At 61.2% G+C, this 56,271-nt stretch carries 56 protein-coding genes (2 of these 56 only partly in view); 31 read left to right on the forward strand and 25 right to left on the reverse strand.

From position 1 onward, the window contains the following. The 5 genes in view from PMI07_RS10840 to PMI07_RS10860 are tightly spaced (at most 27 nt apart) and all read left to right on the forward strand, a layout consistent with a single transcriptional unit that may run on beyond the window. A protein-coding gene (locus PMI07_RS10840; RefSeq protein WP_007765700.1) for an NAD(P)-dependent oxidoreductase crosses the window boundary here: on the forward strand, positions 1 to 406 show its end. The gene continues 518 nt to the left of window position 1, outside the view; the window shows 406 of its 924 coding nt (coding positions 519-924); the start codon falls outside the window, past its left edge; it ends in the stop codon at positions 404 to 406. Further along, positions 403 to 1,080 carry an amino acid ABC transporter permease gene (locus tag PMI07_RS10845; RefSeq protein ID WP_007765701.1) on the forward strand — a complete coding sequence of 226 codons (678 nt, stop codon included), beginning with the start codon at positions 403 to 405 and terminating at the stop codon, positions 1,078 to 1,080. The genes PMI07_RS10840 and PMI07_RS10845 overlap by 4 nt, the downstream gene beginning before the upstream one ends. A 13-nt stretch (positions 1,081 to 1,093) precedes the next feature. Then, complete coding sequence (locus tag PMI07_RS10850) at positions 1,094 to 1,771, forward strand: amino acid ABC transporter permease (RefSeq protein ID WP_007765702.1); 678 nt, start codon at positions 1,094 to 1,096, stop codon at positions 1,769 to 1,771. 20 nt (positions 1,772 to 1,791) lie between these two features. Then, a complete protein-coding gene (locus PMI07_RS10855) occupies positions 1,792 to 2,517 on the forward strand; it encodes an amino acid ABC transporter ATP-binding protein (RefSeq protein WP_007765703.1) in 726 nt (241 codons plus the stop codon). Between the two features lie 27 nt (positions 2,518 to 2,544). After that, entirely contained in the window at positions 2,545 to 3,348 is an 804-nt protein-coding gene (locus tag PMI07_RS10860) for a transporter substrate-binding domain-containing protein (protein ID WP_007765704.1), read from the forward strand. Between the two features lie 355 nt (positions 3,349 to 3,703). Here PMI07_RS10860 and PMI07_RS10865 read toward each other — a convergent pair whose 3' ends face one another. Continuing rightward, a complete protein-coding gene (locus PMI07_RS10865) occupies positions 3,704 to 4,720 on the reverse strand; it encodes a LacI family DNA-binding transcriptional regulator (protein WP_007765705.1) in 1,017 nt (338 codons plus the stop codon). A gap of 129 nt (positions 4,721 to 4,849) precedes the next feature. On the opposite strand from PMI07_RS10865, the gene PMI07_RS10870 reads away from it, so the two are divergent. From PMI07_RS10870 to ugpC (PMI07_RS10895), 6 genes are all read left to right on the forward strand, one after another. Further along, positions 4,850 to 5,899: a Gfo/Idh/MocA family oxidoreductase gene (locus PMI07_RS10870; RefSeq protein WP_007765706.1), complete on the forward strand. Its 1,050-nt coding sequence runs from the start codon at positions 4,850 to 4,852 to the stop codon at positions 5,897 to 5,899. Then, entirely contained in the window at positions 5,896 to 6,798 is a 903-nt protein-coding gene (locus PMI07_RS10875) for a sugar phosphate isomerase/epimerase (RefSeq protein ID WP_007765708.1), read from the forward strand. Before PMI07_RS10870 ends, PMI07_RS10875 begins: the two co-directional genes overlap by 4 nt. A gap of 67 nt (positions 6,799 to 6,865) precedes the next feature. Further along, positions 6,866 to 8,098, forward strand: a complete 1,233-nt coding sequence (locus tag PMI07_RS10880) for a sugar ABC transporter substrate-binding protein (protein ID WP_007765711.1) — start codon at positions 6,866 to 6,868, stop codon at positions 8,096 to 8,098. A gap of 154 nt (positions 8,099 to 8,252) precedes the next feature. After that, positions 8,253 to 9,155, forward strand: coding sequence for a sugar ABC transporter permease (locus tag PMI07_RS10885; protein WP_007765713.1), 903 nt, complete (start codon positions 8,253 to 8,255; stop codon positions 9,153 to 9,155). Further along, on the forward strand, positions 9,152 to 9,979 hold the full coding sequence (locus PMI07_RS10890; protein WP_007765716.1) for a carbohydrate ABC transporter permease: 828 nt from the start codon (positions 9,152 to 9,154) through the stop codon (positions 9,977 to 9,979). The genes PMI07_RS10885 and PMI07_RS10890 overlap by 4 nt, the downstream gene beginning before the upstream one ends. Continuing rightward, the gene (ugpC, locus tag PMI07_RS10895) at positions 9,976 to 11,049 is read left to right on the forward strand and encodes a sn-glycerol-3-phosphate ABC transporter ATP-binding protein UgpC (protein ID WP_007765718.1); all 1,074 of its coding nucleotides are present in this window, start codon (positions 9,976 to 9,978) and stop codon (positions 11,047 to 11,049) included. Before PMI07_RS10890 ends, ugpC (PMI07_RS10895) begins: the two co-directional genes overlap by 4 nt. A 41-nt stretch (positions 11,050 to 11,090) precedes the next feature. Here ugpC (PMI07_RS10895) and PMI07_RS10900 read toward each other — a convergent pair whose 3' ends face one another. From PMI07_RS10900 to PMI07_RS10910, 3 genes are read right to left on the reverse strand one after another with little or no spacing between them, the layout of a single operon-like run. Next, positions 11,091 to 12,764 carry a hydantoinase/carbamoylase family amidase gene (locus tag PMI07_RS10900; protein ID WP_007765722.1) on the reverse strand — a complete coding sequence of 558 codons (1,674 nt, stop codon included), beginning with the start codon at positions 12,762 to 12,764 and terminating at the stop codon, positions 11,091 to 11,093. Further along, the gene (locus PMI07_RS10905) at positions 12,761 to 13,696 is read right to left on the reverse strand and encodes a dihydroorotate dehydrogenase (RefSeq protein WP_024163732.1); all 936 of its coding nucleotides are present in this window, start codon (positions 13,694 to 13,696) and stop codon (positions 12,761 to 12,763) included. The genes PMI07_RS10900 and PMI07_RS10905 overlap by 4 nt, the downstream gene beginning before the upstream one ends. Further along, the gene (locus PMI07_RS10910; RefSeq protein WP_024163733.1) at positions 13,696 to 14,544 is read right to left on the reverse strand and encodes a dihydroorotate dehydrogenase electron transfer subunit; all 849 of its coding nucleotides are present in this window, start codon (positions 14,542 to 14,544) and stop codon (positions 13,696 to 13,698) included. Before PMI07_RS10910 ends, PMI07_RS10905 begins: the two co-directional genes overlap by 1 nt. Positions 14,545 to 14,894: 350 nt before the next feature. Here PMI07_RS10910 and PMI07_RS10915 point away from each other — a divergent pair, with 350 nt between their 5' ends. The 8 genes from PMI07_RS10915 (at position 14,895) to PMI07_RS10950 (ending at position 21,573) form a co-directional block, all read left to right on the forward strand. Next, positions 14,895 to 15,782, forward strand: coding sequence for a helix-turn-helix transcriptional regulator (locus tag PMI07_RS10915; protein WP_037086579.1), 888 nt, complete (start codon positions 14,895 to 14,897; stop codon positions 15,780 to 15,782). A gap of 184 nt (positions 15,783 to 15,966) precedes the next feature. Next, positions 15,967 to 16,740 carry an ABC transporter ATP-binding protein gene (locus PMI07_RS10920; RefSeq protein WP_007762300.1) on the forward strand — a complete coding sequence of 258 codons (774 nt, stop codon included), beginning with the start codon at positions 15,967 to 15,969 and terminating at the stop codon, positions 16,738 to 16,740. Next, positions 16,740 to 17,507 (forward strand): ABC transporter permease, encoded by a 768-nt coding sequence (locus PMI07_RS10925; protein WP_007762296.1) that lies wholly within the window; start codon positions 16,740 to 16,742, stop codon positions 17,505 to 17,507. Before PMI07_RS10920 ends, PMI07_RS10925 begins: the two co-directional genes overlap by 1 nt. After that, positions 17,500 to 18,297: a nucleoside phosphorylase gene (locus PMI07_RS10930; RefSeq protein WP_007762294.1), complete on the forward strand. Its 798-nt coding sequence runs from the start codon at positions 17,500 to 17,502 to the stop codon at positions 18,295 to 18,297. Before PMI07_RS10925 ends, PMI07_RS10930 begins: the two co-directional genes overlap by 8 nt. Then, positions 18,294 to 19,298: an ABC transporter substrate-binding protein gene (locus PMI07_RS10935; protein ID WP_024163734.1), complete on the forward strand. Its 1,005-nt coding sequence runs from the start codon at positions 18,294 to 18,296 to the stop codon at positions 19,296 to 19,298. Before PMI07_RS10930 ends, PMI07_RS10935 begins: the two co-directional genes overlap by 4 nt. Positions 19,299 to 19,300: 2 nt before the next feature. Then, positions 19,301 to 20,044 (forward strand): ABC transporter permease, encoded by a 744-nt coding sequence (locus PMI07_RS10940; RefSeq protein ID WP_007758634.1) that lies wholly within the window; start codon positions 19,301 to 19,303, stop codon positions 20,042 to 20,044. A gap of 10 nt (positions 20,045 to 20,054) precedes the next feature. Further along, positions 20,055 to 21,227: a phosphopentomutase gene (locus PMI07_RS10945; RefSeq protein ID WP_007758632.1), complete on the forward strand. Its 1,173-nt coding sequence runs from the start codon at positions 20,055 to 20,057 to the stop codon at positions 21,225 to 21,227. A 118-nt stretch (positions 21,228 to 21,345) separates the two neighbouring features. Next, entirely contained in the window at positions 21,346 to 21,573 is a 228-nt protein-coding gene (locus PMI07_RS10950) for a DUF982 domain-containing protein (RefSeq protein WP_007758631.1), read from the forward strand. Between the two features lie 67 nt (positions 21,574 to 21,640). On the opposite strand, the gene PMI07_RS10955 is transcribed toward PMI07_RS10950, so the two are convergent. From PMI07_RS10955 to PMI07_RS11005, 11 genes are all read right to left on the reverse strand, one after another. After that, a complete protein-coding gene (locus PMI07_RS10955; protein ID WP_155956434.1) occupies positions 21,641 to 22,990 on the reverse strand; it encodes an SGNH/GDSL hydrolase family protein in 1,350 nt (449 codons plus the stop codon). Then, a complete protein-coding gene (locus tag PMI07_RS10960; RefSeq protein WP_007758627.1) occupies positions 22,929 to 23,678 on the reverse strand; it encodes a glucose 1-dehydrogenase in 750 nt (249 codons plus the stop codon). The genes PMI07_RS10955 and PMI07_RS10960 overlap by 62 nt, the downstream gene beginning before the upstream one ends. A gap of 18 nt (positions 23,679 to 23,696) precedes the next feature. Beyond that, a complete protein-coding gene (locus PMI07_RS10965) occupies positions 23,697 to 26,021 on the reverse strand; it encodes a DUF4962 domain-containing protein (protein WP_007758625.1) in 2,325 nt (774 codons plus the stop codon). A 74-nt stretch (positions 26,022 to 26,095) separates the two neighbouring features. After that, entirely contained in the window at positions 26,096 to 27,664 is a 1,569-nt protein-coding gene (locus tag PMI07_RS10970) for an extracellular solute-binding protein (protein ID WP_007758622.1), read from the reverse strand. Positions 27,665 to 27,702: 38 nt separating this feature from the next. Then, complete coding sequence (locus PMI07_RS10975) at positions 27,703 to 28,584, reverse strand: carbohydrate ABC transporter permease (RefSeq protein ID WP_007758620.1); 882 nt, start codon at positions 28,582 to 28,584, stop codon at positions 27,703 to 27,705. Positions 28,585 to 28,589: 5 nt separating this feature from the next. After that, positions 28,590 to 29,519, reverse strand: coding sequence for an ABC transporter permease subunit (locus tag PMI07_RS10980; RefSeq protein WP_007758619.1), 930 nt, complete (start codon positions 29,517 to 29,519; stop codon positions 28,590 to 28,592). An 8-nt stretch (positions 29,520 to 29,527) separates the two neighbouring features. Next, positions 29,528 to 30,643, reverse strand: coding sequence for a sn-glycerol-3-phosphate ABC transporter ATP-binding protein UgpC (gene ugpC, locus PMI07_RS10985; protein ID WP_007758617.1), 1,116 nt, complete (start codon positions 30,641 to 30,643; stop codon positions 29,528 to 29,530). A gap of 28 nt (positions 30,644 to 30,671) precedes the next feature. Beyond that, positions 30,672 to 31,454, reverse strand: coding sequence for a GntR family transcriptional regulator (locus PMI07_RS10990; protein WP_007758616.1), 783 nt, complete (start codon positions 31,452 to 31,454; stop codon positions 30,672 to 30,674). A gap of 194 nt (positions 31,455 to 31,648) precedes the next feature. Beyond that, positions 31,649 to 32,896 carry a glucarate dehydratase family protein gene (locus PMI07_RS10995; protein WP_007758615.1) on the reverse strand — a complete coding sequence of 416 codons (1,248 nt, stop codon included), beginning with the start codon at positions 32,894 to 32,896 and terminating at the stop codon, positions 31,649 to 31,651. A gap of 131 nt (positions 32,897 to 33,027) precedes the next feature. Continuing rightward, complete coding sequence (locus PMI07_RS11000; RefSeq protein ID WP_007758614.1) at positions 33,028 to 33,909, reverse strand: AraC family transcriptional regulator; 882 nt, start codon at positions 33,907 to 33,909, stop codon at positions 33,028 to 33,030. A gap of 40 nt (positions 33,910 to 33,949) precedes the next feature. Then, positions 33,950 to 34,741 carry an alpha/beta hydrolase gene (locus tag PMI07_RS11005; RefSeq protein ID WP_007758613.1) on the reverse strand — a complete coding sequence of 264 codons (792 nt, stop codon included), beginning with the start codon at positions 34,739 to 34,741 and terminating at the stop codon, positions 33,950 to 33,952. Positions 34,742 to 35,306: 565 nt separating this feature from the next. Between PMI07_RS11005 and PMI07_RS11010 the strand changes: the two genes are divergently transcribed. The 12 genes from PMI07_RS11010 (at position 35,307) to PMI07_RS11065 (ending at position 47,261) form a co-directional block, all read left to right on the forward strand. Further along, entirely contained in the window at positions 35,307 to 35,966 is a 660-nt protein-coding gene (locus PMI07_RS11010; RefSeq protein WP_007758612.1) for an aspartate/glutamate racemase family protein, read from the forward strand. A gap of 4 nt (positions 35,967 to 35,970) precedes the next feature. Further along, complete coding sequence (locus tag PMI07_RS11015; RefSeq protein WP_024163735.1) at positions 35,971 to 37,341, forward strand: amidohydrolase family protein; 1,371 nt, start codon at positions 35,971 to 35,973, stop codon at positions 37,339 to 37,341. A gap of 2 nt (positions 37,342 to 37,343) precedes the next feature. Next, on the forward strand, positions 37,344 to 38,270 hold the full coding sequence (locus PMI07_RS11020; RefSeq protein ID WP_007757213.1) for a dihydrodipicolinate synthase family protein: 927 nt from the start codon (positions 37,344 to 37,346) through the stop codon (positions 38,268 to 38,270). A gap of 152 nt (positions 38,271 to 38,422) precedes the next feature. Continuing rightward, positions 38,423 to 39,259, forward strand: a complete 837-nt coding sequence (locus tag PMI07_RS11025; protein ID WP_007757214.1) for an ABC transporter substrate-binding protein — start codon at positions 38,423 to 38,425, stop codon at positions 39,257 to 39,259. A gap of 17 nt (positions 39,260 to 39,276) precedes the next feature. Beyond that, positions 39,277 to 39,984, forward strand: a complete 708-nt coding sequence (locus tag PMI07_RS11030) for an amino acid ABC transporter permease (RefSeq protein WP_007757215.1) — start codon at positions 39,277 to 39,279, stop codon at positions 39,982 to 39,984. A gap of 25 nt (positions 39,985 to 40,009) precedes the next feature. Beyond that, positions 40,010 to 41,107, forward strand: a complete 1,098-nt coding sequence (locus tag PMI07_RS11035) for a hypothetical protein (protein WP_007757216.1) — start codon at positions 40,010 to 40,012, stop codon at positions 41,105 to 41,107. Positions 41,108 to 41,111: 4 nt separating this feature from the next. After that, complete coding sequence (locus PMI07_RS11040) at positions 41,112 to 42,608, forward strand: amino acid ABC transporter permease/ATP-binding protein (RefSeq protein ID WP_007757217.1); 1,497 nt, start codon at positions 41,112 to 41,114, stop codon at positions 42,606 to 42,608. A gap of 131 nt (positions 42,609 to 42,739) precedes the next feature. Continuing rightward, positions 42,740 to 43,456 (forward strand): GntR family transcriptional regulator, encoded by a 717-nt coding sequence (locus PMI07_RS11045; RefSeq protein ID WP_007757218.1) that lies wholly within the window; start codon positions 42,740 to 42,742, stop codon positions 43,454 to 43,456. A gap of 70 nt (positions 43,457 to 43,526) precedes the next feature. After that, on the forward strand, positions 43,527 to 44,816 hold the full coding sequence (locus tag PMI07_RS11050) for an FAD-dependent oxidoreductase (protein ID WP_024163736.1): 1,290 nt from the start codon (positions 43,527 to 43,529) through the stop codon (positions 44,814 to 44,816). A 35-nt stretch (positions 44,817 to 44,851) separates the two neighbouring features. Further along, positions 44,852 to 45,232, forward strand: coding sequence for an ectoine synthase (locus PMI07_RS11055; RefSeq protein ID WP_007770189.1), 381 nt, complete (start codon positions 44,852 to 44,854; stop codon positions 45,230 to 45,232). Between the two features lie 62 nt (positions 45,233 to 45,294). Next, positions 45,295 to 46,158, forward strand: coding sequence for a creatininase family protein (locus tag PMI07_RS11060; RefSeq protein WP_007770187.1), 864 nt, complete (start codon positions 45,295 to 45,297; stop codon positions 46,156 to 46,158). A 278-nt stretch (positions 46,159 to 46,436) separates the two neighbouring features. Next, complete coding sequence (locus PMI07_RS11065; protein WP_007770186.1) at positions 46,437 to 47,261, forward strand: DUF2189 domain-containing protein; 825 nt, start codon at positions 46,437 to 46,439, stop codon at positions 47,259 to 47,261. A gap of 28 nt (positions 47,262 to 47,289) precedes the next feature. Here the strand turns inward: PMI07_RS11065 and PMI07_RS11070 are convergent, their stop codons facing one another. The 10 genes from PMI07_RS11070 to PMI07_RS11115 form a co-directional block, all read right to left on the reverse strand. Continuing rightward, positions 47,290 to 47,652 carry a cytochrome C oxidase subunit IV family protein gene (locus PMI07_RS11070; protein ID WP_007770185.1) on the reverse strand — a complete coding sequence of 121 codons (363 nt, stop codon included), beginning with the start codon at positions 47,650 to 47,652 and terminating at the stop codon, positions 47,290 to 47,292. Positions 47,653 to 47,659: 7 nt separating this feature from the next. Next, positions 47,660 to 48,379, reverse strand: a complete 720-nt coding sequence (locus PMI07_RS11075; RefSeq protein ID WP_007770184.1) for a heme-copper oxidase subunit III family protein — start codon at positions 48,377 to 48,379, stop codon at positions 47,660 to 47,662. A 36-nt stretch (positions 48,380 to 48,415) separates the two neighbouring features. Further along, positions 48,416 to 49,135 (reverse strand): cytochrome c oxidase subunit 3, encoded by a 720-nt coding sequence (locus PMI07_RS11080; RefSeq protein WP_007770183.1) that lies wholly within the window; start codon positions 49,133 to 49,135, stop codon positions 48,416 to 48,418. After that, a complete protein-coding gene (gene ctaD, locus PMI07_RS11085; RefSeq protein WP_007770182.1) occupies positions 49,132 to 50,910 on the reverse strand; it encodes a cytochrome c oxidase subunit I in 1,779 nt (592 codons plus the stop codon). Before ctaD ends, PMI07_RS11080 begins: the two co-directional genes overlap by 4 nt. Positions 50,911 to 50,936: 26 nt before the next feature. After that, positions 50,937 to 51,755 carry a cytochrome c oxidase subunit II gene (locus tag PMI07_RS11090; RefSeq protein WP_007770181.1) on the reverse strand — a complete coding sequence of 273 codons (819 nt, stop codon included), beginning with the start codon at positions 51,753 to 51,755 and terminating at the stop codon, positions 50,937 to 50,939. A 130-nt stretch (positions 51,756 to 51,885) separates the two neighbouring features. Then, positions 51,886 to 52,275, reverse strand: coding sequence for a cytochrome c family protein (locus tag PMI07_RS11095; RefSeq protein ID WP_007770179.1), 390 nt, complete (start codon positions 52,273 to 52,275; stop codon positions 51,886 to 51,888). Positions 52,276 to 52,664: 389 nt separating this feature from the next. Further along, the gene (locus PMI07_RS11100; protein WP_007770178.1) at positions 52,665 to 53,243 is read right to left on the reverse strand and encodes a hypothetical protein; all 579 of its coding nucleotides are present in this window, start codon (positions 53,241 to 53,243) and stop codon (positions 52,665 to 52,667) included. A 230-nt stretch (positions 53,244 to 53,473) separates the two neighbouring features. Next, on the reverse strand, positions 53,474 to 54,196 hold the full coding sequence (locus PMI07_RS11105; RefSeq protein ID WP_007770176.1) for a class II aldolase/adducin family protein: 723 nt from the start codon (positions 54,194 to 54,196) through the stop codon (positions 53,474 to 53,476). A 7-nt stretch (positions 54,197 to 54,203) separates the two neighbouring features. Then, positions 54,204 to 55,688 carry an aldehyde dehydrogenase family protein gene (locus tag PMI07_RS11110; protein ID WP_007770174.1) on the reverse strand — a complete coding sequence of 495 codons (1,485 nt, stop codon included), beginning with the start codon at positions 55,686 to 55,688 and terminating at the stop codon, positions 54,204 to 54,206. Beyond that, positions 55,685 to 56,271, reverse strand: the 3' portion of a protein-coding gene (locus tag PMI07_RS11115; RefSeq protein WP_007770172.1) for an ABC transporter permease. Its footprint extends 226 nt past the window's final position; the window shows 587 of its 813 coding nt (coding positions 227-813); its start codon lies beyond the right edge, outside the window; it ends in the stop codon at positions 55,685 to 55,687. Before PMI07_RS11115 ends, PMI07_RS11110 begins: the two co-directional genes overlap by 4 nt.

Consider the following 56,271-nt stretch of genomic DNA (forward strand, 5'->3'; position numbering starts at 1 on the left):
CGTCAAGCTTTGCAATCAGCTGGTCTGCGCCATCAACATCCAGGCGGTGTGCGAGGCCCTGGCGCTCGGCCGCGCCAGTGGCGTGGACCTGGCCCAGATGCGCGACGTCCTGCTGGGCGGTTCGGCATCCTCCTGGATGCTGGAAAAGCTCGGCCCGGCGATGATCGCCGGTGATGCGGCCGCAGGCTTTCGCATCGACCTGATGCTGAAGGATCTCCGGCTGGTGCTTGAAATGGCCGGGCAGAACGACGTTGCGCTTCCGGGCACGTCTCTGGTGACGTCGCAATATGTCGAGGCCCGCGCTCATGGCGAAGGATCGAACGGCAACCAGGCGCTGTTCCGTGTCTATGACCGCATGACCGGCCAGGACGCCTCGCGCGTTCCGGTGATGGAAAAGCAGCCATGACCTTCGATTTTGCGGTCGTTCTCCTTCGGTGGCAGATGCTGATCGATGGAATGGCGCTGACGGCTCAGCTCGCCGTCATCACGACCATCACCGGGTTTCTCATCGGCACGGCCTGTGCAATCGCTCGCCGCTCCGGCGGGCGCGTGCTTCAGTCCGCTGCGACGACCTATGTCGAAGGTATTCGCAATACGCCGTTTCTCGTCCAGATATTCGTGATCTATTTCGGCCTTTCGAGCCTTGGCTTCTCGTTCAGCGCACTCGTCGTGGCAATCATCGCGCTGACCGTCAATGTCGGCGCCTATACCGCCGAGATCATGCGAGCAGGCTTCGATTCCATCCACAAGGGACAATGGGAAGCGGGCGAGTGCCTGGGACTTTCTCCCGTCCAGCTCTACTGGCATGTCGGCCTGCGCCCTGCTATGGAGCGGGTCTATCCCGCATTGACCAGCCAGTTCATCCTGCTGATGCTTGCCTCATCGGTGACGTCGCAGATCTCCACTGAAGAACTGACGGCTGCGGCAAACTTCATCCAGTCCGAGACCTACCGGCCTTTCGAGACCTATATCGTGGTCGCGGTTCTCTATCTCTTCCTGTCGCTGATCATGAGGGCAATCTTCTGGGCGCTCGGCATGGCCATGTTCCCGCGCCGTCGCCGGCTCGGTACGCCATTGTGAGTGGGAGGGGATCATGACAACCGCATTCAATCTCAATCACCTGATGTTTCTTCTCAACGGCGTCGTGTGGACTGTCGTACTGACCGCCATGGCGTTCGTCGGCGGCGGTTTGCTGGGTTTCCTGATCGCGCTTGGCAGGATCACGCCATCTCGTGCGGTCCGCATTGTCACCGGGGCATATGTGCAGCTTATCCAGGGGACCCCGCTCCTGGTGATCATGTTCATCATCTATTTCGGCCTGCCGACACTCGGACTTTCCATCACCCCGCTCTTTGCTGCCGGTCTTTCGCTGACGATCTACGTCAGTGCCTATCTCGGCGAGATATGGCGCGGCTGCCTGGAATCGGTTCCGAAGGCGCAGTGGGAAGCCGCCGAATGCCTGGCGCTCTCCAGGCCACAGAGAATGTTCAAAGTCATCCTGCCGCAGGCGGTCCGGATTGCCACGCCGCCGACCGTCGGATTCAGCGTTCAGATCGTCAAGAATACGTCGCTTGCTTCCGTGGTCGGGTTCGTCGAGCTGACCCGCGCCGGACAGCTCATCAACAATTCCATCTTCGAGCCCTTCCTCATCTATCTCATCGTTGCCGCCCTGTACTTCTGCCTATGCTTTCCGCTGTCGGCATTCAGTCAGCGGCTGGAACGCAGAGGTCCGAGAATGCGGGTATCGGTCAAGCCAGCGATGCAAAGCTGAAGTTTGAGGGAGGCAGAACCATGCCAATGATTGCACTCAACGAGGTCAGGAAAAGCTTTGGCGCAGTCACCGTGCTGCAAGGCGTCACCTTCTCGGTCAACAAGGGAGAGGTCGCCGCGCTGATCGGCGCCAGCGGTTCGGGCAAGAGCACGGCGCTGCGCTGCATCGATCGCCTCGAAATCATCGACAGCGGCGAAATCACCGTTGCGGACCACAAGGTTCATGATCCGCAGCTCAACCTCAGAAAACTGCGGCTCGACGTCGGCATCGTGTTTCAGAGCTACAATCTGTTTCCGCATCTGACGATCGAGGAGAACATCATGCTTGCTCCCTGCTCGGTCAAGAAACTGCCGAAGGCGCAGGCGCACGAGCTTGCAACGGCCGCTCTGGAGCGGGTCGGCTTGTCCGAAAAGGCCGACAACTACCCGGAACAACTGTCCGGTGGACAGCAGCAACGGGCGGCCATTGCCAGGTCCCTGGCGATGGAACCGAAGGTCATGCTTTTCGATGAAGTGACCTCGGCGCTCGATCCCAAACTGACGGGCGAAGTGCTGCGGGTCATCGAAAAACTCGCCGAAAGCGGCATGACCATGATCATGGTCACCCATGAAATGAACTTCGCGCGCAAGGTCGCGGACCGCGTCATCTTCATGCATCGCGGGCTCGTCCACGAAGAGGGCGATGCCGGCATGCTGGCCGCTCCGCAAACACCTGAGCTGCGCGAGTTTCTCAGTCACGATCTGTGAATTCATCATCAACCCGGAGGAGAAGAGATGAAAATTCTTAAAACACTTGCACTGGTAGGCATTGTCGGCACGGCACTGGTGAGCCAGTCGGTCCCGGCATCGGCCGACGCCTACGCCGATATCATCGCGGCCAAGAAGATCCGCATTGCCACCGACCTGGCCATTCCCCCGTCCGGCATGCTGGATGCCAATCTCAAGCCTGTCGGTTCCGACGTGGAAACGGCCCAGCAGCTGGCAAAGGATTGGGGCCTCGAGCTCGAATTTGTCCAGACGACCGGAGCGACCCGCATCCCGAACCTGCAGACCAACAAGGCAGACATCGTGATCTCGACCCTGTCGGTCACGCCGGAACGCGCTCAGGTCATCGATTTTTCGAAGCCTTATGCCGGCCTTCAGTCGGTCATCGCCGCCCCCGCATCGTCACCCATCAAGAGCTGGGCCGACCTCAAGGGCCAGGCGGTAACCGTGACCCGCGGCACGACGCAGGATACGGAGCTGACAAAACTTGCCGGCGAACATGGTTTCACCGTCACGCGTTATGACGACGACGCCACCATGGTGACGGCGGCCGTCTCCGGCCAGGCAAAGATCATCTCGACCTCAGCTACCCTAGTGAAGCAGGTTCGCGACAAGAACCCCACCCTGGCTTTCGAACCGAAGATCACCATTCGCGTCCTCAACCTGGCAATCGGCGTCCGCAAGAACGAGCCGCAACTGCTGGCCAAGCTCAATGAATGGGTCGCTGCAAATCTGCAGAACGGCAAGCTCAACCAGTTTTACCAGAAGTATCACGGCACCCCTCTGCCGGCGGAAATCGTCAACGCCAAGTGATGTTTTCGCTTCCTGAGCGGCCGTAGGCGCGACCTCGTCCCAACCGGCTTCTCGTCTGCGATCCATGAATTGCGGAGAGCCTGAGCGCTTTTGCTGCGGCAGAGCGCCAGGTTTCGCCGACTGCGCTCGCCGCAGCGGCAAGGAAATTCTTCATCGCTGACATAAAACTCTGACATGTCGAGAGGAATCTGCTGCCAGCAGGCCCTGAGGCCGGGCAAGCGGAAGAGGGATTCTCCGATGACGACATTGCAGCAGATGGCGATAAGAACCGGATGCTCGCTGGCGACCGCGAGCCGGCCATGGCGTGCTGATCGACCAGTCGAACTACAGCTGGGGACGAGTTGCCCCCCATCCCTCACCCGCTGTCACCGTCGATGAGCGACATCGGCCAGAGCTTCCTGCGTACGACCTGAGGATAGAGGTCCCCATAGGCGGGCATGGTCGACAGCAGGCTTTCGGCAAGCGCGATGCCGAGGTCTCTGAGAGAGAGTTCGAAACCCGTTAGACTCGGTGAGAGAAACCGTGCCTGCGGGCTTTGGCGGCCGATGATGGCGATGTCACGGCCCGGCCGGAGGCCAACCTCTTCGAGGCCATGGTATAGCCCTGTCACCAGGGTCTCGTTGACGAGGATGATGGCAGTGGGCGGTTCACCACTGTCTTTGATTTGCCGGGCGACCGCATAACCTCCGGCTTCGTTCGGCGTGGCGCGGAAAATGCAATCTTCGGCAAGCGTCAGGCCGTGTCGTGCCAGAACTATCCGACAACGTTCGATAAAGACATAGCCGAGATTGAGATCACCATGGGGCCAGACGAAGCCTATGCGGCTGTGCCCGCCCCGCACCAGACGCTCGATCGACATCTCCGCCATGCCCTCGAAATCCAGATCGATCCATGGCTGACCGACATCGGTAAGGCTTCGCCCCAGCGTGATGAAGGGAATTGAATGGCGTGCGAGAAACTCCAAGCGCGCATCGTGGCGACGCGTTGCCGACAGGATGATGCCGTCGGCAAAACCGCGCGCAACCATCCGCTTGAGATAATCGTCAGGATCCTCCTCGGACGAACACAGAAGGGCGACGAGATCGAGCTTGTGGCGGGCCAGCACCGTCTGGACCCCATCAAACACGCTCATGAAGAAGATGTCGCCCTGGCCGGTGATTTCCCGGCCGGTCTGCATCATGAAGCCGATCACCCCGGTCGAACCCTTGCGCAGCGCCCGCCCGGACTGGTTGGCGACATAGCCGAGGTGCTCGGCGGCTTCGAGGACACGCCGGCGCGTTTCCTCGTTCACGTCCGGCTTGCCGTTTAGCGCGCGGGAGACCGTGCCGATCGAAATGTCCAGGTGTTCCGCCAGCCGCCGAATGCCTTTCATGAGCCCGTCCTATCAGACCGTAATCGTTTTCGGAAATCCTATTGACAGAAACTATGATCTGTAAATAGGATCGTAAACGTTTACGGAAACCGGTGAAGGAGCATCGGCACCGTCAGCGAGGAGGATATTGTGACATTGAAGGCCGTTCTATGCGGGTGCGGAGCCATGGCGCATGGCTGGATGCGGGCGTTGCAGACGACGCCGGGTCTTGCCGAGGCCATTAGCATCGTCGGGCTGGTTGATCTCGACCGCTCCATCGCCTGGTCGCTCGCCGAAACTTTCGGCCTGACGGATGTAGTCGTCGCTACGGATCTCGACCGGGTGCTGGAAGAGACCGGGGCCGAGCTTCTGTTCGACATCGTCGTGCCCTCGGCCCGTAAGGCTGTCGTCGCCTCCGGCCTCCGCCACGGTTGCCACGTCCTCAGCGAAAAGCCGATGGCCGCCTCGCTTAACGAGGCGAGGGAGCTCGTCGCGCTTGCCGAAGGGGCAGGGAGGATACACGCGGTGGTGCAAAACCGACGGTTCATTTCTGGTATCCGCCGCATGCGCCGCTTCGTCGAAGTCGGTGCGATCGGCGAATTGACCGGCGTGCATTGCGACTTCTTCATAGGGGCACATTTCGGCGGCTTCCGTGAGCAGATGGACAATGTGCTCCTGCTCGATATGGCGATCCACACGTTCGACGCGGCTCGTTTTGTTAGCGGCAAGCAGCCCTTGTCGGTCTACTGCCTTGAAACCAACCCGACCGGTTCCTGGTATGCCCATGGGGCCTCGGCCAATGCCGTCTTCCGCTTTTCCGACGATGTCGTCTTCACCTATCGCGGCTCCTGGTGCGCCGAGGGTCACCGTACGAGTTGGGAAAGCGCCTGGCGTTTGGTGGGCTCGAAGGGAATGTTGACCTGGGACGGCGAGGAGACCTTCGAGGCAACGATTGCCGGCGAAGTGGAGGGGCTGTTACGCGGCCATCAACCGATCGATGTGCCGCCGGCTCCCCGTGAAGAGGAGACACTGGGCCATGCGAGCGTGATCACTGACTTCCTCAACGCGATCCGCTCCGGTCGATCGCCCGAGACGGCTGGATCCGACAATATCAAGAGCCTGGCCATGGTGTTCGGCGCCATCGAGAGCGCGCGGACCGGCCAAACCGTTGCCATTCAGACAGAAGGACCGAACGCATGAGCAACCCAGCCAAATCCATCCGTGTCGGCACGATGATCCGCAGCACCAAGGGCGGTGCGGCTGAGCGCATCGCGCAGATCGCCGATATGGGCTTCGAAAGCTTTCAGCCTTTCTTCTGGCAGACGACGAACGGTCAGGATCTGGCGGAACTCGGCAAGCGCTGCCGCGATGCCATCGGCGACCGCGACATCACTATTGAGGCGCTCGGCATGTTCGGCAATCCGCTAGAAGAGACCGAGATCGATCTCCAGACGCTTCAGGGCTGGAAGGATTGCATCGACAATGCCCACCATTTCGGCGCAACCTGCGTCGCAGGTTTTACCGGAAGGCTGCGGGGACGGCCGATCCCGGAAAGCCTGCCGCGCTACCGGCAGATCTGGAGCGAGCTTGCGAAACGTGCGGCTGACAAGGGCGTCAAAATCGCCTTCGAGAACTGCGCCATGGATGGCAACTGGCAGACTGGCGACTGGAACCTCGCCCACAATCCGGATGCCTGGGAGCTGATCTTCAACGAGACGCCGGACGACCATATCGGCCTCGAGTGGGAGCCATGCCATCAGATGGTCTATCTGATCGAGCCCCTGCCGCAGATCCGCAAATGGGCATCGAAGATCTTTCACGTGCACGGCAAGGACGCGACGATCCGCTGGGAGGTCATCCGGGAGCACGGGATTTTCGGCAAGCATCCCTTCGTCTTCATGCGCACGCCCGGGTTCGGCGACACGAACTGGACCGATGTCATCTCGGAACTCAGGCTCGTGGGCTGGTCGGGCTCGATAGACATCGAGGGATGGCACGACCCCGTCTATCGCGACGAGCTGGAAATGACCGGCCAGGTGCACGCCTTGAACTATCTGAAGTCCTGCCGGGGCGGCGATTTCGTCATCGACCCCGTTTGACGCAAACCGCTCCCCGTGCCCGCCTGGAGGAGGTCGGCGCCGGGAGCATAACCTGAAGGAGGAGAGCATGGGTATTCGCAAATTGGCCTTCGTCGGCGCGCTCGCGGTTGCCAGCATGTCGGCATTTTATGCCTCGGCCCGCGCCGAGGATGTGAAAATCACCGTCTGGTCGCTTGACCGCGACATTCAGCCGGCTCCGAACCTCATCAAGGATTTCAACAATCTGAAGACCGGGATTACGGTCGAATATCGCCAGATCCAGTTTGACGACGTGGTGAGCGAGGCGATGCGCGCCTATTCGACCGGCCAGGCGCCCGACATCATCGCCGTCGACAATCCCGAGCATGCCCTGTTCTCGTCGCGCGGAGCATTTCTCGACCTGACAGACATGATCGCGCAATCAAGCACCGTGAAGCCGGCGAACTATTATCCCGGTCCCCTGAAATCGGTGATGTGGAAGGATCGTTACTTCGGCATTCCGAAGGCGACCAACACGATCGCGCTCTACTACAACAAGGATATGTTCAAGGCGAAGGGGCTCGATCCGGACAAACCGCCGAAGACCTGGGCAGAGCTCCTCGATACGGCCCGCAAGCTCACCGATCCCGCAAAGAACGTCTATGGCATCACTTTCTCGGCGAAGGCGAACGAGGAGGGGACCTTCCAGTTCCTGCCCTGGGCGCAGATGGGCGGCGGCGGTTATGACAAGATCAACACGCCCGGTGCCGTGAAAGCGCTCCAAACCTGGAAGACGATCATCGACGAGAAGCTCGCGTCCCGCGATACGCTCACCCGCAGCCAGTGGGATTCGACCGGAACCTTCAATTCCGGCAATGCGGCCATGGCGATTTCCGGCCCCTGGGAGCTGGATCGCATGGTGAAGGAGGCGAAGTTCGATTGGGGTGTCGCGCTGCTGCCGCTTCCGGAAGCCGATGCGAAACGCTCGTCCGCCATGGGCGACTTCAACTGGGCGATCTTCGCCAACTCCAAACACCCGAAGGAAGCCTTCAAGGTGCTGGAATATTTCGTCTCGCAGGACAATCGGATGTTCAAGGATTTCGGCCAGCTTCCGGCTCGCTCCGATCTTGCCATTCCGCCGACTGGCCAGCCGCTCAAGGACGCCGCTCTGAAGGTCTTTCAGGAGCAGTTGAAATTTGCGCAGCCCCGCGGACCGCATCCCGCATGGCCCAAGATTTCCAAGGCGATCCAGGATGCCATCCAGGCAGCCCTGTCCGGTCAGATGAGCGCTCAGGAGGCGCTCGACCAGGCCGACAAGAAGATCAAGGCCGTGCTTGGCTAAGAAGCCGCGGGCCTACGGCCCGGGCGACTTGCCTTCGCTCCCTCCCGTCTGCCCCTCGGGAAGAGGAGAAGAAGGCACCATTCCTCCCGGCCGGGGCCGCGATGGCTTGCCACGCGGCTCCGGACCGGAAGATCGGCGCAGATCCGGAGGTGTTATGAGAAGACTGCTTCTTTCCATCCGCGACGGGCGCGGTTTCGATATCGGCCTTGTTTCGGTGCCGCTCATCTTCCTGTTTGCGATGGCGGGCCTGCCGCTCATTTACAACATCGTGATGAGCTTTCAGGAAGTGGACATGTTCAGCCTCGGGACTTTCGCGCGGCCGTTCGTGGGTTTCAAGAATTACATCACCCTGTTCTCACAGCCCGAGACCTGGCCGATCCTGGGGAATACGGCGATCTTCGTGGTCGCATCGATCGCCGGGCAATTCACCATCGGTTTCGCGCTGGCGCTCTTTTTCTGGACCGGCTTTCCCGGTTCCTCCTGGCTGCGCGGGCTGTTCCTCGTGTCCTGGGTGATGCCCGGTCTGGTCGTCGGCGCCATCTGGAACTGGATCCTCTCCGGCGACTTCGGCGTGCTGAACTTTCTTCTAAAGGAGTCCGGGCTCGTTGCCGCGAATATATTCTGGCGCTCCGACCCGAATTTTTCTCTCTGGGCGGTGGTCATCGCCAATATCTGGCTCGGCATTTCCTTCAACATGATCCTGCTCTCGGTCGGCTTGTCGGCCATTCCCCAGGATCTCTACGAGGCCGCCGAACTCGACGGCGCCAATGTCGTCCAGCGGTTCTACACCATCACCTTGCCGATGATGCGTTCCTCTATCGGCGCGCTCGTTGCGCTTGGCCTGATCTTCACCCTGCAGCAGTTCGATCTCTTCGCGGCCATCACTGCCGGCGGCCCCAACAATTCGTCGAACGTTGCGCAATACTGGGCCTGGGATCTGTCCTTCCGCCAGTACGACTTCGCGCAAGGGGCGACGATCTCCGTCATCATGATCGTCTTCGTGATGTTTGCATCAGTTGTTTATGTGCGTTCGACCCGGCATGAGGTGCGCGGATGAGCATTGCCCTTCGCGACAAGCTCATGCTGATGGTGGCCGTCCTGCTCGCGGCGGTCTACCTCTTTCCGCTCTACTGGATGTACGTGACCGCGCTGAAGACGGGATCGGCGATGTTCGCCTCACCGCCTTCATTCTGGCCATCCGATCCGCAATGGAGCATCTACGGTTCGGTCTGGGAGAGCCGGAATGTCGGCCGTTATCTCTGGAACTCCTTCGTGATCGCCTGCGGCGCCGTCTCGCTGATCGTCATCCTCGGCACGGGCTGCGCCTATGTGCTGGCGCGCTACCGCAATGCCTGGGTGGATGTCGGCCTTTTTCTGATCCTCATGTTGCAGGTGCTGCCGGCATCGCTGATGATCACGCCGATCTTCGTCGGCTTTTCGCAGCTCGGCCTGCTGGATTACCCGCGCGTTGCGGTCATCCTGGCGATCGCGGCCAAGAGCATGCCCTTCTTCGTGGTCCTGGTCAGGGCGGCCTTCATGAGCGTGCCGATGGAACTGGAGGAGGCGGCGCTGGTCGACGGCAATTCCCGTTTCGGCGCCTTCTTCCACATCGTGCTGCCGCTGGCGCGCAATGGCATTCTCGTCAGCGCCATCCTGATCTTCATGCAGGCTTTCGGGGAGTTCGTCTATTCGAAGTCGATGATCCAGGCGATCGAATATCAGCCGGCAAGCGTCGGGCTGAATTCCTTCATGGGACCGAACACCAACGAATGGAACAACATCATGGCCTATGCCGCGATGTATGTGACGCCGATCCTCGCCATCTTCGTTCTCTTGCAACGCCGGATCGTTTCCGGCCTGACGTCCGGAGCCCTCAAATGACCCTGCATCAGATCGAACTTTCGGGCGTGAACAAATATTACGGCGCGTACCATGCGTTGCGGGACATCGACCTGAAGATTCGCAAGGGCTCCTTCGTGGCGCTCGTCGGTCCGTCCGGCTGTGGAAAATCCACATTGCTGCGTTCGCTGGCCGGGCTCGAATCCATCTCGGCTGGAGACCTGGTCATCGCGGGTACCCGGATGAACGGCGTTCCTCCCCGCAAGCGGGATCTTGCCATGGTCTTCCAGTCCTATGCGCTGTACCCGCACATGACGGTCGAAGAAAATCTCACCTACAGCCTGCGAATGCGAGGCGTCAGCAAGGAGGAGGCCAGGCGAAAGGCGGAGGAAGTGGCCACCACGACAGGCCTTTCGGCCCTTCTCGGGCGCTATCCGCGCGAGCTTTCGGGCGGTCAGCGCCAGCGCGTGGCGATGAGCCGGGCGATCATCCGCAATCCCAAGGCATTTCTGTTCGACGAGCCGCTGTCCAATCTCGACGCCGCTTTGCGTGTCCACATGCGCAAGGAGATCCGTGCCCTCCACGACCGGCTGGGCGCAACATCCGTCTATGTCACCCATGATCAGATCGAAGCGATGACCATGGCCGATCATGTAGTGGTCATGCGCCAAGGTATCATCGAGCAGCAAGGCGCACCGCTTGAACTCTACGACCGGCCGGCAAACCAGTTCGTGGCGGGGTTTATCGGGTCGCCGGCCATGAACTTCGTGCCCGCTCAGGTGGGAGCGGACGGACGATCTGTCGTCCTTGATCTCGGCACGCCTCACACGGTGGCGTTGACGAGATCCATTGAGGCCGGTCGGGTATTGACCGTGGGAATCCGGCCGGAGCACCTCCAGCTTGCCAGCGAGGCGGAGGCTGGGCTTCGCTTGCCGGTCGGAAGTGTCGAAAGCACCGGCGCGGCTACTTACGTCACGACCGCGACGCAACCGGAACTCGTCGCGGTACTCAACAGCCGCGTGTCGATCCGCCCTGGAGAGACGCTTCTCCTTCATCTCGATCCAACTCACTTGCACCTTTTCGACAGGGAAACGCAGATGCGCTTGGTGTGAAAGGCTCCAGTTGTCCTCACCGGGGAGGGCTGAGGCAAAGGCTACTGGACCTCATCCGTGCGGCTGCGGTCGCTTAGAAGGCAGTGAGCGACTGTTGAAATGGTCTTCAGCCGCTGTTCGGCATCGTCGTGCGAAAATGCTTCGTCCAACATGGTTGCGTATTTTTGGAACCGCTCCAGTTCCCGGTCAAAAACATGGGCATGCAATGCCTCGCCATAATGAAGATCGGCGAACTCCCTGGCGGCTACACTCAGCATGAAATAACCGGCCGCCCGATCCGGATCCGCAAATGCAGCATCCCGCGCCGCCGCGGCGGCAGCGTGATACGCACGCACGGCATTCCCCTTTTCGCGGATTATATCGGTGATCTTGGTGAACATGGGACCGGTTTCCTTTGCTGTCTGGCCGGCAGCCTTCGCCTGTTTGGGAACTTGGTTCGGGTTGCTCAGGAATTGATGGAGGATGGAGGTGGCGGTTTCGAAATCGTCGATCTCCATCGCCTCCTGCGGATTGTGCGACCCGTGGCGGTTGCGGATGAAGATCATGCCGGTCGGGATGCCGGCTTCGGAGAAGACCGCGGCATCATGCCCGCCGCCCGAAGGAACCAGCGCCGGCTCTACACCGACGGCTTCGGCTGCAAGCGCGAGCCGAGCGATGAGGCGCGCGTCGCAAAGCGCAGGGCTGGTGAAAAGCGCTGGGCCGAGATCAAAGCGGACGGAACGCTCGCGCTCGATGCGGGCGACGTGGCTGAGAACGAGGGCGTGCATGCTTTCCAGCATCTGACGGTCTTGGCTGCGGATGTCGAGGCTGAACTCGACACTGTCCGGGATCCGCGACAGGGCATGTTTCTGCTGGTCGGTCGAGACCATGCCGCTCGTCACCACGAGATCGCCGCCCTTGGCAACGAAATCATGCCAGGCGGCGTCGAGGACGTTCAGGAGTTCCGCCATCGCCAGCACCGGATCGTGCCGGTAGGCGAGGGGGACCGCGCCCGAGTGGCCTGCCTCGCCGAAGCAGGCTATCTTCTTGTAGCGGAAATTGCCGCGGATGCCGGAGACGATCGCTGCGGGAAGGTTGCGCTCGACAAGCACCGGGCCCTGCTCGATATGGACTTCGAGATAGGCCGTTATGGCATTGCGGTCCAGAAGCGGCCGGCCGGTGCGTATATCGGCCATATCGATGCCGGCGGCTTCCATATGCGCGTCGAGCGTTGCGCCATCCTTCTTGTGACGCGCAGCGCGCTCCGTCTCCGTCAACACCCCGAGCAGCGCCTTCGAGCCGATATAGCAGGGGCCGAACCAAGCACTTTCTTCGCCGCGCATGGCGATGACCTTTACGGGCTCTGGAAAGCGGATGCCTTCACGCCGCGCACGGACGAGGCTGAGGAGCCCGGCCAGCACACCGGCCAGGCCATCAAAATTGCCGCCTCGCGGCACGCTGTCCACATGCGAACCGACCAGGATATATCGGTCCGCGTGTTTATCTTCGGGCAGTGAAAAGACGACATTGCGGCCTGCATCCCAGGTCGCGACGAGCCCTTCGCTGCGGGCAAAATCGATCAGGAATTCGAGCGTTTCGGTTTCGACTTCAGAAAAGGCAGGTCGGCTGACGCCTTCGATATCGGCGGTGCGTGTTGCGATCTCCCTGAAAAGCCGGGCGGCGAGATCACCGAGATCGAGGGATGCGGATCTTTCGAGAATGATGGCCTTCCTCATGCATACTCCGCGATGGCGATGGCCTCATCGGCGACGTCGACCGTGCCGATCAGCGCGTTGACGGCGGCAAGGCCGCGCTCGGCAAGTTTCAAGTCGAGCTCGCGGACGAGGCGCGGCATGGTCGTGGGGCTGATAAAGGTGGCGGTGCCGACCTGCACGGCGCGGGCACCGGCGATCAGGTATTCCAGCACGTCGTCGATGGTGGCGATGCCGCCGCAGCCGATGACGGGAATGGAAACGGCGCGGGCGCATTGATACGTCATGCGCAGCGTAATCGGTTTCAGTGCCGGGCCTGAAAGCCCGCCCATGACATTGCCGAGTCTGACGCGGCCGGTGGTGCTGTCGATCGCCATGGCGAGCATGGTATTGGCGGTGACCAGCGCATCGGCGCCAGCGACTTCCGCCGCCTGTGCCACTTCGACCACCTCGCCGGTATTCGGCGAGAGTTTTGCCCAGAGCGGAAGATCGGTGGCGGAGCGCATGCGGCGGATGACGTCGGCGGTTGCGCCCGGCTTCATGGCGAAGGCCTTGCCGTCATCCTCGATATTGGGGCAGGAGATGTTGACCTCGATCGCCGCCACGCCCGGCACGCTCACCTCTTCGGCGAAACGGGCGAACTCATCGGCGGTGTTGGCCGATATGCTGACGACCAGCGGCGCGTCGTAATCAGAATAGAACGGCACGGTGTTCTGCAGGAACCACTGGGCTCCCTTGCTCGGAATGCCGATCGAGTTCAGCATCGCGCCATTGATCTCGCAGACGCGTGGGACGGGGTTGCCCGCCCGCTTGCCGCGCGTGATCGTCTTCGTCACGTGCGCGCCGAGGCAATTCAGATCGAAGACCTCCGCCAGTTCCTCGGAAAATGTGCCGGAGGCCGGCATGATCGGGTTCTTGAGTGTCAGCGTACCGATGCGGGTGGTGAGATCCGCCATTACAGCACCTCCTGAAGATCGAAGACCGGTCCTTCGCGGCAGACCCGAAGATTGACGGCACCGTCGTCGCGGCGGAAAGGCCGCACGCAGGCCTGGCACATGCCGATGCCGCAGGCCATGTTCTGTTCGAGGGCCACCTGTCCGCCGATGCCGTGGCGCGCGCCAATCTCCTGCAGCATGCGCAGAAGGCGGGCCGAACCGCAGGTGAAGAAAGCGTCGATACCGCGGTTGCGGATCAGGCCTTCGACCATCGGCGCCAGGCTTTCGCCATCCGAATTGCCTTGCTTGTCCGTCACGGTGATGACCTCGGCTCCAAACGAGCGGAAGAGATCTGCCGACATCAGGAGGTCGGGTGAGCGGGCGCTGCAGATCGCGATCAACGGCAGGCCGAGGCTGGCACATTCCTGTGCGAGCGGGGCGAGTGTCGCAAGACCAACGCCACGAGCGACAAGCAGCGGCCGGCGCCATTGCGGCCGGATCTCGAACCCCTGGCCGAGCGGGCCGACGATGTTGAGACTATCGCCGGTTTCAAGGCTGGCCAGCGCCCCGGTCCCTTCGCCCGCGACCTTGTAGAGGAAGGAGATCTCACCCTTGGCGCGGTCGTAGGAATAGATGCTCATCGGCCGGCGCAGATAGGGTTGAAAACGATCCGTCCGCGGGCAGAGCAAGTGGAAGAATTGCCCCGGCTCACAGTCCAGCACCGCACGCGGCGCCGAAACCACAAGCAGGCGATACTGGCCGTTCACCCATTCATGCGCTTTGACCGGGCATTCCAACTCGTGGATGGAAGGCCGCCCGGGAGGGGTGTTGGGAGCGGAATCTGGAATGACGCAAAGACTGGCTGGCATGAGGTTGTCCGGAATCAAGAAAAACAACGCCCTCGGCGGATAGACCGCCGGTCGGAGTGGAATGTCGGTGAGGATGGCGACTTTGGGCTTCAGCACAGCGCCCAGGCCGTTGCGCGCGGTCCTTCGCTTTTCGATCAGCGTCGGAGAGGGTGGCGGTCGGACGTCATAGGGTGCTCCCTGCGTTCGGGGTCCAAAAACAGAGCCTATTGTGGAACCGCAAAAGCTGTCAAGACGATTCTCAAAAATGAGAATTTTCGCATGAAAATTATCCTCATTGCGATTTTTCCAGTTTTTGTTTAAGGAGTCGAAGGTTTAGCAACAGGATGACGGGAGGAATCGCCTTGGACTTCATGAGTTCCACAGAGGATGTCGGGCGTCGCCTTCGCGCATTCCGCATGGGGGCGGGGTTTACCCCGGAGGAGCTCGCGGCCAAGGCCGGCGTTTCGCGCGCCGCCATCTATCGCTACGAGTCCGGCAAGCCGCCGAAGGTCGACACGCTTGGCAAGATCGCCGACCTGCTCGGTGTCTCGCTGCCGACCCTGCTCGGCGTCGGCGTCGAATACATCGCGTCCGCGGTCAGCTTCTTCGAGCGGATGCGCCAGCTCGAGGAGGACGTGGACCAGATCACCGTGATGTTCGGGCCGATCTCCTACCTGCTGACCACCGCCCGGTACGACGAGCTTCTGCCGACGGTCCTCGACGAAAGCATTCCGCGGGATGTCAGCGAGCGAAAGGTCGCGATCAGGGAGATCGGGGCTCTGATGGACATCCTCAAAGCACGCAAGGAAACGTTCCGCAGGCGCAGCCCGAGCATTGTCAGCCTGGTTTCGGCCGCTGAACTGGAGGAGTTCGGCCGCGTGGGGTTCGTCGGCGCCCACAATCATCCGGGCGTCAAGCTGTCGGAGCGGCAGGCTGCCGCGCGTGCCGAAATCGAGCATATCGTCCATATGCTGCGCGAGCAGCCGATCGGGGTGCAGATCGGCGTCGTGATCGATTCCATGCCTGGTGCGAGCTTCCAGATCTTCAAGCGGGCCGACAGGGCGCAGGTTGCCGTCAGCCCTTTCCGTCTCGGTTCGTTCGCCAATATCCGCGTAGGCGTCGCCACAATCACGGCGGCTGCGGAAGCGGTTCAACTCTATGGCGGCATTACCGACCAGCTTTGGCGGCGCAGTCTCAAGGGCGATCAGGCGGCCGATTTCATCGAAAAAACCATCCTCAAGAGACAGGCCGCCGCCTGACTTCTATCAGAGCGCGAAACTCGTCCTGGAAGCAATTTTGATACAAATCTCATCTTTGAGATTTTTGTTGCGCCCATGAAAGTTTTGTGAAAGCTTGGCCTCTTTCCGGGGTCGGGCAGGCGGTCGAAAGGGGGTTTATCCCTTCGCTGACCAATGGCTCCCCCAGTCAGGTAGGGAGTTTTTGGTGGCGCAATCGGAGCGGATGATCGACATCGCGGGTGTTCACAAGACATTCGTGGCTGACCATGGGACGGTGACGGCGCTGGAGCCGGTCAGCATCACCATCAGGCAAGGCGAGTTCATCTCGATCGTCGGGCCATCCGGCTGCGGCAAGTCCACACTGCTGCGGCTGATTTCCGGCCTCGACCAGGCGACCGGCGGCTCCATCACCCTCGATGTCTCCGGCCGCAAGCGTCCCGTCGGTTTCGTGTTCCAGGAACCGGTGCTGCTGCCGTGGAAGACCATTCTCGACAACGTCCGCTTTCCGCTCGACACGGCCGGCGTTGCTCGCGCCCAGGGCGACAGGACGGCGCTCGACCTGATCAAGATGGTCGGGCTTGCCGGTTTCGAGAAAGCGCTGCCGCGTCAGCTTTCCGGCGGCATGCGCCAGCGCGCGGCGATTGCCCGCGCGCTTTCCGACGATCCGCCAATCCTGTTGATGGACGAGCCGTTCTCGGCGGTTGACCTCATGACGCGCGACAATCTCAACGATGAGCTGCTGCGGATCTGGCAATCGACCGGCAAGACGATCCTGCTGGTCACCCATAGCGTCGACGAAGCCGCCTATCTGGCCGATCGTGTCATGGTGATGACGGCCCGTCCCGGCAAGCTGAAATGCGTCCACACCGTCGAGCTTGCCCGTCCTCGTGGCGAGGAGACCAAGCTCGATCCGACCTATCATGCGCTGGTCGCCCAGCTTCGCCGCGATCTTCGGACCCCGGGTGGGGAGGCGCATTGATGAACAGGCGTTTTTCCGCGGCGGTCGATTATACGCTGGCGCTCGCCGTGCTCCTGTTCGTCTGGTGGTTTGCCACGGGTCCGATGGCCCTGCCGACCTTTCTTCTGCCATCTCCGCTTCGAACCTGGAACGCGCTGGTCACCATCGCGCTGACCGGCGAACTCTGGGCGCATCTCGGCTTCACGCTGCAGAATATCGTGCTCGGCCTCGTCCTCGGCTGCGTCGCCGGCATCGCGCTGGCCTATGTGATGACACGTTTTCCGAAGCTCGCGGTCTGGCTCGACGGTCCGCTGGTAATCCTGCAGACGGCGCCGAAGATCGCGCTGGCACCTCTCTTCGTCGTCTGGTTCGGCTTCGGTGTGCTCTCCAAGATCATCCTGATCTTCTCGCTGGTGTTTTTCCCCGTATTCATCGGGGCAGTCGCCGGTTTCCGGACGCTCGATCCGAAGATGAAGGATCTTTCGAAGCTTCTCGGCCTTAGTGCCGTTCAACGTTTCCGCCAGATCGAATTGCCTGCCGCCATGCCGGAAATCTTCGTGGGCCTGAAGATCGGTGCCGTGCAGGCCTTGGTCGGTGCGGTTCTGGCGGAATGGATGGCCGGTAAGGTCGGCCTCGGTTACCTGATGACCTTCGCTGCCGCCACCTACAAGACGCCGCTCCTGTTTGCAGCCGTTCTCATGACCGTCGTGCTCGGCCTGCTCCTGCATGTCGCATTGACGATGATGGAGCGCAGGCTGCTCTCCTGGAAGGGAGCGAAGAATGGCTAGGACCAGCGCCGCCTTTCCCTGGAAGAACGGCCGCCCGCCGCATCTGCCCTGCGGGCCGGGGGATATTGCCGAAAATGTGCTGACGCCCGGCGATCCGGACCGTGTCCGGCTGCTCGCTGACATGCTGGAAGACATTACGGATTTCGGTCGCAAGCGTGAATTCGCCGTCATCACCGGCACGTATGAGGGCCAGCGGCTGACCATCTGTTCGACGGGCATTGGCGGCCCCTCCACCGAGATTGCCCTGGTCGAGCTCGCCATGCTCGGCGCCAAGCGGGTGGTGCGGATCGGCGGCATGTCGGCGCTCGTCGCGGAATACACGGTTGGCTCGTTCATCGCGGTCGACAAGGCCATCGGAGACACGGGCACCGCTTTGACCTATCGCGCCGCTGGCGGAGAGGCGAAGGCTTCGCCGCAGATAACCCGAGGCCTTGCCGCCGCCGCCGCCGAACTCGGCCTCACCTGCCGGCCGGGCATGGTCGCTTCGACCGACAGCTACTATTACGGCCAGGACCGCCGTTATCGTCCGATCGACGATGGGGCGGACGTCTCCGGCAATTTCATTGACCGCTTCCAGGCTCAGGGCGCCATCGGCGTCGAGATGGAAAGCGAGATCACTTTGACCGTCGGCGGGGCGATCGGCCTCGAAACCGGCTGCCTACTTGGTGTCCATGGAAATCGCGCCACCGACGATTGGCTCGATGACTATGAGGCAACCCAGCGAAACCTTCTGCGCATAGCAGGAAGGGCATTTTCCTCAACAAAATGGGAACTCGGGAGCCAATCATGATCCAGTTTCGCGTGACGACCGCAGCAAGTCTGCTGGCCTTGCTCACTTCACCCCTCTTCGCATCCGTTGCCGAAGCTGCCGACAAGGTCGTGCTGCAGATCGACGGCGCCGCCGCTCCCTTCTACGCACCGCTTTATGCCGGCGTCGAAAAGGGCATCTTTGAAAAGAACGGCATCGAGGTCGAATTCATCTATGCCGCGGCCGCTGACATCCTGACCAATATTGCGGCCGGCAATGTCGATTTCGGGTTTCCGAACGGCGACGCCGTGGTAGCCGCTGCCGCCAACGGCTTGCCGGTCAAGGTCGTCCACACGACCTATCAGCGTGGCATTGGTGCGCTCTTGGCCAAGGAAGCGAGCGGCATCAAGTCCTACAAGGATCTGAAGGGCAAGAAGGTTGCCGTCACCAGCCTCGCAAGCCCGAACTACCTTCAGCTCCAGGTCGGTCTGAAGCAGGCCGGCCTCAAGCTCGATGATGTCAGCGTCGAAGTCGTCGCCACCGGCGCGATCGTCCAGTCGCTGCAGGCTGGTCAGGTCGATGCGATCGTCTTCTCGGAACTCCGCAAGTACAATCTCGAAGCTGACGGCTCCAAGGTCACGATGATCTTGTCGAACGACTTCCTACCGTCCTTCGGCAATGTCGTCGTCACCAGCGCCGACAAGCTCGCCAAGAATCCGGACGTGGTGAAGCGCTTCACGACTGCTGTGACGCAGTCCTATGAATGGGTCATCGATGGCCATATCGGCGATGCGCTCGATATCTCGCTCGCCAAGTACACGCCCACCTGGCCGAAGGATCAGAAGGCCATTCTGACGACCGCCTTCGAAAAGACCTTCGTGCCGTCCGTCTGGCAGAGTGCGCTCACCAAGCAGAAGGGCCTCGGCGCTGCCGATATGGCGGGCTGGCAAAAGAACGCCGATATCCTCGCGGAATACAAGGTGATCGATAGCGCGCCGAAGGCGGCGGAGTTCGTCGTCGATCCGTCCACGATCGGTAAATAAGCATGATCCTGCGTGGCATAGCGGGTCTGATCGCGACCCTCGTCCTGTGGACCGCGATCGTCATCATTTTCAGGGTCCCGGCCTTTCTTCTGCCAGGACCGCTGGAAGTGTTCGACCGTCTCCTCTTCCTCTTCGAGAACGCCAAGCTGCTTCGGCATATCGGCGTCACTCTGGGGGAGATCGTGGCGGGCTTCGTTGCCGGAACGGCGATCGGCATCCTTGCCGGCGTCGTTTTCGCGCGGCTCCCGCGGGTCGAACGCTTTGCCACGCCGCTCATTCTGCTGCTGCAGACCGCCCCGAAGATCGCGATTGCACCCCTGCTGCTCTTGTGGCTGGGGATCGGGCCGACGCCCAAGGTCGTGCTGATCGCGATCGTCACCTTCTTCCCGGTCATGGCCGGCATGGTCAACGGCCTGCGCTACGGCGAGGGCAGTTTTCGTGATCTCGCCGCCGTGCTGAAACTCAGCCCATGGCAGAGCTTCTGGCAAATCGAACTGCCTTCGGCGCTGCCGGCGGTGCTTGCCGGCATGGCGGTCGCCACCACACTTGCGATGACCGCTGCCGTCATCGGCGAACTGATGGGCGCCAACGAGGGTATCGGGTATCTTCTTTCCTCCGGTCAGGAGAGCAGCGACACGGCCGTCGTCATTGGCATGGTTCTGTTGCTTTCGCTGATCGGCTGGGCTTTTTACGAAGTCGTCGAACTGATCCGCCGCCGTTCGCTCGGCCGTTTCCAGATCAACTGATCGGCAAGTCATGGCGCGTGTCTTCCTTTGCGTTCTCGACTCCGTCGGCTGCGGTGGCGCGCCGGATGCAGCGCGCTACGGCGACGCGGGCTCGAATACGCTGCTGCATATCGCCGAGGCCTGTGCTTCCGGCCGGGCGGAAGACGGGCGTAGCGGCCCGCTCAAGGTTCCGAACCTCGACGCGCTGGGATTGGGCGCGGCGATCACACTTGCCTCCGGCAGGCATGCGCCCGGCCTTTCCGCGTCACCGACGGGTCGTTGGGGCGCCGCTCAGGAAATTTCGGCGGGCAAAGACACCCAATCAGGCCATTGGGAACTTGCCGGCGTGCCCGTGACCCGCGACTGGCACTATTTTCCCCGCACCGTTCCAGCGTTTCCGGCCGATTTGGTGGCGGAGCTGATCACCCGCTCCGGCATTCCGGGCACGCTCGCCAATTGCCACGCGTCGGGTACCGAAGTGCTCGACGAATTCGGTCTCGACCATATCACGACCGGCAAGCCGATCGTCTACACCTCGGCCGACAGCGTGGTGCAGATCGCCGCCCATGAAACTCATTTCGGGCTCGACCGGCTGCTTGAAACATGCCGCGTCGCCGCCGACATCTTTCACCCACTGAATGTCGGCCGGATCATTGCGAGGCCGTTTATCGGCGAGAAGCCGGGGGATTTCATCCGCACAGCCAATCGCCGCGATTTCGCTATCGCCCCGCCGGACGGAACGATCTGCGACCGGGTGATTGCGGCGGGGAGTGCCGTCCATGCGGTCGGCAAAATCGGCGATATCTTCGCGTACAAGGGTATCACCGATGTTTCCAAGGGCAAGGATGACATGGCGCTGTTCGACCATGTACTCGGCTGGTGCGATCGCGCCGCGCCGGGCGATCTCGTCTTCGCCAATTTCATCGAGTTCGACAGCCTCTGGGGCCATCGTCGCAACGTGTCGGGTTATGCACGTGCGCTCGAAACCTTCGATGCCCGCCTGCCGGAACTGACCGCCCGGCTGCGCAGCGGCGACCTCCTCATCATCACCGCCGATCATGGCAATGACCCGACCTGGACAGGGACCGACCACACCCGCGAGCGCGTGCCGGTATTAGCGACGGGGCCGGGCATTGCACCGCAGGCGCTCGGGATCATCGCGTTCGCGCACGTAGCGCAAATGGTGGCTTCGCACCTTGCGTAGCCAGTGGGGGCATGGCGCCGAAGTCGAACCCATGCCGACGCTCCAATCAGTTGCAATGCGATGGAACATTCGCTTTCCTTCCGAATTAAGTCTGAGGCGCAATCTCTTGGAGGGCCTCATGCTGGTAAATCGCTGGGAAAAGCCGCTCGTTTTGGAACGGGATGGCATGCGTATCGTAATTACTTCTGCCGAAGAGGGGGTGAACTGGCTTGCTCACGAGCCAAGCCAGGCGGGCGAAGCCTGGCAGCACGCCTGGCAGACGTGTCGAGCGGTGCATGAGGGACGATTGCCGGCGGAAGAGGCCAGGTCGGCAGTGTTGCTGGCGGCTACCGGTCGCCGACATTGAGCAGAGCATGGCCCTCATCTGCGAAATAGTCCGCCACCGACATGGGCACCGGGTAAAGGCCGGGTCGTCAGGAGATCGGAGCTTCCACTTGGCGTAGTTCCGGAGTGGAAAAACGCATCATCCCGGGACGATCTGACAACTCGAGTTGCAGGCTGAGGCGCAGCTGAAGGCTGTGTCGTGGGGTCTTCAACTTGATCGGCGGCGTTTTCAGCACGCCAGACCAGGCTTCGTGTGGAAATGGCGCAAGGCTCTGTTCCGCGAGGTTGAACGGCGCGAGCGCCTGGGATGTCAGTCCTTCAGGGCCGCCATCTTTCAGAATGAGCGAAATCTCGCGCCAGCCATCGTGGGCATCGACTTCCACCTCGCAGCTGGCTTGCACCCATGCGCCGGCGGGAAGAGGATTGATGAAATCTTCGCCGAGGATCTCCGCGAAGCATTCGCCTCTTGCCAAACTGACTTCCTGCCAATTGGCGCTCCGGTCCGGACGCGAGATGACCTGATTGGAGAGCACGTGCCGGATTTCTGGAATTACCAATCCATCAGCCAGCGGTCCCGAGCCATTCAGGAGCGGATTTGAGAGCAGATTTCCCAGTGGATTGTCGACCGAATGGAAACGATCGTCGCGTGACCAGGTCCGGGGACGCGAGGGAGCAAGGAAAACGCGCAGATATTCGGCCAGAGCCTTGCCGACCGCGTAACCGCCGGGGACAGAGAAATGGGTTCCGTCGTCGGAGAAGCCGTCCCGAGGCACTCCGTCGGCGGAATGCCAGTCCACCCAAGGGGCATTCCAGTCGAAAACGTGGCAACCCGGTCTGCTGGCTGCAAACGCGAGGCTTTTCTGGTTGATCCAATGGGCCTTCGCCCGTTCTGATCCGCCCGCGCTCCATTTCTGCGTACCGCGCGCAAGGATCGGCAGCAGGATGACCTGTCGACCGGCGCTCAGGATACGGTCGACGATCTTTTCGCGGACGGCCTGGATGACCTCCTTGGTTTCCACCATCATGTCGTTCGTGCCGGCATCGATGATGATCAGGTCGAAATCGAGCTTCAGTACCTCATCGATCCGATTGGCGATATCCCGCGCCTTCTGTCCCGAGACCCCCGCGTTCAATCCCCCGAAGCCGCGCGTGGTCCCAACCCGGCCGCTCGGCTCCCATCCGGGATAGACGAGCGGATCGTGAAAGACCGTGACATCAAGCTGACCGTGGGAAAGCACTTCCGCCCACGTCGCCCACCCTCTTGCAGAGGAGCGGATGTGTCTTTCGCCGGCGTGGTGGTTCTGTTGCACGAGCGATGTGCCGAGAAGCGCGACGCGCTTCCCATGAACTGGAAATCGGGCTGTCATGACATCCGTCTCAGGAAAACAGTGTTCCGCCGTTGACGTCGTAGCAGGCGCCGCTGATGAACGAGGCTTCATCGGACACGAGGAAGGCGACGAGGCTGGCGACTTCTTCCGACTTGCCCTCGCGTTTGAGCGGCGTGGCACCGGCGACCCGCTCGCGCACTTCCGGCTTGGTGAACGTGTCGTGGAATGTCGTCGAGATCATCCCCGGGCAAACGGAATTGACGCGGATCTTCGGTCCAAGCTCCTTTGCAAGGCCGCGCGTGAAGGTCATGACGGCGCCCTTCGAGGTCGCGTAGGCGACGGCGCCAGGGCCACCACCATCGCGGCCGGCCTGGGAGGCGAAGGTGACGATCGAACCGCCATCGGACATGGCGGCGACGGCTGCCTTGGAAGCATTGAACAGCGAGGTCAGGTTGACGTCGATGACCTGCCGGAAAAAGGCCTCGTCCATGTCGGCCAGCGTTTTGCGGGCGATCATGCCGCCGGCGACGTGCACCAATCCATCGAGCCTGCCGAATTCGGCGACCGTCTTTTCGACGGCGGACTGCGCCTCGGCAGCCACGGTCATGTCGGCCTTGATGGCGATGGCCTTGCCACCGGCTGCGGTAATTGCGTTCTGGCATTCCTCGGCACCCGTGGCGGAGCCGAAATAGGTGATCGCAACCTTGGCGCCTTCGCTGGCGAGCCTGTCGGCGCAAGCCTTGCCGATATCCCGGCCGCCGCCCGTCACCAGTATAACCTTGTTGTTCAATCCGTTCATGGGAATGTCCTTTCGTATTCAGAAGTTCTTGGGAATGACGATGCGAAGCTGGTTGTCGTCGACGTCGGTGAAATAGAGGTCGGCGCTAAAACCCTGGTCGTCGACGAAGTGGAAAACCCGTCTCGGTTCCCGAAGCGAATAGGGCACCAGCAGGGTCACCAGCGTGTGTTTGGTCGCGGAGGGAAGCGTGGCTTCGATATGGTATTGCGTGGCCAGGCCTTCGATATCGGCCGGATCGACACCTTCGAAGCCTTCCATCAGCTTTATCTCGGCCGGTCCCGCAGTCGAAAAGACGAACTGGCCGTAGAGGCCGGCCCGCTCTCCTGTCAGTCGGAAACTGCCGCTGCCGACGTCCATCGGGCGTGTGGCATGGAAGAGCCATTGCAGCGGCTGCGGCTGGGCGCACTCGACGCGATCGACCATGACGATGAAGTCGCTGTGGGCGAAATAGATGTCCCGCTCGACCTTCAGCACCACTGGATTGGCAGCCTGATATGCGGCGGTGGCGTCACCACTGATGAAGACGTGGGTCGGCTCCTCGCGCACGGCCATGATTCTCCCGCCGGCCTTTTTGGCAATCGCCTTGTCGCCTTCGGCATATTGTCCGCGGCCATCAATCAGGATGGCGTTCTTGGAGATTGTCTGGCGCCGCCAGCGCCGGTGCATGGTCGAGTTGAAGGCGACGTAATAACCGCTCTGGACCGCAAGATCCTCGCCGAAGGCATAGAGCAGAAAGGCGTTCTGGTCGCCATGGCTGTGGCTCAGCGAGCCGAAGGAACTGCTCTTGAACACGAGCTGGATGTGACGATCTGGGTCGTCCATGTATTTCTGGATCGCGACCCAGCCAATTTCCTTGAACCATTTGACGGGCGGCAGATCGGTAGGCGCTTTTGCGTCGATGGCGGGATAATCGTGGCGATAGACGAGATCGTCAAAGTTGAGGTCCCACCAGCCGTAATTGTAAAACTCCATGGCCGTGCCGGCAGCATCGGCCTTCAGCCGCTCGTAGTACCATTGGTAATACGGGTTGCCCGTAACTCCGGCGAACTGGCGGACATTGTAGCCAACCTTCAGGCCTGGCGGATCGCCAAGGGTGGAGTCGTCACCGAAGCAGGCGCGTCGCGTGCCTGGTGCCTTGGTGTAGAGCGGAAAATCGCCGGTCTTTTGAAAGAATGGGCGCTGGTAGAGATCGACCTTGAGGAAGTTGCGGATGAGGTTCGCGGCCTCAGTCAGATAGGCGATTCCGGTCATCCAGTAGTGCGGCCCTTCCGCCCAGCCGCCATCCTTGTCGCCCCAGGGAGAATAGAGGGTGAAGAGGAATTCGACCGTATAGTCCAGCCAGTTTTCCGCTTCTTTTTCCTCCCCGGCCATGGCGATGCAGGCGGCAGTCAGAGCCGCCGACAGGGAGCGGACGGCGTGGCTGTCATAGGGGAAGACATGGATGCGGGCGCGCCACAGAACATGGTCGGCGACCTCCCGGGTGCGGGCCAGAAGGATGCCACGAACATATTCCCGCTCGGCATCGTCCAGATGATCGTGAAGCCAGTCGTAACCCCAGGCGAGTGCGGTCACGACCCGGAAAGCCGCTTCGTCATTGTAGGAGCGTTCCGTGGCGCCCTTCGTATCCCATCGGGCGACCGAGAGAAGCCATTCCTTGGCTTTCGCGATCATGTCGGCGTCTTCCAGGATCACGCCCCCGATCGCCAGATGGCGGATGGCGTAGATGACTTCTTGGCAATCGATATACATCTGCCGCCAGAGCTTTGCGACGCGCACATTGTCCGGATAGGGCGATGGCTCGGGGATCAGTTCACGCGACAGCCAGGGTTCGACCGAGTTGCCAAAGAAGGTTTGCCAGCCGCAATGATCCGGATCCGAATTCAGCTCCTTACGAAACGCCGCAACGCCGTCGGGACTGAGCCACAGGCGGGGATGGCGGAGATCCATGTTCCGATGGCGCACGTCGGCGCGGGGCAGTGGCGTCTGCGGCAGGTCGGACGACAGTGTGAACTCGCGGGTGCTGCTCCATTCGGAAGTGACGCGCTTTGCCGTGTCATCCCACAGCGCGAACGACCAATGATAAGTCCCCGATTCGAATGCCGTATCTGGTGTGAAGAAATTCCAGGTGAGGTTTTCAAAGGTCAACATCTGGGCGGCAGTAAAGCCCGGATCACGCGATACCCTCAGGACGTATCGTGCGTCGTCATCCAGAGCAGGGAGCCAGCTGAAACGCGGCGGGTTTTCGACTGAGGCGTCGCCGACAGGCTGATACGCGATCGTCAATGTGCCGGGTTTCGGCTCGTCGAGATAGTGGAGACGGTGGGCTTCGGCGGGCTTGGGCATCGCGATGACGTCCTTTGAATTCGAGGCGGGGCGGGCGCGGACAGGCCGCGCCCGGATCTTCGGGTGGAGGGGATTCAGTTCTTGCCGTACTGGCGGTCGTAAGCGGCCTGCATGACCTTCATGACCTTGGAATAACCAAGCTGCTCGAGCCGGGCTTGATAGGCATCCCAGGAGGCATCGACATTCTGGGCCCCGAGAACCCAGGTCTGCTGCATCTCCATCATGTAGGTGAAGAGGCTCGGCCAGTATTTGTCGTAGGTGGCCCGCTCTTCCGTGTTCATGGAGACCCCGGTAAATTCCGGCATCAACAGGCTGGGCTCCTTCTGGTACATGGCGATGCCATCGAGAGCCATCTTGTTGGTCCACTGCTCCTCGGACGGGTAGGAGGCGAAGTAGCCGCGCGGCACGCCGGCACCGATTTCCCACATCTGGGCGTTGACCGGCTTGGGATTGTTGAGGACGCTTGGCTTGTAGACAGGCTTGCCGTTGATCATGTCGTAGGTTTCACCCTCGACACCCCAGTTGGACAGAATGCGTCCTTTTTCGGAGAACCAGAAGTCGAAATACTTGATCGTTTCGACCGGGTGCTTGTTCGAATAGGAGATCGCCCAGCCGGCCGGCTGGAACGTTGCGCGGCGGCTATCCTCGAACCGCTTTCCGGACACCGTCTTCGGCGGCAGCATCGGTGCGAAATTGATGCCGGATACTGTATCCTTCAGCGCCTCGGTGTAGTTCGAGGTGCTGGCAAACCAGTCATGCGTCATGCCGCCGATATTGTTGCCGAGCATGTATTCTCGCACGCGAGCGCCGCGGGTGAAGACTTCCGTATCGATCAGGCCTTCCTTGAACCATTGGGCGATCTTGGAAATGCCGGTCTTGTAGTTCGGCGTCGTCCACGGATGGACGACCTTGCCGCTCTCGACCATGAAGTCGCCATAACGTTCCGATCCGGAAACGCGGGCATCCCACATGTTGATCAGGCGCACCGCCTCGATCGGCTCGCGGGCGAAGTAAGGCACTTCGTCCTTCTTGCCGTTGCCGTTCGGGTCCTTTTCGCGAAAGGCCTTAAGCACAGCGTAGAGCTCGGCGACATTTTCCGGCACTTTCAGGCCGAGCTTGTCGAGCCAGTCCTTGCGGATGAACCAGGCGCGGGAAAATTCGCCTTCAGGCACATAGGGAATGAAGTAGATATGGCCGTCCGGCGCGCTGATCGCCTGGCGGACGACCGGGTGCTCATCGAAGAATTTCTTTAGATTCGGGGCGTTCTTCTCGATCAGCCCGTCCAGCGGCACGAAGGCGCCTTCCATGCCGTAGCGGATGAAATCGTCCTTCAGGCCACCCGTGACATCGCCTCCAACGATATCCGGCAGGTTGCCCGACGCCATCAGGAGATTGAAGGCATCGCGGCTGCTGCTTGTGGCAAGCGACGCGACGTTCTTCACGTGGATGCCGGTCCATTCGGCCGCCTTCTTCTCCACCGGCCAGTTTTCCGTGTAGACGTATTTGTCACGGAAATGGAAATGGATGGTCAGCTGCAGAGGCTTGTCGACGATCTTCGTCGAGGCATCCTGGGCGTAAGCGGCACCGGTTTGCAGTACGGCGCATGTGGTGAGCAGCGCCAGCATTTTTCGAAAGTATCTCATTCCATTCTCCTCCTTCAACAGAACCGATTGAGACGGCGTTATTCCTTCACTCCGCCAAGGGTGATGCCCTTGTTGAAGTATTTCTGAATGCTCGGGTAAATGAGCAGGACGGGGATGATCGAGGCGATCATGATGGCGGCGGTGACCGTCTCGAACGAATAGCGGTTGGTCAGCAGGCTGCTGGCGAACTCGTCGTTGGCCGTCAGGTCGACGATGATGCGCTTGAGGTAGAGCTGCAGCGGGATCTTCTCTTCGCCGCGCAACAGCACCATTGCCCAGAAGTAGCTGTTCCAGCGGGAGACGATGCAGAACAGGCCGACCGTGATGATTGCCGGCTTGGACAGCGGAATGAACACCTTCCAGAGCAGCTGGAATTCGCTGGCGCCATCCATCTTGGCCGCTTCTTCGAAGGACTTGGGAACCCCTTCGAAGAAATTGCGCAGCAGGATCACGTTGAAGGCGTTGCAGGCAAAGCCGATGATCAGGCCGAAGCGGGAGTCGAGCAGGCCGAGATCCCGCATGTTCAGGAAGAAGGGGATCATGCCGGCGTTGAACCACAGCGTGAACGCCACCATCAGATTGAGGAATTTCCGACCGCGCAGGCGAGGCCGCGACAGCGCGTAAGCACCGGGGATCATGATGGCGAGGCTGATGGCCGTGCCGCCGAACGTATAGATGAAGGTGTTGCCGTAGGCGATCCAGAAAAGCCGGTCGGACAGCACGAACTCGTAGGCGGCGAGCGTCAGGTCCTTCGGAAACAGCACGACCTGGCCGGAGGTAACGGCGGCACCCGATGAAATCGACACGGCCAGGAGGTAGATGAACGGATAAAGCGTCGAAATGACGAACAGGCCGATCAGGGCTGCATTCGCATATCCGAAGATCCGGTCGCCGCGGGAATAGAGATTGAAGCTTGCCATGACGATCACCAGAGCGAGGTTGACGACACCTTCCGGCTGATCCGGTTGGCCGTGAAGACGAGCGCGAAGGCGATGACCGCGTTGAAGAGGCCGGCGGCGGTGGCGAGGTCGTATTGCGTGCCCTGCAGACCCGTGCGGTAGACGTAAGTCGAGACGACGTCGGCAGTGCGATAGGTTGCCGGCTGGTAGAGCAGGATGATGTATTCGAAACCGACCTCGACGAGATTGCCGATGCGGATGATCAGCATGATGATGATCGTCGGCAGGATGCAGGGCAGGGTGATGCGCCACATCATCTGCCAGCGCGATGCCCCGTCGACCCGGGCGGACTCATAGAGCGTCGGGCTGATGCCGGCGATCGCGGCCAGATAGACGATCGACTCGAAGCCCGCTTCCTTCCAGATGTTCGACCCGATGAAGATGGTGCGGAACCATTCCGGCTGGGTCAGGAAGTAGATCCGGTCGAGGCCGAGGCTCGACAGGATCAGGTTGACGACGCCTGTCGTGGGGGACAGCAGGTTGATGACAATGCCCGCGACGATCACCACCGAGATGAAATGCGGCAGATAGACGATGGTCTGCGAAACACGGCGCCCGAACTCGTTCTGCAGTTCGTTGAACATCACGGCCAGGATGATGGGCACGGGGAAGGCGAAAATCAGCCCCAGGCCGCTGATGGCAATGGTGTTCAGGAAGGCACGGATGAAGATCTGGTCTTCGAGAAGCGTTTGAAAATTCTCCAACCCCACCCAGGGACTTCCGGAAATGCCGCGGAACGGACTGAAGTCCTTGAAGGCGATCTGCAGGCCCTCCATCGGCTTGTAGAGGAAGAGCAGGAACCAGAGGATCATGGGCAGGACGAGCAGGTAGAGCTGCCAGTCCCTTCGCAAGTCCTCGCCCAGTCGCTTGAAATATCCGACGAATCTCGATGTCATGATCAATCTCACGCGTGCCCGCTGACGGCCTTGCCGCTTGCGGCATCGAAGACATGCAATCGGTCCGTGGGTATCTTCAGCTCGCCGATTTCCGAAAGCTTGCGGACGTCGGCCGGCGTCTCGAGCTTGGCGACGATCGGCTGGCCTGCGATACGGCTGTGCAGCAGGGCCTCCGAGCCGAGCGGCTCGACCAGATCGACGGTTGCCGCGATCGGCTGGCCTTGCGCGCCTGCCTCCGGGCCGATAGAGAAATGCTCCGGACGAACACCCACGAGAATGCGCTGGTCGGCTTCCAGCGATGCGACGAACGAGACCGGCAGCTTAAGCTCAATCGCGTCTGTATGGACGCCGTCGATGCGGGCGGCGGGCTCACCGTTCAACGAGGTTACCGTCGCGCGAAGAAGGTTCATCGGCGGAGAGCCCAGGAAGCTCGCAACGAAGGCGTTCGCCGGATTGAGGAACAGTTCCATCGGGGAGCCGACCTGTTCGACGCGACCGGCGTTCATCACGACGATGCGGTCTGCGAGTGTCATGGCTTCGACCTGATCGTGGGTCACATAGATGCTGGTGACGCCCATCCGCTTGTGAAGCCGCTTGATTTCGGCGCGCATCTGGGTGCGCAGCTTGGCGTCGAGGTTCGACAGGGGTTCGTCGAACAGGAAGACCTTCGGTTTGCGGACGATCGCCCGTCCCATGGCGACCCGCTGCCGTTGGCCGCCCGAAAGGTCTGCCGGCTTGCGTTTCAGATAGGGGGTCAGATCCAGAATGGTGGCGGCTTCGTTGACAGCCGCTTCCACCACCTCGTTCTTCTCCCGCCGGACGCGCAGGCCGAATGCGATGTTTTCGGCGACATTCAGATGCGGGTAGAGTGCATAATTCTGAAACACCATCGCGACGTCGCGGTCTTTCGGTGCCATCCGGTTGACGACGCGCCCTCCGATCGAGATCGTGCCGTCGGAGATTTCCTCCAGGCCTGCGATCATTCGCAGCGTCGTCGACTTGCCGCAACCTGACGGCCCGACGAGAACGATGAACTCGCCCGTTGCGACATTCAGGTTTACAGAGTGCACGACTTCGAGTGCGCCGTAGCGTTTCACTACGTCGTTCAATTCCACTGCAGACATGTCAGTTTCCTCCCGGCGGCGTCCTCCCTCAGGTCAGACTGCGCCGCGGCCTCCGTTTTTCTGTCGTTGTTGCATTGATCGATTCAATGTAGCTCCACAGCTTCGGGTCCCTTGAAAGCTCCGTGATCTTGCTTTCAAGCGAGCCGAGGTGCCTGCTCATTGCCGCCACCGCTTCATCCGGAGACGCGTTGCGGATGGCATCGACGATATCCCGGTGCTCATGGATGACCTCGCCGGTGCGGCGCACGCCGAAGATCATCTTCAGGTGACGCATGCGGTCGATCTCTCCCTTCGCCTGGTTGACGAAAGCCCAGACGCCACCGAGGCGAGCCGCCGCGAAAATCGTCCGATGGAAATCTTCGTCCAGCTCGAAGAAGCTGGTGTAATCCTCCTTTTCCACCGCTTCGATCTGCTGGTTGAGGCAAAGCTCCATACGCCCGAGGTCTTCAAGCGTGTGACGCTTGGCGGCTTCCGCCGCGGCACCTGCTTCCAGGCGAAAGCGGATGAAGCATGCCTCGATGTAACGCTGAACCTCGATCGTCGCGACGAAGGTGCCGCCCTGCGGCACGACCTTGATCAATCCTTCTTCCGAAAGCCGGATGATGGCCTCGCGCACCGGCGTCTTGCTGACATTGAGAATCGCCGCGACTTCCTTTTCCGGCAAGGCCCTTCCAGGCAACAGCCGAACCTCCACGATCAATTGCCGCAGTAGCCGATAGACCTTGCTTGTCGTATTGCCGGGGCCACCGATCGGTGAGGACCGGAGCAGCTCCTCCAAAGGCAAGGCCGGAATTTCAATGACGTTCGACATATCTCTTTGCCAACTGATATCTTAGTTGCGAAATTGATGTCTTAGTCAGGCCTTGTCAAGGCGAATTTTTGGAATTCGCTTTCTTGTGTTTTGGGAGTGGAACGGTCGGGTCGCGACACGGCCAAGCGCAAGCGATCCCGGCAAAAGCTTGCCGAGATGACCTTCACGCTGAAAAATCAATCAAAAACCGGAGATTACCAACGCGGAACGCGCCGTTCGTAGGTGGGGTCGAACTCTTGCATATAGGCCGTGTCGTTGCGTTCGCTGACGCCAGCGCTCTCGTAGAGCCTGGCAAGCTCCGCAAGCTTTTCCTGGTTGATGGAAACGCCGAGCCCTGGCCTGTCGGAAACGGCGAGGGTGCCGTTCTCGAAACGGAAAGGGTCGCCTTCGATGATGTCGACACCGGTCCACGGATAGTGGGTATCGCAAGCATAGGTCAGGTTTGGCGTCGCCGCCGCAACATGGGTCATGGCTGCAAGCGTGATCCCGAGGTGCGAGTTGGAGTGCATGGAAAGGCCAAGGCCAAAGGCCTCGCACAACGTCGCAAGATGTGTCGAGGCGCGTATTCCGCCCCAGTAATGGTGGTCCGAGAGTATTATCTGCACGGCATTCTTGCGAACGGCTTCGGCAATCTGGTCGAATTCCAGCACCACCATATTGGTCGCCAGCGGCAGGCTGGTCGCGGCCGCGACCTTTGCCATGGCATCCATGCCGAGGACGGGATCTTCGAGATATTCGAGAACGCCTTCGAGCTTCTTTGCGATGTAGATCGCCGTATCCACCGTCCAGCCGCCATTCGGATCGATCCGCAGCGGATGATCGGGAAAAGCTTCGCGCAACTTCAGCATGGTCTCGATTTCGAGATCAGGCTCAAGCACGCCGCCCTTCAGTTTCAGGGAACCGAAACCATGTTCGGAGACGAAACGGCGAGCCTCCTCCACCATCGCGTCCGGTGTCATGACCTCGCCCCAGTCATCCGGCTCTTCACCGATATGCCCGGCAAACTTGTAGAAGAGATAGGCGCTGAATGGCACGCGGTCTCGCACAGGCCCACCGAGCAGATCGACGACCGGCCGGCCAACAGCCTTGCCCTGGATATCAAGGCAGGGAACCTCGAACGCGGAATAGACGACGTCGGTCACCTTGTGATCGGCAACCGCCGTTTTGGCGTTGATACCGCCTCCGTTCGGGAGTGCGGCAAGGACCCGCTTGCGGAGGTCGCTCAGCTGAAACGGGTCGAGTCCGACAATGGCAGGGGCCGTGTCGCGCAGGCCCTGAAGCGCCTTGATGCTCCCATAACTTTCCCCGATGCCGACCGATCCGTCGTCGCAGAAGACCTCGATCACCGTGCGCAGGGCATAAGGCTGATGGACACCCTTGCAGTTGAGAAGAGGCTTGTCCGGAATGGCTACCGGCGTCAGCTTGACATGTTCGATCCGCATAGAGTTTCCAACGATGTGACACTGCCCCAGGGGTCACCGGCATATATGAACGCGCGGCTTCAATCAAAGCCGCATGTTTTCAAAGTGTCCATTTCTCGCGACCGGAAGGGACAGGTTTCCGCCGGAGAGCGCTATTTCAGCGGTAAAAACAGGTCCGCGACCGCCTCATGCTCCGGCACTTCCGCCAAGAAGCCCAGCCGCTGGCAATAGATCGGGAAGTCGCGTGCTTCCTCGCCACTGGCCGGAAGCCAGTCGCGATAAAGGTAAAGCGCGGCGGGCTCAAGATTGTCGGTGTTGCCGACGACGCGCAGCACCGCGCAGCGTCCGCCGGGGATCTCTCCGGCTCTGATCTGTTCGCCGTTCGCCTCGATCGGCTGGTCCGTCCCGACGCAAAGGTCCATCCTATAATCGACAGGCGACGCAGGGCGCCGCTCGGAACGCCAGACATTGAAGGTCGGACTTGTCTTGGGGTGCAGGCCAGCGGCCCTGCGCCACGCGATGAACCGCTGGATGGTGGCACCGAGCGTAGCCGGGTCCCCCCGATGCTCCATGATAGCCACCGGCGTGGAGGGCTCGTGGCGAATCGTCACGTCGTCAGTGGTAAAAGTCTTCTGCACGAGCTTGCTCCTTGCGTTGTCGAAAGGCCCGAAGGCTGCAAGCCACGGCTCCCAATCGGGAGACTTCCGGAACGACGAGGGCGATTGCCCGAACCGTTGCCGAAAGGCGCGGGCGAAGGCGTCCGGTGCATCGTAACCGGCATCCATCGCAATGTCCGTGACGCTTTGGGCATCCTTGTAGGCTAGCCGGTATGAAGCGCGTTTCATGCGGGCAAGTTGGATATAGCGATGCACGGATAATCCGAAGGTCGCCTTGAACTGCCGGTGGAAATGAAACTTCGAGAAGGCCGCAACACCGCTCAGCGTTTCCAGGTCCAGATCACCGCCAAGATGCCGGTCGATGTAGTCCAGCACGCGCTGCATCCGGGCATGGTAGTTTTGAAGCGCTGCCTTCATCGTCCCTCCTCTGTGGCGGCTCCAGCTGGTTGTTCGACCCCTATGGCAACTTGCTGTCCGGGCCATCAAGGAATCGCAGGGCTGTTGAGGTGAATGGTACGATGGGATCATAAATGGGAGCGTGTTCGCCACCAGGAATAATCCACAGCGCGGCATCCGGAACAGAACGATGGATGCGTACGGGAATTTCAACGGGAAAAAAGCGGTCGCGATCACCGTGCACAACAAGCGTACGAGCTGCGATGGTTGATAGATCTCGTTCGGTGAAATTCATATCGTCATGGTTTTCGCCCAACGCGTTGAACTGGGCGATGAGTTGATTGATCTGTTCCTCACCGCGTTTTGCGCACTCCCGATACATTTCCTGAACGTGTTGGGGCATGACGCCGAACGAAGCTCCGCGCATGATAACCCGTGCCTGATCTGGGAAATGGGTCGTTGCACTAATTAATACCATCGAGTCGATGCGCCTGGGTTGGCTCGTTGCCATGTGGAGTAGCGTCATCCCGCCAGAACTGATGCCCATAGCCGAGAAGTGACCAACTCCCAGCTTTTCAAGCAAGAGGAACACGTCACTGGCCGCTTCCCGATGTGTGAACCTGCTCCCGGGATTGGTAGAGTGACCGTGGCCACGCAGATCGACGACGATCAGTCGATAGCGCTCCGAGAGCCTGGCGGTAAAGGGCAGCCAGTTCTGCACGCAACCGCCAAACCCATGCAGGAGTACCAGAGGTTTTCCATCTCCGTACTCCTCGTAGTACATCTCAATGCCGTTGATCTGAACAGTATGCCCGCGAGTGGTTGTCTGTTTGGGAGCGTAGGTGGTTGTCATGGTGTCTCTCAAATGCGCGATAAAGGGAACAGCCGCCTGCAGGCCCATGGAAATGAACCCGCGAAAAGACAGCAACGCCGGTCACTGTCTCCAGGTCCAGACCACTGCCAGGATTCCGGTCGTTGTAGTCCAGCACTCGCTGTCTCCGAGCAGGGAGGTTTTGCGCGGCCTTCATCGTCCCTCCTCCGAGGCGGTTCCAACTAGCCGCTAGCGGTCACGACGCGCTCGACCGATCTTGCGGTTTTGTCACGGGTTCGCAGAACGTCGCCAGGGACCGTTTGCGGCACGCTCCACCCATCAAGCCAAAAATGCAGGGTTCGCGGTTCGAATCTGTTCAGGACCTCCGGCCAGCCTCACGACAATGACAACTCACCGCGCCGCACAGACCACTTTGCGCCGTGTCGCTTTTCGCTACTTCATTCGCCGAAAACGTCGCCCACCAAATAGGCTAACTGACGAATTTATAGTCATTAATTCGCATGCTATATGCTGTAGAATATCAGTTGACATATCACGATGGATATAGAATTCTCTTGGTGCCAAGCGAAGGCGCGCAGGGGGTCCGGTGAAAATTCTTGTTCTCAACCCGAATAGTTCGACGAAGGTGACGGAAGCGATTGCCGAGAGCATTGCGCCTTTGCGGGCCGTCACCGCCCACGCTATCGTTTGCGACCGGCTTCCCGATGCGCCGATCGGTATCGAGACCGATGAGGACGTGGCATTTGTTGCGCCCATGGTGGTTGAGAGAATAGCCCGCGGCGACGCGGATGCCTTTGTGGTGGCGTGTTTTTCTGATCCCGGAGTTGCTGCGGCGCGCTTGGCAACGAACCGGCCGGTGGTTGGTATCGCCGAGGCTGCCTACTATGCCGCGCTGCAATTGGCGCCGCGCTTCGGCGTCGTTTCGCTCGGCGCCTCATCGGTTGCGCGCCATGCGGCTCATATCGAGCGGCTCGGGTTGACCGCGCGACTGGCCGCCGACCGGCCGGTCAATATGTCCGTGGCCGAAGCGAATGATCTTAATTTGGCGGGCGCGTCGGTTGCTCGCGCCGCAAAGGTAATGGCGGAAGTGGACGGTGCCGGCGTCGTGATCCTCGGCTGTGCCGGCATGGGCGGCCACCGGCCCGTCCTGCAGCGGGAGCTGGGCGTGCCGGTTGTCGATCCCGTGCAGGCGGCCGTCGCGGCGGCCATCAATGCGCTCGACCTCGAGTATTTTGCAAAGGGGTGATCTGATGGAGCTTGTCGTCAAGGGCCGGGTGGTCGTGCCGGATGGCATCCTTGAAGGTGGCTGGGTAGCGATCTCCGAGGGGCGCATAGCGGCCGTCGGAGTGGGTGATGCTCCGAGCGCCGCGAGGATCGACGATCGTGGCGATGCGTTGATCCTGCCGGGAGCGGTAGACGGCCAGACCCATGCGACGAGCTATAAGGGGCTCCTTGGCATTGCCGACACCACGCGATCGGCAATTGCGGGTGGCGTGACCACGCTGGTCGACATGCCCTATGACAATCCCGAGCCGCTCGACCGCCCGGAACGGCTGGATGCCAAGGTCGCTGCAATCGCCGCGCATGCGCATGCCGACATGGCGCTATACGGAACGGCGACCCGCGAAACGGGCGTGGCCAACCTGGCGTCGCTGATCGACGGGGGTGTCGTCGCCTTCAAGATCTCGTCGTTTGAAAGCAATCCTGTGCGTTTTCCCCGGATTGGCGAGGATCTCGTGCTCGATCTGATGGAGGCTCTGGTCTTGACGCGTCTGCCACTTGGGCTGCACAACGAGGATCAGGAGATAGTCCTTTCCCGCATCGCGCAAGCGAAGGCTGCCGGTCGAGACGGTATCGCCGCCCATGTTAAAGCTCGCCCGGAAGCGGCCGAGCTGGCGGCGACCGGGCAGTTCCTTGCCCTCGGCCTGGCGACTGGCGCGCATGTCCATCCCGTTCACCTGACGACGGAGGCGGGCTTCCGGTTGACCGGAGCGATCGCCGAACTGGGCGCGGCGGCAACCGGTGAGCTTTGCGTCCACTACCTCTGGTTCGATGCCGCACGTGATGGCGAAAGGCTTGGGGCGCGGATGAAGGTGAACCCGCCGATCCGTGCGGCGGCGATCGACGGCCTCTGGCGGTCGATTTCCGAAGGCCTTGTCGCGTTCGTTTCCTCCGACCATTCCAGCTGGCCAATCGACAACAAGCTGACGGCCTCGATCTTCGATGCCGGTGCCGGCGTCCCGGGCCTCGAAACGCTCGTTCCCGCCTTCTTCACGGCTGCCGAAGCGCGGGGTCTCGATGCCGCCCGGTTTAGCGCGGAGTATCTGGCTGAACGGCCCGCCCGCTTCTTCGGTATCGACGACCGCAAAGGAGCGATCGTTGTCGGCCGGGAGGCCGATTTGATCGCGCTCGAACAGGGCAGCTTCATCTGGGACGAGGCGGCTTCTCACGACGGACTGAACTGGAGCCCCTTCCACGGCGAGACTTTTACGGTCCGTGTGGCGGCAAGCTGGTTGCGCGGGCAACTCGTCTGGGATGGACAGGACATTCTCAACAGCCCCGGAAGCGGCCGTTTCGTGCCGCGCGCCACAGCGGGCTGGTTCGCGACTGAAAAGGACTGACGATGACACTTCTCACCGAAAAGGGACGAGGCGTCTACGTGATTTCGGTCACGCCGTTCAAGGATGACGGATCGCTCGATCTCGACAGCCTCGACCGCGTGACGGATTTCTACCTTTCCGCAGGCGCTGACGGTCTGACCGTTCTCGGCATGATGGGCGAAGCTCCCAAGCTCACGGGAGCCGAGTCACGTCAAGTGATCCAGCGCGTCATTTCACGCGCACCGGGCAAGCCCGTCGTGGTCGGCGTTTCGTCGCCCGGCCTCGCAGCGCTGGCCGAAGTCAGCCAGGAAGCCATGGCGCAGGGCGCTGCCGGCGTTATGATTGCGCCGCCAATGAGCCTGCGCACCGATGCGCAGATCCTGAGCTACTATCGTCAGGCCTGCGGTTTCATCGGCAAGGATGTTCCGGTGGTGCTTCAGGACTTCCCGCTGGCAACGACGGTGCAGATCAGCGACGAACTCCTGGGGCGCCTGATCGATGAACTGCCGCAGATCGTGATGCTCAAGCACGAGGACTGGCCCGGCCTGTCGAAGATCTCGAAGCTTCGCGAGGCGGAAGCGAAGGGGCGTCGCCGTATCTCCGTGCTTTGCGGCAATGGCGGTGTTTTCCTGCCCGAGGAGGTCGCGCGCGGCGCTGATGGTGCCATGACCGGCTTCGGTTTCCCGGAAATGCTGGTCCAGGTGACCGATCTGGCAAGCCGCGGTGAAATGGACCGCGCGCAGGACCTCTTCGATGCCTATCTGCCGCTCGTCCGGTACGAGCAGCAGCCGGGCGTCGGCCTGGCCGTTCGGAAATACGTGCTGGCCAGGCGAGGTGCGATCGCCTCGGCCGCGCAACGTCAGCCGGGCGCGCAACTGGATGCGCTGGCCCGGGCAGAAGTGGAGCGGCTGCTTCGCCGCCAGGAGAAACGTATCGAGGAGCTGGGTTGATGGATTTCAGTTTTGCCGGACGTAAGGCGTTGGTTCTGGATGCGGGCCGTGGCCTTCGCGGGATGCTGCGGAACCTGTGAGATTCCAGGCTCTCGGAGTCTGAATGTGGACATAACCAGTAAGTCAAATCTAACCAAAAAAAGGGGAATGACATGATGAAGAAAACACTGAGCATTGCTTTCCTTGCCATGATGGCCACCTCCGCGCTGGCGGAGCCCACCCTGACCAAGGGCAAGATTTCGTTCGCAGCCGATTTCGCCGCGGCTCCGAACCAGTTCATCCGCACCGATGGCCAGAAGGACGGCCTCAATGTGGACATGTGCGGCGAGATCGGCAAACGCCTCGGCCAGGAAGTCGAATGGACCAACCTCGCGTTTCCCGGCCTGGTCCCCGGCCTGCAGGCCAAGCGCTTCGACAGCCTCTGCACCGCGATCTTCATCAATCCGGATCGTTTGAAGATCATGAACATGATCTCCTACGTTCAGTGGGGTGAAGGCATGATGGTTCCGAAGGGTAATCCCGGCGGCATCGCGTGCGAAGGCAAGATCGGCGTGCCGGCAAGCTACAATGCCTGCTTCGACGGCCTGGCGGGCAAGGTGGTTTCGGTCGCTGCCGGCGGCACGACCAACAAGAACCTCCAGGCGCAGAGCGACCGCATGGTCGCCGCCGGCAAGAAGCCGATCGACATTCGCGCATTCGACTCCAATTCCGAAGCCATTCAGGCCGCGACGACCAAGCAGGTCGATGCGGCCTATCTGAACGATCCGCAGGCGGCCTATTACATCTCGACCAGCAAGGCGCCCTTCGAAATGGCTTTCACGGGCAACGCCGCGAATCGTCTTGCGATCACCACCCTGAAGGACAACACTGAGTTGGCGACGATGATCGTCAAGGCGCTGGAAGAGATGCGCGCCGACGGCACCTACAAGAAGATCGTCGAGAAATGGGGCGTGGCCCCGGTCGATGCATTCGTGCTCAACCCGCAATGATCTGATGTAGGCTGACGATGCAGTTCTCGGTCGAGACATTCCTGCATTACCTGGCGCAGCCACGGTTTGCCACCGTGGCTGGCGTCACCCTGTTGGTCGCGATAGCGGCACAGGCGATCGGAACCGTCATCGGGCTGATCCTTGCGCTGTGTGCCCTGTCGCGACACAGGGCCTTGCGGATATTCTCCGGGACCTGGGTATGGCTGTGGCGCGGCACGCCGCCGCTGGTACAGCTTTTCCTCCTCTATTTCGGTCTGCCCCAGCTCGGCATCCGCCTTGGGGTGCTGGAGGCCGGACTGATCGGTCTGGGCTGCTACTCGGGCGCTTACATGTCCGAGATCATTCGCGGCGCCCTGCAGAGCGTGCCGTCCGACCAGATGCAGGCGGCGCGCGCAATGGGCATGAGCTGGCTGGGGGCGATGCTGCACGTCATATTGCCGCAATCGGTGCGGCTGATCCTGCCGCCGTTCGGCAACGAATTTTCGTCCATGATGCGGACGACGTCGCTCCTTTCGGTCATTTCGTTCAGCGAACTCCTGCGCGTCACGCGAACCGCAATCAACGAAACCTACGCTGTCATCGAACTCTATGTCGTAGCGGCCTTCTGGTACTTGCTGATGTATTCCGCCTGGATCATCGTGCAGCGCCAACTCGAGCGCTACGCCGCAACCGGCAGCGTCAAACGAAACATGACCACCGTCCCGCCCCTGTCGGCGAAAGGTTGAAGAGTTGTATTCCGGAGAAACCGAGATGAAGACCGCTGTTCTGTTCGGGGTCGGCGCCATGGGCGGCCGACTGCTGCGTGTGCTCGAAGCCGACTATCCGGGCATCGAGATCGTCGCGGCGATCGACACCGATGCCGCCAAGATCGGGCGCACGCTGGCCGAGGTGACTGGCTACCAGCGCTTCGGCGTTATCAAGATCGTCGGCGATCTTGCAACCGCGCTCGCCGGACTTTCGAAAAAGCCCGACGTGCTCGTGCATATGACCGAGTCCAAACCTCACCTCATCAAGGAGCAGTTGCTTGCGGCCCTGAATGCAGGCCTCAACGTGGTGTCCGCGGCCGAATCCATGTTCTATCCCGGCCTGCGCTATGGCGCGTTCGCGGATGCCCTGGACAGCGCGGCGCGTGCCAACGGCGTATCAATCACCGGCACAGGCATCAATCCCGGCTTTTCCTACGACGTGCTCCCGCTGGTGCTGGCGCGCGGTACCAGCGCCGTGAAGCGCCTGACCATTCATCGCTGCATCGACGTTACTGGCACGGGTCCGGGCGATATCGAGCACGTCGGCTACGGCCTGACGCCCGAGGAGTTCAACCGCCGGATTGCCGATGGCCGCGTCGAGGGACACATGGGCGCGCCAGAGTCGTTGCTGAGGATCGCGGACGCTCTCAATTTGGATATCGACGAGATCACCGAGGCGTGGGATCTCGAGACGGCCGATTTCGAAGTCGACAGCGGCGATCCGACGCTGGGCATTCTCCCGCCCGGCCGCGTGATCGGCATCACCCAACATGCCCGGGCTCTCCATCAAGGCAATGAAGTGCTCCGCACGTCGCTGGCGATGTATTACCAGCCGGAGAAGTTCAACCTCGTCGAGGAGGACAGGATCGAGATCGACGGCGCTATGCCGGTCAAGATGTCGATCAAGCCTGCGATGCAGTCGCTGTTCGGCGCAGCCAACATCATGGCCAACACGATCGTGCCGCTGGCCGAGGCCGAACCGGGTCTCGTTTCGCCACTGGATCTTCCGACTGGCGGTACCGTGCGTGGTCTTTCCCGCTATGCTGTCGATCCTTCGCGCCAGGCGAAGCCCGGTTACCTGCCGGTGACGAGGAAGGTCTGATTTCGTGGGCTTCGACGCTGGCATATTCCTGGATATCCTGCGGTCGCCTCTGCTGCTGAAGGCTGCCTGGGTCACGATCTGGGTTGCTGTCGTTGCCCAGACGATAGGAACGGTTCTGGGGTTTGCTCTTGCGGGCATGTTGGCGGCGCCCAGGTTGATGCGCTGGCCGGCGCTTGTCTTCATCTGGGTCTTCAAGGGTACGCCGCTGCTTGCGCAGATCCTGTTCTTTTATTCGGCGCTGCCGCAGATGGGCGTTCCGCTCAGCCTGATCGCCACCGGCTTGCTGGCGCTGGGTCTGAACGAGGGCGCACGAATGGCCGACATCGTGCGCGGCGGCCTGATGTCCGTCTCGCGCGATCAGCGCGAGGCCGGACTGGCGCTGGGTCTTCATCCCTGGCAGATTTTCGTCACGGTGGTGTTTCCACAGGCGATCCGGGCGATCGTGCCGCCGCTCGGCAATAACTTCAGCTACATGATCAAGGCCACGTCGCTTCTGGCGGCCATCTCGTTTGCCGAGCTCCTGCGTGTCTCCCAGCAGCTTGCCCAATCGACCACCCGAGCGCTGGAAGTCTATCTGGCCGTTGCCCTCTGGTATCTCGCGATCCTGACGATCTGGATGCTGATTCAGCATCGAATAGAAAGAGCCGTGGCGCTGAAGACCTCCAGCCACGTGTCTGCGCCCCCGCCGGTGGTCGAACGCGCCGTGGTGAGGGCGGACTTGGGTCCGGAGGCGCCTTCGCATCTCAATCCGGTGATCGAGGCGCGCAACCTTACCCGCAGCTTCGGGCCGATCAAGGGACTGGACGATGTCTCGCTGGCTGTCGGCAAGGGTGAGGTCGTGGTGGTCCTCGGCCCGTCGGGGTCGGGCAAAAGTACATTGCTGCGCGCGCTGAACTGGATCGAGCCTGCAGATAGCGGCGATGTCCTGCTGACCGGCGAGAGCCTGCCATGGGCCGATGCGGCCCGTCGTATCGCTCGTCCGGATCGCATGCTGGACAAGCGTCGTCGTCGCCTCGGCATGGTGTTCCAGAGTTTTGCGCTGTTTCCCACGATGACGGCACGGCAGAACGTCGCTTTGGGCCCACGCAAGCTGCTCGGCATTCCGAAGACGGAGGCGCTGGCTGCCGCGGACGGACTGCTCGACAAGGTCGGGCTCAGGGACAAGCTGCACGCCTATCCCGTGGAACTGTCCGGCGGTCAACGCCAGCGCGTCGCCATTGCGCGGGCATTGTCGATGAAACCCGATGCCTTGCTCTTCGATGAACCGACATCCGCTCTGGACCCGGAATCCATCGGGGGCGTCCTGGGCGTGATGGCGGATCTGGCCGGACAAGGTTTGACAATGGTCATCGTGACGCACGAGATTGGCTTTGCCCGGCGAATCGCCGACCGCATCGCCTACATGGAGCGTGGTCGCCTGTTGATGGATCTGCCGCGTGATCAGGCTTTTGGCGATGAAGCGCCGGATTACTTCCGCGCCTTTCTGTCTCGCGAAGGATAGTCAGGGATAAGCCATGTGGAATTGGCCATCGGGTAAAAACGCCGTCTTTCGGTTGCGCTTTGTACATGCATATCTGCCGGAGCGACCGTCGGGTTGCCGGCTGAAATGCCGATTTACAGATAGGAGTGCCCATGGCTGAGGTAACAGCAATCAGAAAGAAGCGCCGTGTGGTGCAGCCGGCAAAGCCGGCATCGCTGACGGAACAGGTTCACGAGGCGCTGCGAACCCTGATTCTGACATGCGCGATCCGTCCGGGTCAGGAACTGAACGAAGCTGAAATCGCCGAGCGCTTCAATATATCCAAGACGCCGGCCCGCGAAGCGTTGGCTGCCTTGCGCCAGGAGGGGCTGGTCAGGTCTTTTCCGCGCCGCGGCTATCAGGTCACGCCGATCACGTTTGCGGACATGGACGAACTGTTCGACGTGCGAACCATTCTGGAAGCCGGAGCCGCCGAATTCGCCTGTACCCGGCTGACAGGGGAGCAGATAGATCGTCTGAACTCCCTCGCGGATGCCACCTATAATCAAGGCGAGCAGCTCAGCCTCGCCACGTTCATAAGGTCCAACCGGGAATTCCATCTGGCGATTGCGGAAGCGACCGGTAATGGAAGGCTCGTCCAGTTGCTGACCCATCAGATCGATGCGCTTGAACGTTTCTTCTATCTGGGCGCCCAGTTGCGGGACGTGAACAACGAAACCAACGTCTCGCACCATCAGATAGTCGAAACACTGGCCCGCCGTGACCAGACCGCGGCTCGCGAGATCATGATTCGCCATAACGAGCAAACCCGCCAGGGACTGTTCCAGGCCCTGGCGGCGGGGCGGGGATACGATCTGATCAATCTGTAGCGCGGGGACAGCAGCTACAAAACTTAAGGGAACGCCGTCCGCCGAACTCGTGCGTAGACAGGAAATGATGATGGAAGCCGGATCATTGTGGGAGGCGATCACGCCATCCGCACCCATATTCGCGAAACTGACCGAAGCGATCACTGCCGATGTGGTCGTGGTGGGAGCGGGCTTCCTGGGTCTCTCCTCCGCTCTGCATGCCGCCGAGGCCGGCCTCGACGTGGTTCTGCTCGAAAGTCATCAGCCGGGTTTTGGTGCTTCCGGGCGCAACACCGGCTTCGTGGTTCCCAGCCTCAAGACGTCGCTCGGACCTGCCGAGGTGGCGACGGCGCTTGGTGCCGATCATGCCGGGCGCCTGCTGAAACTGGTAGCAGGTTCCGGCAGGGCGGTATTCGATCTCATCGGGCGTCACGAAATTGACTGTGATGCCGTCCAGAACGGCTGGTTGCAGCCCGCGCATTCGCGCGCGGCCGAAGAGGTGCTTCACGGCCGCATGCCACGGCTGCTGGCCGCCGGCGTCGACGCCGAATGGCTCGACCGCGATGCCATGCTCAAGCGTACGGGGCTTCCGTCACTGCATGGAGGAATAAGGGTGGCCTCCGGTGGCCAGATCACGCCGCTCACCTACGCGCACGGGCTTGCGCGCGCTGCCATATCGGCGGGAGTGCGACTGTTCGGGGACAGTCCGGTGGTGGGCATTGAAGCCGATGAGCAAGGCTGGCGCGTCCGGACCGCGGGCGGAGAAGTCCGCGCTCGCCGCGTACTCATGGCCACCAATGCGCTGATCGGCGACCTGCTGCCGGAGCTGCGCGCATCGATAATTCCTGCCCGTGTCTTCCAGATCGCAACCCAAGTACTGCCGCAGGCTCTGCGCGCGACACTTTTGCCGGACATGGCGCCGGTCGCCGATACGCGCCGTCATACTTTCGCATTGCGCTGGTCTCCGGACGGCCGGCTCGTGACCGGGGGTATGGTGCCGCCGCTGCCTGGACGAATGGCACTGGCCCGCAGGCTTTTTGCAAATCGTCTCCGCCGCATAGTTCCGGATCTCCCGGACGTCAGGGTGGAATATTCGTGGACCGGGGTCATTGCAGGGACTCTGGACTTCCTGCCGCGAATGATGCGGCTGAAGCCCGGTCTCGATGCGGTGATCGGCTGCAACGGCCGCGGCGTGGCATTGACGACGGCGCTCGGGCGCGAAATCGGTCCTTGGCTGGCCGGAAGGATCGCGGACGCCGATCTGACGCTGCCGCTGACAGCGCCACGCCCGATCCCCTTCAGCCGCATCTCCGGACTTGGACCGCATCTCATTCTTCCGGTCTGGGAAGTGCGCGACGCTTTCGAGGCGCGGTTCCGATAGAATCGCATCAATTTCTGTAAACAAGGAGCCATGACATGAGCGAAGAGACCGTTGGCGGCAAGATCAAGTGGTCGCGTCAGGAAGAGGTCGCGCTGACCTGGGTACACCAGGGGCAGGAATTCAGCCATCGGCTGGTCACCAAGAAGCTTCACGGCTCGTCGATCTCCTTTCATATCACCACCTACATGCCGCACTTCGATACGATGGTTGAAGGCGACGGGGTGCATGAAGTGATCCTCTATTGCCTGCATGGCTGGTCGAAACAGATCGTCGAGGAAACCGGCGAGGAGCACATCTTCAAGCCGGGCGATGCGATGTATCTGCCCAGGAACTACCGCTACCGCCATATCATCGGCGAGGCCGGGCTCGTCATTGCGGTCTGCGCCAACCCGTCGAAAGAGGCTGGCGACATGTAATTGCGGGTGCGGGCGGTGACGCGAAGCCGCCGCCCGTCGTTCCAGCCAGAAAGGTACCGGACATGACAAACATTGCGCCCCGGCATTTTGCGCCGTCTTCACTCATCTGGGCCGAATTGACCCGTGCCGAACTGGCGGCCAAGCGGGATGCCGGCGCTCTGGTCATCGTGCCGACCGGGGCGATCGAGCAGCATGGGGACTTTCTTCCCGTCGAGACCGATACGCTGCTGGCTTCAGCCGTCGCCGAACTGGCGGCCAATCGTGTTACCGGCTTGGAGATTGTCGTGGCTCCCGCCGTCCCCGTAGGCTTTTCACCGCACCACCTGAGCCATCCCGGCACGATCAGCCTGCGGCTGGAAACCTATCTTGCCCTGCTCGCCGATACCGCGCGATCCATTCTCGATTCCGGATTTCCCCGCGTGGTGTTCGTCAACGGCCACGGAGGCAACTCGGCTCCGTTGCGCTCGCTTTGCGCCCAGATGGTGACCGACGGATATGCGGTCGGCATGGTCGATTATTTCGCGCCGGGCGAAAAGGACTGGCTCCCATTTTTGAAGGGTGGTCTGCACCGCACCGGTCATGCCTGCGAACAGGAGGCTGCGCTGACGATGGCGTTGACCTCTCCCGAAGCGCAGGAGCGGGTCAGGTCGGGGATCGAGGGACTTCCGGCGCGGCTGGTGCAGCCCTGGATCGCGCCAGGTCATGAGGACGATCCGATAACGACGTTTGGCGCCGGCTGGCCGCCGATTTTCCAGGCCGATGATTGCGGTTATTTCGGAGATCCGGCAAGTGCGACAGCCGAAACCGGAGCGCTGATCCTCGAAGCGACGGTTGCGGGTCTCGCGGCTTTTCTCGAGGCATTCGCCCGTACCCCTTTGCGGCTCGGGATCTCTCGCGATCAGGCCAAGCCAAGGTTGACGCCTTGAACATGGCGCATACTTCGGCTCGTCGTTGTCGCCGGCATATCGTTATCCCGGCGCTGCGCGCTGGGAAGGGGAAATTCCAAGCGCCACTCACTGACACATGGTGTATGTGACAATACCTGGATGCGCAGTATTTCTGCGCCGTAGCGTAGGCCGCTGGTCAAGTTTCGACCGTGGGCGTATAATCTCCATACGTGCAGGTTCGGTCCGATGGTGCCGTTCTTCACGCGGATATCCGTTGTGATCGTTGTTGTCTGTGACAAAAATGGAGAGGAATTGTTATGGCGCATTTTCACGTGATCGCGGGAGGCAACAGGAAGGCTGCCTATCCCAATGTGCGGCGCATCAATGTGGCCGATGTCTTCACCTCGCTGCGTCAGGGTTTGGATGATTTCTGGACCAAGCCGTCGCACTACGTCTTTCTATGCCTGATCTATCCTGTGGCCGGGGTGGTTCTCGCGTATTGGACATCCGGCGCCAATGCGCTGCCGCTGCTGTTTCCGCTGATGTCGGGCTTTGCCCTGATCGGTCCGATAGCGGCGCTTGGTCTTTATGAAATCAGTCGCCGACGCGAGCTTGGCCTTGACACCTCCTGGCAGCATGCGCTCGAAATCAGGCATTCCCCGGCGGTCCCGGCAATCCTTGCCATCGGCCTTATGCTGGCGGTGATTTTTATCCTGTGGCTTCTGACGGCGCAGTCGCTCTATGTCAGCCTGTTCGGGCCGGCGCCGCCGGAATCGCTGATGACTTTCTTCAACGAGGTGTTCTCGACGAGCAGGGGGTGGCAGCTGATCCTCTACGGCAATGCCCTCGGCTTCCTCTTCGCTCTGGCCGTGCTTTGCACAACAGTCATTGCATTTCCGCTGCTTCTTGATCGTGACACCGGTGCGGCGACAGCGGTTTACACCTCGATGAAAGCCTTCGCGGTCAATCCCGTGGAATTCATACTCTGGGGTCTCATCGTGGCGGTGCTTCTGGCCATCGGCTTTGCGATGTTCTTTGCTGGTCTGGCTATCGTGATCCCCGTCCTTGGGCACGCGACCTGGCATCTGTATCGCAAGGTCGTTGAACCGGAATCCGGCTTGGGGAGCGGCACCGGTCGGTAGGTCGGAAAACCGGCTTCGGCACTGCCCGTCAGGGCGCTGTGCCGAAGAAGGCGAGGCGGGTGAAGATCGTATAGTCGGCCTCCGATACCATCAGCGCGACGAAAACCAGCACCAGCAGCGGCGGCAGCAGGATGGCGTAGACGAGCGCCAGCCGTTCCCAGGCCATGTGCATGAAGACTGCAACGATCAGCCCGGCCTTCAGCATCATGAACAGCAGGATCAGCGTCCATCTGAGATAGCCCTGCAGGCCGAGATAGTCGACCATGTAGGAAAAGGCGCTGAGCACGAAGAGCATGCCCCACACGAAGAGGTAGAGCCGGATCGGATGCTGCTGCCCGGTTTGGAGCTGCTGTCCAGCTTGGATGTGTGCATGTGCCGTTGTCTCGTTCATGACGACCTCACCACAAATAGAAGAACGCGAAGATGAAGACCCAGACCAGATCGACGAAGTGCCAGTAGAGGCCCATGATTTCGACGGCCTCGTAGCGACCTCTCCGGCTGGTGAAGAAGCCGCGCCGTTCCTGGTCGAAATCGCCCCGCCAGACCTTGCGGGCGACGATGAGGAGGAAGATGACGCCGATCGTGACATGGGTGCCGTGAAAGCCGGTGATCATGAAGAAGGTCGATCCGAACTGTGCCGCCCCCCAGGGGTTTTCCCAGGGGCGCACGCCTTCGGTGATCAGCTTCGTCCATTCGAAGGCCTGCATGCCGACGAAGCATGCCCCGAGAAGCGCCGTCAGCAGCATCAGCATCGCGGTCCTGTGGCGTTCGCGGCGATAGCCGAAATTGACCGCCATCGCCATGGTGCCGCTGCTCGAGATCAGCACGAAGGTCATGATCGCGATCAGGATCAGCGGCACGTCCTGGCCGCCGATATGCAGCGCGAAGACCTCGCTCGGATTGGGCCAGGCGACCGGCGTCGACATGCGTGCGGTCATGTAGGCGATCAGGAAACATCCGAAGACGAATGTGTCGCTGAGCAGAAAGATCCACATCATCGCCTTGCCCCAGGAGGCGGTCTTGAAGGCGCGCTGATCCGAGCTGAAATCGGCGGCAACACCGCGCAGGCCCGCTGGCCTGAGGTCTGGCTCGCCATGTGTCCCGATAGTCTGTGCCATCTGCAAATCTCCTGGTTCGGCTCCCTTGGTTCGGCCCTAGGTCAGCAATGTGCGGCAGAGATCGACGAAATCATTCGCCCACCCGGCAAACAGCGAAAAGAGCAGGAGCCAGACGGCGAGCATGAAATGCGAATAGATGGCGGAAAGATCGAGGCTGAGGCGCAGCCTGTCCGGCTGGACGTCGCTCGCGAATGCCCTGACCGTCGTGTGGGCGAGTACGGTGAGCCCGCCGAGGATATGCAGGCCGTGCAGGCCGGTGAGCATGTAGAAGAAGCTGTTGGCGGGATTGTCGGCCAGCACGTAGCCGGCCGCCGTCAGTTCCCGCCATGCCTGGATCTGTCCAACGAGAAAGAAGACGGCAAGCGCAAATGCGGCAGCAAGCACCGGCCGCAGGCTTTCCATGCGGCCGTGCCCCGCTTCTCTTTTCGCCCATTGCAGCGCGACACTGCTTGAGGCCAGTGCTGCGGTGTTGACCCAGAGCAGCCGGGGAACGGGTGTGGCCCACCAGTCCGCTGACGCCATGCGCATGAAATAGGCGCTGACGGCAAGGCTGAAGAGCGCGCCGACCACGCCGAGAAACACGAAGAGGCCGATTTTTACCGCCGGCACCGGCGGCTGTTGCGGATCGGCGCTGTGATGATCCGGCAGCTGCACGGACCCGGTTTCGAGCCAGGGCTTCGAGGTCAGCCGCTGTCCGGCCAGCCACCAGACGATGATGGCGCCGATGACGGCAAGGAAGATCAGCGTGACGTTCATGCCGGAACCTCCCGTGTGACGCCGCCGCTTGCCGGCACCGTCTGCGGAATGAAGTCCTCGGCCGCTCCCGGCACGCTGTAGTCATAGGCCCAGCGATAGACCACCGGCAAATCCTTGCCCCAGTTGCCGTGCACGGGTGGCGTTTGCGGCGTCTGCCATTCCAGCGTCGTTGCCCGCCATGGATTACCGCCTGCCTCCTTGCCCCGGAAAAGGCTCCAGACCAGATTGAACAGGAAGACCATCTGTCCGGCCCCGACGATCAGCGCCATGACGGTAATGAAGATGTTCAGCGTATGGGCCGAAGGCGGAACGAAGGCCGTCTCTCCAAGCTCGAAGTAGCGGCGCGGCACACCGAGCAGGCCGAGGTAATGCATTGGGAAGAAGATCGCATAGGTGCCGAGGAAGGTGGTCCAGAAATGGATCTGGCCGAGCGTCTCGTTCAGCATGCGTCCGGTCACCTTCGGATACCAGTGATAGATCGCCCCGAAGATGACGAGGATCGGTGCTACCCCCATGACCATGTGGAAATGCGCGACGACGAACATCGTATCCGACAGTGGCACGTCGACGACGACATTGCCGAGGAACAGGCCCGTCAGGCCGCCATTGACGAAGGTGACGATGAAGGCGAGCGCAAAGAGCATCGGCAGCGTCAGGTGGATGTCGCCGCGCCACAGCGTCAGCACCCAGTTGTAGACCTTGATCGCCGTCGGGATGGCGATGATCAGCGTCGTGGTGGCGAAGAAGAAACCGAAGGCCGGGTTCATGCCGCTGACATACATGTGGTGCGCCCAGACGATGAAGCTGAGCGCGCCGATGATGACGATCGCCCAGACCATCATGCGATAGCCGAATATGTTTTTGCGCGCATGTGTGCTGATCAGGTCCGAGACGATGCCGAAGGCCGGCAGGGCGACGATATAGACCTCCGGATGTCCGAAGAACCAGAACAGGTGCTGGAACAGGATCGGGCTGCCGCCGCCATGCTGCAGCTGTTCGCCCATTTCGACGATGGCGGGCATGAAGAAACTGGTGCCGAGCAGGCGGTCGAACAGCATCATGACGCAGGCGACGAACAGGGCAGGGAAGGCGAGCAATGCCATCACGGTGGCGGTGAAGATGCCCCAGACGGTGAGCGGCATGCGCATCAGCGTCATGCCGCGCGCGCGTCCCTGCAGCACGGTCACCACATAGTTCAGGCCCCCCATGGTGAAGCCGATGATGAAGACGATCAGCGAGGTGAGCATGAGGAGGATGCCCCAGTCCTTGCCGCCCGGTGTGCCGGACAGAACGGCCTGCGGGGGATAGAGCGTCCAGCCGGCCCCTGTGGGGCCGCCGGGGGCGAAAAAGCCCGCGGCCAGGATCAGTACGGCCAGCAGGTAGATCCAGTAGCTCAGCATATTGGCATAGGGGAACACCATGTCTCGCGCGCCGACCATCAGCGGAATGAGGTAGTTGCCGAAGCCGCCGAGGAACAGCGCGGTCAGGAGATAGATCACCATGATCATGCCGTGCATGGTGATGAACTGATAATAGTGATCGGCATCGATGAAGGTGAAATAACCGGGAAAGGCAAGCTGCAGCCGCATCAGCCAGGAGAGTACCAGCGCCACAAGGCCGATCGAGATGGCGGTGACCGAATATTGCACCGCAATTATCTTGGCATCCTGGCTGAACACATATTTCGTCCACCAGCTTCTCGGATGATAAAGCTCGACATCCTCGACCTCGGCGGACGGGATGGCGCCTGCGCTGCCGGATGGAATCTCGACCATGATGTCTCTTCCCTTTCCCCGTCGGTTCAGTTTGCCGGTGGCGGCTCTCCCGATGACGCCATAAGCTGGGTGAATGTCTGCTGCTGGCCGAGCCAGGTCTGGTAGTCCGCATCCTCTTCGACGATGACGGTCCCGCGCATTTGCCCATGGCCGACGCCGCAGAGTTCGGCGCAGAGAATCTCGAAGCTTCCCGTCCGCGTCGGCGTGAACCAGAAATAGGTGATCATGCCGGGTATCATGTCCATCTTGGCGCGGAATTCCGGCACATAGAAATCGTGGAGGACATCGATGGAGCGCAGCAATATACGCACCGGCTTGCCGATCGGCAGATGCAGCTCGCCGCCCTCGATGATCACGTCGTCGAGGCCGCTTGCGTCGTTCTTGTTCAGGCCGAGCGGATTGTCGGGGCTCACGTCGCGCGTCTCCGCGCGGCCGAGCTTTCCGTCCGCGCCGGGCAGGCGGAAGCTCCACAGCCACTGCTGGCTGACGACCTCGACTGGCACGGCATCGTCAGGCACGGTGATGAACTGGTTCCATACCACCAGGCCGGGGGCCAGCATTGCCGCGACGCCGACCGCCGTTCCCCCTGCCAGCAGCCATTCCAGCCTGCGGTTTTCAGGCTCGTAGGCCGCCTGGTTTCCTGGCTTGTGCCGGAAGCGAAAGACGCAATAGGCCATGAACGAAACCACCGCCACGAAGACGATGCCGGTGATCCAGAAGGTGATGACGAGCGTGCTGTCGATATAGGTCCAGTTGGAGGCGATCGGCGTCCACCACCACGGGCTCAGCACATGGAACAGCACGGAGCCGACAACAATCAAAACGAGAATCAGCACAACAGCCATTTCCGCTCCTCCCTGAGCAGGTCGACCGTGAAACCGCATTCCGCAAAAATACCGGGTTATTATCGCACGAATGGAAAAGATGGGCAATTACTGCAATTTAGGCATGTCCAGCCGGGGGCCTTTCGGCCGGTTACTGGGAATATTGCTTGAGATAGGCGATGAGATTTGTGATCTCCTGCTCGTCCTTCACGCCGACGAAGGCCATCTTGGTGCCCTTCACCTTCGCTTTTGGATTGTGCAGATAGTCGCGCAGCGCCGCCTCGTCCCAGACGAGGCCGCCGTCTCCGGCCTCTTTCATCCCGGTCGAATAGGCGAAATTAGGATGGGTTCCGGCCTTTCGGCCGAACAGCTTGTTCAATGACGGGCCGACCTTGTTCGTATCGGAATCGACGATATGACAGGTGGCGCATTTCTTGAAAACGGTGGCGCCCGCCGTCGCGTCACCTTCCTGAGCTCGGGCATCAAACGACGAAACGGCGACGATGGACGCGCCGATCAACAGAACAACACGATAGGTCATGGCAAACCTCATCCTCCTCAAGGTTGCCCAATCGCCCCATCATCCACCGCCATCCGCGTGCGGATATGTTTGCGATCACTAAAAGAGTAGTCCTCCGGGTTGGCAAGTCAACCGGCGTCACCAGCGGTTCGCCGATCATATTTCGATCTCCAGATGCCGCGGCGCGAACCGCGGCGTCAAAACCTCATTCGTGCGTTGATGCATCGACGATACCTGGCATGGCGAGATTGATGTTGGATTTGTCGGTAAACCCGATCCATTGGCCAATTCGATCGGGCTGAAGGGGCTGGGTGAAGTCGCGAGGGTGCGCGCATCGGCGGCAATCGGGAAGGCGGTCTTCCGTGCCACGGGAAAGCGTTTTAGCGAACTGCCGATCCGAACGGCGGCTGTCACCTGATCACGTCCACGATAGCCACCACCGCAGATCTCCCCACCCCGAGAGCCCGCCTCGAAACATTCGTCGCGCCCGAGAGAAGCCTGCCACCGCGTTCAAGGGCCGCCTCTGCGACGCTTGACCGTTCCACCACCACAGCGCCGCCGTCGTCATAGTTATCAGCGAACGACGTAACTCCTTTGGGAGGGACCAGATTGGATAAAACCAACGGATCGCGTGACTCACAGGCCGGTCGGCACCTGTCGTAACGTGTAACAGGCGGCCGCTTTACGTCATGCGCCTCTTTTCGGAGGATGGTCGGGACAGGCACCGCCGCCGCGGCGACCCTGGCTTGGGCTTTAGGTTGCGGGGCCTGCGGAAGGATTGCCAGGATATCGTCCTTCTCTGGCCTGATCGGGACAGCCTGCCTCGTCTGCACCACGACAGGCGGAGGAACCGGGCGATTGCTTTCGATCTCGTTTCGACCGGACCACCAGACCGCGGTCAGACCGATTCCGATAACAGCGACGACTGTGGTGGCCTTCTCCGGAAGGCGGGAGGTCTCGAAAAGCACAGTTTTGACGGCACGCGACATGGTGTGATCCTCGTTGTCTCGTTTAGCGCGGAGCATAGCTTCCATTCAAACGTGACGGATTCCGCCCTGAAACATGGCTGGACTGCGGCTATTGATTTTAAAATGTTGCAAGTGCTGCCCACTGCTCCGGCTTGGAGAGTCGGACCTTGTAATTGCGATCGTATCCGCTGAGCCACATTGTCTACCTTGGGGTTCACGACCGACCGGCGATCAAGGCCGAGGATCGGCACCTATTGCCTCGCGTCTTCCGCCCTCTTTTTCCAGTAGTCCCACGCGCGCCCATAACCCTCACCCGGAAGAGCATTTTCCAATCGCGAATTGATCGTGTCGATCTCACCGGCCGTCAGATAAGTCACCTCGCCAAGCCCGATGGCCTTCATCTGAAGATCGGCATTGGCCTCCAGATAGACGGCATTGTAGACGACGCCGTGCACCGACGTCCCGACGACCGTCGATCCGTGGCCGCGCATCAGCACCGCCCGATCCTTCGCCAGGATTGTCGCCAGGTCATCTCCCATCGCGACGTTGGAAACCAGGAGATTGGTATCGCCGAATGCGGATTGCGCGTCCCACACGCGAACCTCGTGGCCGATGCAGGCGCAGCTGTGGACGACCGGCCTCAGGCGCATTTTCGTAATGCTGAACGGTACCACCGAGCGGCTGTGGCTGTGCACCACGGCCTGCACGTCCGGCCTTGCCTTGTAGATGCTGCCGTGGATGAAGCGTTCGAGATAGGGCTTGCGCGTGTCGCCGTTCAAAGGCGTGCCGTCCAGTGCAAACGTCATGATATCCTCTGCCGTGATCAACTCGGGCGCGCGCGCCCGGGACAGGAGATAGGCGTTCGGATCATCCGGATGCCGTGCGCTGATATGCCCGAAGGCATCGACGACGCCTTCGTTGGCCAGGATGTGGTTTGCGGTGACGATATCGTCGATAAGTTCGCTCAGGGACATGTCATACTCACGCTGCTGGCATTTCCGATTGGGGTGCGGGATGAAACTTGATGTGGACATGCTTGATCTGCGTGTAGTCGAGCAGTTCGTCTATGCTCTCCTCTCGGCCGAGCCCGGACTGCTTGTACCCGCCGAACGGCGCGCCGATGAAATGTCTGGTCGTTTCGTTGACCCAGACGAAGCCTGCCTCTACGGCGGAAATCATCCGGTGTGCCCGGTGCAGATCGTTGGTCCAGATCGAGCAGGTGAGGCCGTATTCGACCGAATTGACATCCGAAACGAGCTGCTGCTCGTCGTTCCACCGGAAGACCGATAGGATGGGTCCGAAAATCTCTTCGCGGGCGATCGTCATCGACAGGTCGACATCGGCGAAGATCGTCGGTTCGATGAAGCATCCGTCCTTCAGCAGCGGATCGTCCGGGTGCTTGCCGCCGGCGATCAGCCTTGCGCCTTCGCGGTGGGCGATCTCGATATAATTCATCACCCGGTCGTATTGGCGCCGGTCGATCAGCGAGCCCATCACCGTCTCCGGCTTGGTCGGCAGGCCGGGACGCACATCGGCGACCTTGCGTTTCAGGTGCTCCAGCACGTCCTCGTAAATCGTCTCATGGATGAAGGCGCGGCTGGTGGAGCCGCAGGACTGCCCGGCCCAGGTGAAATTCATGCCACCGACCATGGCAGAGGCGACCGCGGCCGGATCGGCGTCGTCGAAGGCGATCAGGGCGTTCTTGCCGCCGAGTTCCAGCTGGACGGGCCGGATGCGCTCGGCGGCGGCGCGCAGCACGGCTCTTCCGGTCTGCACGCTGCCGGTGAGCGCGATCCTGGCGATGTCCGGGTGGCTTGTGAGCCGTGCCCCTGCCTCCGATCCGCCGGCGACGATGTTGAGGACGCCGGGCGGCAGGATGTCGGCGATGATCTCGGCAAAGCGCAAGGCGGAGAGGGGGGCCTGTTCCGGTGGCTTGACCACGACGGTATTGCCTGCCGCCAGCGGTGCGGCGGATTTCGAGGCGCAGAAGAGGATGGGGTGGTTGAACGGGATGATGCGGGCCACGACGCCCCAGGGTTCGCGGATCGTGTAGTTCAGCGAGCCCGGATCGCGAGGGATGCTGTGGCCTTTGATCTCGGTCACGAGGCCGGCGAAATAATCGACCTGCGCGGCGGCAGAAAAGACGTCCTGCCGGACGAGCCGCAGCGGATTGCCGCCGTCTTCCGCTTCGATCAACGCCAGTTCGTCGGCATGGTCGCGCAGGGCCTGGGCGATCCTTTTCAGATACTGGCCCCGCTCCAGAAGCGGTGTCCGGCTCCAGCCGCGGAAGGCCGTCTTGGCCGCGGCGACCGCGGCATCGACCGATTGAGGGCCGGCATGCAGGATTTCGGCGATCTTTTCGCCGGTCGCCGGGCTGATAACCGCGACGCTCCGGGCGTCCGGCGAGCTTTGCCATGTCCCGTTATAGAAGATGCCCTTGAGCGGGAGCGAAGCGATATCATTCATGCAAGCGATCCCAGATTGTCGGAGCTGTTCGACCGGCTCCACCGCTCGATCAGAACATTGAGCAGGACGGCGATGGAAACGACGACGATGATCAGCGCGTACATGGTCGGCATGTCGAAGCGGTTGTAGGACTGGATCACCATGTAGCCGAGGCCCTTGTTGGAGAGCTTGGTCTCGGCGAGCAGCGTCCCGATGATCGCCACGCCGAGGCCAAGGCGAATGCCGGTGATCATCGGCACGCGCATGGCCGGCATCAGAATCTTGAACACCATGTGCCTGGGACGTGCCGAAAAGCTTTTCCCGACGCGGATCAGCACCGGATTGATCTCGCGCATGCCGGCAAGAGTCGAAAGGGCAATCGGGAAGAAGCAGGAAATGGCGCCCATGGCGATCTTCGATCCCGGCCCGACGCCATAGAGCATGATCAGCACCGAGAAGAAGATGATCTTCGGCGTCGGCCCGAAATAATAGATATAGGGCTCGTAGGTGCGGGCGAGGAACGGGTTGGCGCCGAGAAGAAGGCCGACGGCAATGCCGAAAACGCTGCCGATCGCCATCGCAGCGGCGATCTCGCCTGCGGTCA

Origin of the sequence: Rhizobium sp. CF080, from assembly GCF_000282095.2 — a bacterium.
Classification (GTDB): Bacteria; Pseudomonadota; Alphaproteobacteria; order Rhizobiales; family Rhizobiaceae; genus Neorhizobium.

Coding starts and splice junctions, on each gene's coding strand:
- PMI07_RS10845 (WP_007765701.1), top strand. CDS start 403: ATGACCTTCGATTTTGCGGTCGTTCTCCTTCGGTGGCAGATGCTGATC.
- PMI07_RS10850 (WP_007765702.1), top strand. CDS start 1,094: ATGACAACCGCATTCAATCTCAATCACCTGATGTTTCTTCTCAACGGC.
- PMI07_RS10855 (WP_007765703.1), top strand. CDS start 1,792: ATGCCAATGATTGCACTCAACGAGGTCAGGAAAAGCTTTGGCGCAGTC.
- PMI07_RS10860 (WP_007765704.1), top strand. CDS start 2,545: ATGAAAATTCTTAAAACACTTGCACTGGTAGGCATTGTCGGCACGGCA.
- PMI07_RS10865 (WP_007765705.1), bottom strand. CDS start 4,720: ATGAAAGGCATTCGGCGGCTGGCGGAACACCTGGACATTTCGATCGGC.
- PMI07_RS10875 (WP_007765708.1), top strand. CDS start 5,896: ATGAGCAACCCAGCCAAATCCATCCGTGTCGGCACGATGATCCGCAGC.
- PMI07_RS10880 (WP_007765711.1), top strand. CDS start 6,866: ATGGGTATTCGCAAATTGGCCTTCGTCGGCGCGCTCGCGGTTGCCAGC.
- PMI07_RS10885 (WP_007765713.1), top strand. CDS start 8,253: ATGAGAAGACTGCTTCTTTCCATCCGCGACGGGCGCGGTTTCGATATC.
- PMI07_RS10890 (WP_007765716.1), top strand. CDS start 9,152: ATGAGCATTGCCCTTCGCGACAAGCTCATGCTGATGGTGGCCGTCCTG.
- ugpC (WP_007765718.1), top strand. CDS start 9,976: ATGACCCTGCATCAGATCGAACTTTCGGGCGTGAACAAATATTACGGC.
- PMI07_RS10900 (WP_007765722.1), bottom strand. CDS start 12,764: ATGAGGAAGGCCATCATTCTCGAAAGATCCGCATCCCTCGATCTCGGT.
- PMI07_RS10905 (WP_024163732.1), bottom strand. CDS start 13,696: ATGGCGGATCTCACCACCCGCATCGGTACGCTGACACTCAAGAACCCG.
- PMI07_RS10910 (WP_024163733.1), bottom strand. CDS start 14,544: ATGCCAGCCAGTCTTTGCGTCATTCCAGATTCCGCTCCCAACACCCCT.
- PMI07_RS10915 (WP_037086579.1), top strand. CDS start 14,895: ATGAGTTCCACAGAGGATGTCGGGCGTCGCCTTCGCGCATTCCGCATG.
- PMI07_RS10925 (WP_007762296.1), top strand. CDS start 16,740: ATGAACAGGCGTTTTTCCGCGGCGGTCGATTATACGCTGGCGCTCGCC.
- PMI07_RS10930 (WP_007762294.1), top strand. CDS start 17,500: ATGGCTAGGACCAGCGCCGCCTTTCCCTGGAAGAACGGCCGCCCGCCG.
- PMI07_RS10935 (WP_024163734.1), top strand. CDS start 18,294: ATGATCCAGTTTCGCGTGACGACCGCAGCAAGTCTGCTGGCCTTGCTC.
- PMI07_RS10940 (WP_007758634.1), top strand. CDS start 19,301: ATGATCCTGCGTGGCATAGCGGGTCTGATCGCGACCCTCGTCCTGTGG.
- PMI07_RS10945 (WP_007758632.1), top strand. CDS start 20,055: ATGGCGCGTGTCTTCCTTTGCGTTCTCGACTCCGTCGGCTGCGGTGGC.
- PMI07_RS10950 (WP_007758631.1), top strand. CDS start 21,346: ATGCTGGTAAATCGCTGGGAAAAGCCGCTCGTTTTGGAACGGGATGGC.
- PMI07_RS10955 (WP_155956434.1), bottom strand. CDS start 22,990: ATGAAGCCTCGTTCATCAGCGGCGCCTGCTACGACGTCAACGGCGGAA.
- PMI07_RS10960 (WP_007758627.1), bottom strand. CDS start 23,678: ATGAACGGATTGAACAACAAGGTTATACTGGTGACGGGCGGCGGCCGG.
- PMI07_RS10965 (WP_007758625.1), bottom strand. CDS start 26,021: ATGCCCAAGCCCGCCGAAGCCCACCGTCTCCACTATCTCGACGAGCCG.
- PMI07_RS10970 (WP_007758622.1), bottom strand. CDS start 27,664: ATGAGATACTTTCGAAAAATGCTGGCGCTGCTCACCACATGCGCCGTA.
- PMI07_RS10975 (WP_007758620.1), bottom strand. CDS start 28,584: ATGGCAAGCTTCAATCTCTATTCCCGCGGCGACCGGATCTTCGGATAT.
- PMI07_RS10980 (WP_007758619.1), bottom strand. CDS start 29,519: ATGACATCGAGATTCGTCGGATATTTCAAGCGACTGGGCGAGGACTTG.
- ugpC (WP_007758617.1), bottom strand. CDS start 30,643: ATGTCTGCAGTGGAATTGAACGACGTAGTGAAACGCTACGGCGCACTC.
- PMI07_RS10990 (WP_007758616.1), bottom strand. CDS start 31,454: ATGTCGAACGTCATTGAAATTCCGGCCTTGCCTTTGGAGGAGCTGCTC.
- PMI07_RS10995 (WP_007758615.1), bottom strand. CDS start 32,896: ATGCGGATCGAACATGTCAAGCTGACGCCGGTAGCCATTCCGGACAAG.
- PMI07_RS11000 (WP_007758614.1), bottom strand. CDS start 33,909: ATGAAGGCAGCGCTTCAAAACTACCATGCCCGGATGCAGCGCGTGCTG.
- PMI07_RS11005 (WP_007758613.1), bottom strand. CDS start 34,741: ATGACAACCACCTACGCTCCCAAACAGACAACCACTCGCGGGCATACT.
- PMI07_RS11015 (WP_024163735.1), top strand. CDS start 35,971: ATGGAGCTTGTCGTCAAGGGCCGGGTGGTCGTGCCGGATGGCATCCTT.
- PMI07_RS11020 (WP_007757213.1), top strand. CDS start 37,344: ATGACACTTCTCACCGAAAAGGGACGAGGCGTCTACGTGATTTCGGTC.
- PMI07_RS11025 (WP_007757214.1), top strand. CDS start 38,423: ATGATGAAGAAAACACTGAGCATTGCTTTCCTTGCCATGATGGCCACC.
- PMI07_RS11030 (WP_007757215.1), top strand. CDS start 39,277: ATGCAGTTCTCGGTCGAGACATTCCTGCATTACCTGGCGCAGCCACGG.
- PMI07_RS11035 (WP_007757216.1), top strand. CDS start 40,010: ATGAAGACCGCTGTTCTGTTCGGGGTCGGCGCCATGGGCGGCCGACTG.
- PMI07_RS11045 (WP_007757218.1), top strand. CDS start 42,740: ATGGCTGAGGTAACAGCAATCAGAAAGAAGCGCCGTGTGGTGCAGCCG.
- PMI07_RS11050 (WP_024163736.1), top strand. CDS start 43,527: ATGGAAGCCGGATCATTGTGGGAGGCGATCACGCCATCCGCACCCATA.
- PMI07_RS11055 (WP_007770189.1), top strand. CDS start 44,852: ATGAGCGAAGAGACCGTTGGCGGCAAGATCAAGTGGTCGCGTCAGGAA.
- PMI07_RS11060 (WP_007770187.1), top strand. CDS start 45,295: ATGACAAACATTGCGCCCCGGCATTTTGCGCCGTCTTCACTCATCTGG.
- PMI07_RS11065 (WP_007770186.1), top strand. CDS start 46,437: ATGGCGCATTTTCACGTGATCGCGGGAGGCAACAGGAAGGCTGCCTAT.
- PMI07_RS11070 (WP_007770185.1), bottom strand. CDS start 47,652: ATGAACGAGACAACGGCACATGCACACATCCAAGCTGGACAGCAGCTC.
- PMI07_RS11075 (WP_007770184.1), bottom strand. CDS start 48,379: ATGGCACAGACTATCGGGACACATGGCGAGCCAGACCTCAGGCCAGCG.
- PMI07_RS11080 (WP_007770183.1), bottom strand. CDS start 49,135: ATGAACGTCACGCTGATCTTCCTTGCCGTCATCGGCGCCATCATCGTC.
- ctaD (WP_007770182.1), bottom strand. CDS start 50,910: ATGGTCGAGATTCCATCCGGCAGCGCAGGCGCCATCCCGTCCGCCGAG.
- PMI07_RS11090 (WP_007770181.1), bottom strand. CDS start 51,755: ATGGCTGTTGTGCTGATTCTCGTTTTGATTGTTGTCGGCTCCGTGCTG.
- PMI07_RS11095 (WP_007770179.1), bottom strand. CDS start 52,275: ATGACCTATCGTGTTGTTCTGTTGATCGGCGCGTCCATCGTCGCCGTT.
- PMI07_RS11100 (WP_007770178.1), bottom strand. CDS start 53,243: ATGTCGCGTGCCGTCAAAACTGTGCTTTTCGAGACCTCCCGCCTTCCG.
- PMI07_RS11105 (WP_007770176.1), bottom strand. CDS start 54,196: ATGTCCCTGAGCGAACTTATCGACGATATCGTCACCGCAAACCACATC.
- PMI07_RS11110 (WP_007770174.1), bottom strand. CDS start 55,688: ATGAATGATATCGCTTCGCTCCCGCTCAAGGGCATCTTCTATAACGGG.